The sequence below is a fragment of the Chlorobiota bacterium genome (assembly GCA_016700335.1).
Taxonomy (GTDB): domain Bacteria; phylum Bacteroidota; class Ignavibacteria; order OLB7; family OLB7.
The window spans coordinates 1,611,447-1,669,117 of the sequence record CP065014.1 but is presented as its reverse complement, the minus strand read 5'-3'; the positions used below and the strand labels follow the sequence as shown (position 1 = coordinate 1,669,117).

Sequence of the window (57,671 nt, the reverse complement as noted above, 5' to 3'; positions counted from 1 at the left end):
GACTTGAAGTTCCACGAGAAGTATTAGGATTACCAAATTCCTTTCGATCATTAGATCTAAAAGGTTTATTTACAGATTGATTGATGTTTTCATCATCAAAATTAGTTTCAAAACTTCTGCGATTACCAAAAAGTTTTTCTTTTTCATTTGATTTTTTATCAACAAATACATCATTATTAGTTAAATCTAATTGTTCTACTGAATATAAATTTACTTCATTTTGATTTTCATCTTCAGGTGATAAAACAGCTTTAACGTTATCAAAAGTAGAATCTTGAGTAACTTCATCATAAATTTCCTCTGGAGTAACAACTTCATTTGAAAATTCATAACTTACTTTTTCAATAAACCGAACATCATTCTTAAGATCAATTGGAGCTAAAACTAAAACAAATTCAGCTCGTATTTTCTTCTCAGAAAATTTCTCTTGCAATTCTAATAAAGTTCCACTTACAACTATTTCTTGAGGCATAGTCATATTCAAACAAATAGCTGCGATTCTGTTTGGCATAATCTCAGAAAGAGCATTAAGTAAAGATCTCATTCTATAAGGAGTTTCAAGTAAAACAACAGTATGTGGTATATTAGATAAAGCAATTGCTGATTCTCTTCTTTCTTGAGTTTTTCTAGGTAAAAAACCTACAAATTCAAAATGTCCGTTATCATAACCGCTTGCTAATAATCCACTAGTTACTGAACTTACTCCTGGTATAATAACAAATTTTATACTTTGAGATTTAATTCTTTTTAACAATGTATTTCCAGGATCTGCTAGTAATGGTAATCCAGCATCTGATACTACTGCAACATTCTGACCATTATTAACTAATGAAATGATTTCTTCACTAGATTCAGATTCATTATGCTCATTCATTGTAATGAGGTTTTTAGAAATGTTGTAATTCCTAAGTAAAGTTGCCCCAATCTTTTCCTCTTCACAAACTATTACATCTGCAAATTCTAAGGTTCTAAGCGCTCTTAAAGTAATATCTTCTTTATTACCAATAGGAGTTCCAACAAAAAATACGATTCCTTTTTCTGGTCCGTTAATTTCTAGTTTCGCTTCTTTGATCAAATCAACTTTGATTTTATCAGTTTCTTTTTTGTACTCAATTTTTAAACTATTATTATTATTAACTCAGATTACTACAATAACCTGATTTTAGAAAACTATTTATTTATTAATCAATTAATTATTCTGATATGGTTATTTTAAAAAATTATATGAAAAGTAAAATTATATAACAACATCTTTATCAATCCACCATTCATTTATAAAGGAGACAATTATTGCAGCTAATGGTACACCAAAAAGAAGACCTAAAAATCCAAACAAATGAGCACAAATGAATAATGAAGCTAATAAAATAACTGGATGTAGACCTAATTTGTGACCAATTATTTTTGGTTCTATAACGTAAGCATTTACTGCATGTAAAACAATTATCACTGATGCTGTTATAATAGTATTTGTCCAAAAATCACCTGGAGTAAACAAATAAACCAATGCGGCAACTCCAATGTTAATTAACATTCCTACGCTTGGAATTAAATTTAATACTCCAGTAAGTATACCTATAACAATTGCAAAAGGTGTATTAAAAATTGATAAAATTATCGTTGTAACAATTCCGACCAATGAAGAAGTAAGTAAAATGCCTCTGATATATGAACTTAATATATCGTCAATTTTAACTAAATATTTAATCAACCCTCTTTGGCTAACTAATATTTTTGTTCTAGTAAATGTTTCAAATTTCCTGAAATCTTTTAAAATGTAAAATGATAATAAAGGTATCAAAATTAAATTAAAAACCCCTTCAAGGATACCCGCCAAATTTTTAATAACAAAACCAATTCTTGAAAAAATCCATGTACCTACTTCTTTTAGGCTTGGTTCAATATAATGAGAAACAATTTCATCAACCTGTTTCTGTGGAATTCCAAATCCGTTAAGTGTTTTTTTCAGTTTGCTAATTTCTAACTGATAGTTAGTATTTTCAACCATTGCTTGAGTTTGATTAAGCAATTGGTTAAATTGATCTATTATTGTTGGGATAACAAAAATGAAGAATAGGGTTAAAATCCCAACAACAATTAGTATTATTAATAATGATGATAACCATCTTGGAAATCCTCTCTTTTCTAATACTTCAACAATTGGTGCACAAAGATAAGCAAAAATAAATGCAAATATGAAAGGAAATAAAACTCCAGATAAATTAATAGGTAACCATATTATTATAGTGATAACTCCTAATTGTATTAATTTCCTTGCTAAAATTTCATTTCTAAAGGGATATAGAATGAAAATTTGAGCACCAAGAAATACAATTGGATGTATTGTTGGATTAGGAATAAATATCATAACAAATGTCGCTAACAAAAAAATAATACCTGTAGAGATGGCTAAATTTGAATGATTTTGTAAAATGTTTTTCATATAAGATTTAGGTTAGAAATAATATAAATCTAAAAAATGTTATTAAATTTTATTGATAATAGATATTTATAAGTTTAATAATAATTATTTAAAATAAGCATTATAACTGCCTGATGATTTATATATACTTCTAAAGAGAAATAAATAACTATTATAAACTTTTAATAAGTTCATGTAGTTCAATACTTTAATTTATTTTTTTTAGACAATAAAATACTTTAAATTAAAGTATGAATAATAAAGAGATTTTATTAAAATTATTATTCATTGTACTTTATTAATAATATTATTATCAATTCCATTAAATAATTATTAAGATAAATTATAATTATGATAAGATTCTTCCTTTTGTTACCCCTTACAATTATAGAAATAATATTATTTTCAGGGCTTACAATTATAGCAATTTGGAGTGATAAAACAGGTGATAATTATTATAAAGTTTCTAAAATTTGGGCAAGGTTCACATTGTTCTGTGTTAATGTTAAAGTAAAAGTAATTGGATTAGAAAATATTCAAGAAGGTCAAAACTATATATTCTTATCTAATCATCAAAGTTTTTTAGATATTCCAATACTAACAGTTTCAATACCATTTATGGCAAGATTTATTTATAGGGATTCATTACATAAAGTACCTTTTTTTGGTTCAAGTTTAAAAAGAAGTCCACATATTTCTATTAACAAAGAAGATATTAAAAAGGCTATGTTAAGTTTGGAAAAAGCGGCTTTTGAAATTCAAAATGGAAAATCAGTACTAATATTTCCTGAAGGAACTAGAACCTCAAATGGCAAAATAAGTAATTTTAAAAGAGGAGGATTCCAATTAGCAGTTAAAGCGACAGTACCTTTAATACCTGTTGCAATATCAGGTTCATTTAATTCTATGCCAAAAGGAACTTGGTTAATAAAACCACAAAAGGTATGTGTAATTTTTGGAAAACCAAGAATTGTTAAGAAAGATATGACCAGAGCTGAGGAATTTGAATTAATGAATACAATTAAATCTGATATTGAAGATTTAATTAAACTTAATTTAAGCTAAGAATTATTTATTGATAATTTCACTATGGAATTATTATTGACTTGTCTAATCTAAATTGTTTTTGTTATTTCGCTTATATGAAAAAACTTATAATTATTATTTTAACTGTTTTAAGTTCAAACCTTAAATCATATTCTCAATCAGGACGAATTTTTGATTTCCTTCACAATGATGCTTCAGCAAGGTCTGCTGCTATGGGAGGAGCTACATTAACTGTTGTTGACGATCCAACAATGCTCCATTATAATCCAGCATTAATTAATACAATTATTTCTCAACAAGTAAGTTTTTGTTTTTTTAAACATTTACTTGATATAAACAGTGGAACTTTATTTTATGGAAATAATTTTGAAGGAATTGGAAAATTAGGAGCTGGGGTAAATTATATAAACTATGGAAGTTTTAAAAGAACAGACAAAAATGGAGTAATTCAAGGAGATTTTGGTGCAAATGATTTAGCCTTTACAATTGGATACGGTACATATTTAAATGATGAAATTTCTGTTGGTCTTAGTAGTAAACTTATCTTTTCAAATATTGATAATTATTCTACTTCTGCAATTGCTTTAGATGGTGGATTATTTTATCAAGATACATTAAGAAGATTACAAGTTGGTGTTTCAATATTAAATTTAGGAACTCAACTTTCAAAAATAAATGATAAGAGTGAGGATTTGCCAATTGATTTAAGAGTTGGTGTAAGTCATCAATTAAAGGGATTACCATTATTTGTAGCTTTAAATTTCACAAGATTACTTGATAACAATGATGAGTTTTTCAATAGATTTTCTTATTTTAATATTGGTGGAGAATTCAAAATTTCAAATCCAATTAGGTTAAGATTTGGTTATAATAATAAAGTAAGAAGTGATGTTTCTTTTGGAGAGTCAAAAGAGCTTGCTGGTTTTTCAGGAGGATTTGGTTTAATAATTCAAGAATATAGAATTGATTATGGATTTAACTCTTTTTCAAGATTAGGTTCTTTACATAGAATTAGCATCAATGTGAAATTATAATGTAATTTCATTTTTTATGATGAACTTTTATTGATTCAATATTTCTTTTAATACCAGAATGTTTAGTTCTTTTTATTGGTGAACCTTCAAATTTAAGGTTAAATTCATCTTCTTCCATATTCAATAATTCTTCCAAATTAAAATTAAGAAGATTAACTCTTGGCTTGAAATCTGGCTCTTCAGATAGTTTTTGAAATTTATTCCATGGGCATACATCCTGACAAATATCACATCCAAAAATCCAATTCTTAAAATTTTTAGAAAGATCTGGATTTATTTCTAAATTGGGTTTCAACTCAATTGTTAAATATGATATACACTTGTTAGAATCAAGTTTGTATGGTTCAAACAATGCATCAGTTGGGCATGCATCAATACATTTAGTGCAATCACCACAAAAATCTTCTATTGGTGAGCCCGTATCTATTTGTAAATTTGTTAATACTACCGATAAAAAAATCCAACTACCAATTTCACGAGTAATAATATTTGTATGTTTTCCCATCCATCCTAAGCCAGCTTTTACAGCCCATTGTTTCTCCATTATAGGTCCTGTATCAACATACCATTTGTTTTCTACATTTTCAGACAACTCTTTTAAAAATTTATCTAACAACTTCAATTTATTCCCAAGTACTTTATGATAATCTCTTCCCCAAGCATATTTGCTAATTTTTCCTACATCAGGTTTATCATTTTGTTGAAAATTATTGTAATAATTTTTAGCTAAAACAATAACTGTTTTAGTGCTAGGTAATATCTGCTTTACATCAATTCTTTTTTCAATATTTCTTTCAAGCCAAGTCATATTTCCATGAAGCCCATGTTTCAACCAGTTCTCCAAATAGTTAACTTCACTTATTAACAATTCAGGTTTGGCAAATTCAATAAAATCAAACCCTAATACATTTTTTGAATATTCGATTATTTTATTATTTAAGTAATTCAATCAATGAAATTTATATTGAAATTTGAATATTGAAAATTAGTTGAATTAAATTTCAATTAATTCTCCTTTTTGATTTATAATTTTTAACTCACCAAATTGAATTAATGAATCCTTTATCTTTGTAGCATCCCCACAAACAATAATATCATAACCAGTATTGAATAAATACTTATTAGATAACTCTTTAAGTTGCTCAGAAGAAATTTGTCTGATTAAACTTGCTAAATTTTTATAATAATCATCGTCTAAATTATATATTGAAATAGCTCTAACAAAACTGGCTACTTGTTCTGAAGTCTCTAACTGTAATGCTTGAGAACCTATTAAATAATTTTTTACAATATTTAACTCTTCACTTGGAATTAATACTTCATTTATCAAATTTAACTCATTAAAACATTCTTGAATCGCATTTGATGTAATGTCCAATCTAACTTGACTTCCAATATAAAAACTTCCAATTGAATTATTTGATTCAAGACTTGATCTAACTCCATAAGTATAACCATTTTTTTCTCTTAAATTAATGTTCAATCTGGAATTAAAATAACCTCCAAACAAAGTATTTAAAATTGTCAATGGTAAGTAATCTGGGTTATTTCTTTCTATAGATCTTTTTCCTATACGTAATGAAGATTGTACTGATTTTGGACGGTGGATTAATGTAACTTTATTTGATTTATGTTTAATAGGAAAATCAAAATTTTTAACAACTTCAACTTTTTTGGAAACCCAATTTGAAAAATATTTTTCTAAAAGAGATTTTATTGAGTCTTCAGTAATATCTCCAGCAGCAATAAAAAAAGCGTTATCTGATGTGAAATTATTTTTATGAAAATTTATACAATCATCTATAGTTAAGTTATTTAATGAATCTTTTGTACCAGTAATTTCTCTTCCATAAGGTGTTGCACCGAATATTTCTTTTTTAAATTGAATAGCTGATAAATATGAAGCGTCAGCTTGATTTTGAACTATTGCTGATATTGCATGTTTTCTTTCTCTATCTATTTCTTCAATCGGGAAGATTGGATTAATTGCAATATCAGACATTAATTCAATTCCTTTTTCAAGAAATTTAGAAAGAATTCCCAAAGAAATAGTTATCTCATCTCTTCCACAATATGATTCTAATCTTGAACCAAGATAATCTATTTCTTCAGCAAGTTGAACTGTATCTCTATTTTTTGTTCCGCTTAACAATAACTCAGATGTGAAATTTGCTAATCCTGCTTTATCTCCTTCACAGTTTGAACCACTTCTAAATACAAGTTGAACAGAAGCCAAAGGAACAAAATTATTCTGAATTATATAAAGTGGGATTTCACCACAAACTTTTGTTTTAATATAATCAGGAAAGGTGAAAGGTCTTGGTTTACCAGGTGCTGGAGGTTTAGATCTATCGAAAGTAATCATTTAAAATATTTATTAAATTGAAATTTATTTATTAACAAAGTAACTAACAGAATTATGTTTTTGGTCAACCAGATACTTATTACAAACACGTTTAATATCTTCAATAGTGATATTTGAAAATAACTTAGACTCATTAAAAGCCATATTTGGATTATCATAAAATGAACTAAAATATGCTAATCTTTCGGCTCGATTCATTAAGGATTGTATATAATAATTTATTCTTGATTCATTTTTATTCTTTGCTTTTTCAAGTTCTTCAACAGTTATTCCTTCACTACCTATTATTTGGATACAATTAATTATCTCTTTTTCCAATTTGGAAGCAGAAATTTTATTGTTATCAGCAATTGAATATATAAATAACATAGAACACAAACTACCTTCAAATATATATGATTCAGTATCAGAAGCAATTTCAAGTTGGTACTCTAATGTCTTATATAACCTAGAGCTTTCACCATCACCAAGAATTGTACTTAATAATTCTAATGCCCTATAATCAGGACTGTTTTGTTCAGGTAAATGAAACAACATAAAGACTGCATTTAGTGGAGCAATAGGGTCATTTACAACTAAAGAATTTCCAAATTCTAATAAAGATTTATCTTGTTTAAAACGATTAACAACTTCTAAGGATGGGTTAATATCTTGAAAATATTTATTTACCAATAATTTAGTTTCTGCTATTTCAAAATCACCTGTAATTACTAATGTAGAGTTATTTGGTGTATAATATTGATTATAAAACATTTCAACTTTTTCTAAAGTAGCATCTTTAATATCTTCTTCTGTTCCAATTGTGTCCCAACTATATGGATGATTTTTATCAAAAGAAATGTTTCTTAATTGGGTAGTAGAATTCCCATATGGTGTATCATCACATGTCTGTTTTTTTTCTTCTAATACAACATCAATTTGAGTATATAACGATTCTTGATTTATAAGAAAACCAGCCATTCTATCGCTTTCCATCCATAATCCAAGTTCAATAAAATTACTTGGTAAACTTATATAATAATCTGTATAATCATTTGTTGTATAGGCATTATTTTCACCACCAACTTCAGTACAATAATAATCATACATTCCTTTTGGAATATTTTTAGAACCTTCAAACATTAAGTGCTCAAACAAATGAGAAAATCCAGTTATACCTCTAACTTCATCTTTTGCTCCTACCATGTATAACAAATTAATTGTAACTATTGGTGATAAATTGTCTGGGTGTAAAATGACAGTTAATCCATTGGTTAACTTAAATTTTTCGTACTTTAAAATTGGAGAATTCTTTTCTAAATTGATCAATATTAATTTTTAGTTTTCGACAATAATAATTTATTTTGTTCAAAGTTAGAAAATTTTTTTGAGTAATGGGCATTTTCCTTATCTTTGCAATCCTTTGAATTAATTAAATGTATTAAATATGAAAAGAACATTTCAACCTAGTAGAAGAAAACGCGCTAACACACATGGTTTCCGTGCTAGAATGGCTACAAAAAATGGCCGTAGAGTTATTAATGCTCGAAGAGCTAAAGGTCGTCACAAACTTACTGTAAGTGATGAACCACGTTATTAACAGATTAAAAAGTAGTTTTATATCTGAATTTTATTTTGATTATTTTTTAATTGAATGTAAAATTATATTAATTTCAGATATAATTTAATTGTTTATTGCAAAGCAAAATATTATGAAACATATTCTCCCACGTAGAGAAATTTTACGTGGGAGAAAAATATTCTACAAACTTTTCAATGATGGTAGATCAATTAAATCAGAAAATTTAATTTTAAAATTTATTATTGATTTAAACGATATAACTGTTGAAAGTAAAATCCTTATGGGTTTTTCAGTTAGAAAAAAATATGGTTGTGCTCCAGCAAGAAACAAGATTAAGAGGCAAATGAAAGAATGTTATAGATTTTCTAAGCTAAATTTATCTAAGCTAAATGGATATTCAATTTCATCAACTTTTATTTGGATTGGAAAAAACAAATCTGAAGACATTATACCATTTAGTAAAATTAATGTTGAAATTAATGAATGCTTGAGGAAGTTAGAAATTAAGCTATTTAAATTATCTAAATGAAATTTGTCTTTACTTCGATAATTAAATTCTATCAGAATTTCATATCACCATTAACTCCATCAAGTTGCCGATTTGTTCCCAGTTGTTCTGAATATACTAAGCAAGCAATAATTAAATTCGGAATTCTTAAAGGTGGATGGTTAGGGATAAAAAGAATTTCTAAATGTCATCCATTTCATGAAGGTGGAATAGATGAAGTACCATAATTTCTTTGAAAAATTATGAAGATAAATATATAATATGTAATTTAATTAGCCCTTTATAAAAATTAATAGTGAAACAATATTATTAGCTAATTAGTTATTTAATTAACAAGTAAGTATTTAATACAAAAAAAATTAGATGAGTAATCCTCAAGAACAGAATCCAGCTTTTGATAAAAGAAGTATTTTAGCTTTTGTATTAATAGGTGTAATATTTTTAGTTTGGTCAGTTTATTTTGCTCCAAAATCTGATCCTAAAAAAGAAAACATATCAGTTGCACAAGATAATAACGTAAAGCAAGAATCCAAACCACCAACCTCAAATCTGCCTGAAGTTAAATCAGATTTACCTAGCGAGTTATTAAATTATTCGTCAGGTATCAATAAAAATATTGTAATTGAAACACCTTTATATAAAGCTACAATTAGTTCAAAAGGTGCTTTACTTAGTAAATTTGAATTAAAAAAATATCATAATTGGTATGGTAAGCCTGCTCAATTGATATGTGATTCTGCTAACTTTAAAGGTGTTTTAGGAGTCGATATTGGTTTGAATTCAAAATACGTTTCAACTGAAAGTTTAGATTTTAATTTAGATAAAAATGATAACATTATAATTGGTGAAAAAGATTCATTGATTATTACTGCTAAATTAAATCCAAATATTTCATCAGATTCAAATAGCAATTCAACCAACCCACAAATTGAGAAAAGATTTGTTTTTTATGGAGATAAATATGGTATAGGTTTCAATATAAAAACTGGAAGCCCTTATAGATTAAATTGGCCTAATAGCATTAATTTTCAAGAATATAACTCAGTTGATGAGGGAACGAGGTCTCATTCTCATGTTTTTCATGATGGAGAAATGAAAAAATTTGATGTCTCAAAACCAGACGAACCTTTAAAAGATACAATATCTGGGAAAGTAGAATGGATTGGAGGTAGTGTTAAATATTTTGGATATGCAATAATTCCATCAGTTCCAATTAACAACGGTTTTGTAAATGTTATTGGAAACATAAGGAACATAGATAGTGGTGGTCATATAAAGAGATTTAGTTTGAGTTTAAATAGTACAGGAAATGAAGGGAATTATACAATATTCTTAGGACCATTAGAAAGAGAAATTGTAAAAACTTATGGTTTAGGTAAATTAAATAACTTCAGTTTAGAATGGCTTACAAGACCAATTTCTGAGTATTTTATGATGCCATTATTCAACTTTATTCATAGTTTTATTAATAATTGGGGTTTAGTTATAATAATATTTTCATTGATTATAAAAACTATTTTATGGCCTTTAAGTTTACCTCAAATGAGATCGGCTCAAAAGATGAAATTGTTAGCACCATTGATGGCAGAAAATAAGGAGAAAATTATTGATGATCCTCAAAAGCTACAAATGGAAAATGCCAAACTCTACCGTGAATATGGTATAAACCCTATGGGAGGTTGTGCACCAATGATACTGCAGTTACCAATTTTCTCAGCACTTTGGCAAACACTTAGTTCTGCAATTGAATTAAGGCAATCAAGTTTCATTATATTTAAAGATTTGTCATTAGCAGATAATTTAATTCCACTAGGTTTTAATTTTCCATTGTTAGGTTCACATTTAAGTTTGTTAGCAGTTGTTATGGGAGCTTCAATGGTATTGCAAATGAGATTAACACCTACTCCATCTTCTGATCCAAATCAGAAAATGATGCAGTATTTTATGCCAGTATTCTTGACAATAATGTTTAATTCAATGCCAGCTGGTTTGAATTTATATTATTTGACATTTAATATTGCTTCTGCTTTGCAACAAGTAGCTATGAATAAATTTAGTAAATCGACAATGACTTTAGAGGATTTGAGACGTGAAGCTAAAACTAAAAAACAAGGTTGGTTTTCCAAAAAAATGGCAGAGGCACAAAAAATTGCAGAAATGCAACAAAGCCAGAAAGGTAATCTAAATGGTAGAACAGCAGTTGAACAAAAAAAGAAATAAGTATAATTCATTTTTATAAAAATGAAAAGTCCATAATTTAATTTTAATTATGGACTTTTTTTTAATAAAAAATTAATTCATATTTAAGATTTACCATTTCATAATGTTGACTTCATCAAGATAAACTGTCTCTTTATTACGAAACAATGAAAGTAAAACAGCTAATCCAACAGCAGCTTCAGCTGCAGCTACAGTCATAACAAACAATACTAATACCTGACCAGAGTTATCATTTAAGTATTTTGAAAAACCGATTAATGTTAAGTTTACAGAATTCAACATTAACTCAATACACATAAAAATTACAATTGCATTTCTACGGGTTAAAACACCAATAACACCAATCACAAACAGAATTCCACTTAATGTTAAATAATGCCAAAGCTGTATTTCCATAATTTTAATTTAAAACTTTTGATTGAAACAAAAAATCACAAATAAGAATTAATTTTCAAGATGTTTTTTAGTCATTGCAACAGCACCAACAGTAGCAGCTAATAATACTAAAGAAATCATCTCAAAAGGGAATATATAGTTACCAAATAGTGCTTTCCCAATCCCTTGAATAGAACCAACATCTATATTAACAATTTTTTCTTTACTTGAAAATACAAATTTACTAATTACAATTATTAACAAACCACCTAATGAAATAGATAAAGCAATAGATAAGCTTTTTCTATTTGAAAATTTTTGTATAAACGATTCTTCATTCCCTGAATTTAATAACATAATTACAAACACTACTAAAACCATAATTGCACCAGCATAAACCATTATCTGCAATGCTGCTAAAAATTGAGCATTAAGTGTTAAGTATAAACCAGATAAAGAAATGAAATGAGTTACTAGCATCATTGCTGAGCTAACTGGATTTTTAAATGTTACAACACAAATGGCAGATATAATTGCCATTAATGATAGTATAAAAAAGACAATTGATTCAAACATTCTATTATTATTTATTAACAAAAATAAGATTTTGTTGTTAATTATATAAATTTAAATAATCAAATTTAAAGTGATTAATAATCAAATAATTAAATTCTTATATTAACAAACCTTAACATTAAATTAAAATTGAAGTAACAATAGTTCCCGATTTTTGTATAACAAATTTGAACTTCTTTTTAATTAAAATTATATCTACAAAAAAAAACTATTTAAACTTATGCTTAGAATTTTATTTACTATTTTAATTTCCTTTTTAACTTCAAGTTATTTGTTAGCACAAGATAATTCAAATGATGAAAAATCAAATTCAAAGTTAACTATTGAAGAATTGAAAGAAAATTTAGATGGATTAACAGATAGAGTAGTAACTACTGAAAATGATTTAATCAACCTAAAAAAAATTAAGATTTCAGGTTATTTACAATCTGATTGGTTAAGATTTGATCAAAAGGATAATGTTGGAGGAAAAGCTTTTTATTCAGATTCAAGAAAAAATTTATTTACAATACGAAGAGGAAGAATTAAATTCCAATACAAATCTGGTCCATTTACTGGAGTTCTTCAACCTGATATTTCGGAAGGAGGAGTTACAATTAAAGATGTTTATGGTGAACTTGGAATTTTACCTAATGATGAGTTGAAATTTACATTTGGATCGTTCAATAGACCTAATTATGAAGTTGAGCTTTCTTCAAGTGCTAGGGAAGCAACTGAAAGATCACAAGTTACAAGAGCTTTTTATCCTCAAGAAAGAGATTTGGGAATAATGTTTACTTATCAAAAAGAATTGATAACTGATTTTATGCCAAAGATTCAATTAGGAATTTTCAACGGAGGTGGAGCATTAACAGCTTCTGAAACAGACCCATATAAAGACATTATTGGTAGATTAACTTTTGGATTACCGTTAGGAAGTGAGTCACCAATTCAAATAGATTTAGGTGCTTCAATGTATTACGGTGGAACCTTAACAGGTGATTCAATAATTTCTTTTCAAGATAGTTTACTTAAGAAAATTAAAAATGTGGATGTAAGTGATAACAGAGGTTTTGGAACAAGAAAAAATTTCAATATAGAAGCTCAAGTATATCTAGATTTATTACCATTTGGTGGAACAATTCTAAAAGGAGAATTAATGAGTGGATCACGTCCTTTTCCTAAAACTGGTTCTTCAAACTTAGATTCTTTGGTATTAAGAAATCAAAATGGATTTTATGCTTATTTAGTTCAAAATATTACAAATGATTTCCAAATTGCTGCAAGATTCGATACTTTTGATAAAAATACAGATTTATCGGGAAGTCAAGTAAAATCAGTAAATGATGCAAAAACAAGTATTTTAGGATTTGGAGGTAGTTGGTTCTATGAAAATATTAGATTTACTTTATGGCATGAATTACCATCTTTTGATACTAACGAATTGGGAATTGTTGATGATGTAAAAGATACTAAAACAACATTTCGTTGCCAATTTAAATTTTAATTATTATAAATAAAATTTAAATTGTTTATTTTATTAAATTAAAAGTTCAATTAAATAAAACATTTCAAACAAAATTAATAACAATGCAAAAAAAATTATCTTCTATTTTAGTACTTTTAATATCATCTTTATTTGCATTTGGGTTTTTTGCAGGAGAATCCATAACAATTAAAGGTTCAGATACTATGGTTATATTAAATCAAAAATGGGGTGAATTATTTATGAATAAAAATCCTGGAGTTAAAATACAAGTTACTGGAGGTGGCTCTGGTACTGGTATTTCAGCCCTTATAAATGGAACAACAAATATTTGTGCTTCTTCAAGACCATTATCATTAAGTGAAAAAACACAATTAAAAACTAGATATGGTTCACCAGGTGTTGAAATTAAAGTTGCTAAAGACGGAATTACTATTTATGCTCATCCATCGCAAAGTATAAAAGGATTAACAATGGCTCAGTTAAAAGATATTTACACTGGAAAGGTTACTAATTGGAATCAAATAGGTGGTAAAAATGCCAGGATAGTATTGTATGGTCGTGAAAATAGTTCAGGAACTTATGGTTTCTTTAAAGATCATGTATTAAATGGAGCTGATTTTGCTTCATCTACTCAAACTTTGCCAGGAACTGCTGCAATTGTAAACGCAATATTAAAAGATCCAAATGGTATTGGATATGGTGGTTTTGCTTATACTAAAGGATGTGATATTATTCCTGTTGCAAATAATAGTAATAACTATATTTCTCCAAGTGAATCAACAATAAAAAATGGTACTTATCCAATTTCAAGATTTTTGTATTTTTATACTTCTAACAGACCAACAGGAAAAACTAAAGAATTTATTGATTGGGTATTAAGTACAGAAGGACAATCAACAGTACAAAAGGTAGGATATTTTTCAATAAAATAACTGAAAATAATAACTCAAACAAGTGGAAATTTGAATCTTCCACTTGTTTTATTTTTTTAATCAATTGAATAATTTATATAAGAAGAACAGTAAACTAGTTGAGAAGATAGTTGAAGGTGGCATATATTTTACAGCCACTCTTTCAGTTGTTTTTATTTTCTTAATGTTTTTGTTTATATTTAAAGAAGCTTCACCAATAGTTTTTAGTTTTAATAAAGCTAAATTAGATTCTCTAAATATAAAGCCTTCAGATAGTCATAATGAGGAGTTGTTAGTTGATGAATATAATCCAATTGGAGATAATTTAAATTCAGATTCCAATAAATTATCAGTTAAAAATAATTCAACGCAGCAAGGTGATATTATAGAATACAATCCTGAAGTTGAATTAATAAATAAGCAAAAGGATATTAATAATTCTATAAATAAATCAGATGTTAAAAAAACTGATGAGGATATAATTTCATATAACCCAGAGGTTTCAGATTCGTTAATCATAAAATCTATCCAACCTGAAGTTAACATAAACCCAGATTCTGCAGCAAGAGCTATAATTGGATACGATTATCCTATATTGACACACAGTTCTCAAGTAAAGTTATCACATTTATTTTATAGGAATTGGCAGCCAAATTCAGAGTTCCCAAGATATGGAATTTATCCAATTATATTAGGAACGCTTAAAACAACTTTTATCGCAATTTTATTAGCTGCACCAATAGGAATTTTTGCAGCAATATATACTGCATTTTTTGCTGGAGTTAGGATTAAAGAATGGTTAAAACCAATTATGGAAATACTCGCAGCTTTTCCATCTGTAGTTATTGGATTTTTTTGTTTAATGACAATAGCAACCTTTGTTCAATCAGTGTTTGGTACTGAAATAAGATTAAATTCAATTGTTGGAGGAATTGGTTTAGCATTGGTTTCAATACCTATAATCTATACGATAACCGATGATGCATTAACTTCTGTCCCAAAGTCATTGAGAGAAGCTGCATTAGCTTTAGGTGCAACAGAATGGCAGACAGTTTATAAAATTATGGTACCAGCTGCAACACCTGGAATTATTGCTGCAGTTTTATTAGGTTTTGGAAGAGCAATGGGAGAAACAATGATAGCATTAATGGCTACTGGAAATGCGGGTGATGTAAGTTTAAACTTTTTTGAATCTGTAAGAACAATTTCTGCTACAATTGGCGCTGAAATGGGAGAGGTTGTTTTTGGTTCACCTCATTATCAAGTGTTGTTTTTTTTAGGAGTTTTATTGTTTATCGTTTCTTTTGTAATCAATTTTATTACTGAATTTTATGTTAAACAAAAGTTACTAAAAAAATTCAAAGGAATTTAGTAATTAAGTAATGAAATTTTGAATGAGTAAACATTTTCTAAAGTCAATCAAAAAAAAGTTGAACTAAATTAATGATAAATAAATACAATACTGAAGCATTATTTTCAAAAAAATCAAACAAGAAAGATAAAATTCTTGGTGGAATTGGGTATGGTTTACCTTTGGTTAGTTTGTTAATAGTATTGTTCATGATTGGTTTGATAATTTCCAATTTTGCTTTGTTAGGATTGCCAAATGTTACTTGGTCATTTCTAACACATGATCCTAAGAATATGAACACCGAAGGAGGAATTTTCCCTGCCATTTACGGCACATTTTTACTTGTTTTAGTAATGGTTGTTATAGGAGTTCCTATTGGTACTATGACTGCTATTTATTTAAATGAATACGCATTACAAAGTTCTATTTTTTCTAAAATTATTAGATTTGCTGTAAATACTTTAGCAGGAGTTCCATCTATAGTTTACGGACTTTTTGGTCTAGGTTTTTTTATTCAAACAGTTGGTGCTAATATTGATACATTTAAATGGAATTCTTTAAGAGAAAATACTGTTCAAGTTTTAACTTTAAAAAATGCACCATTAGAAGGTAAATCTAGTTCTCTGCAAGAAATTACGTCTTACTTAAAAAATATTGATTCAATTAAATTTAGATCTGTAAATAATTTTATTCAAGAATATCCAAATGGAGAATCAGTTAAAATTAATTCTAAAGATCTGAATAATTTCTTACTAAATAAAGTAGATTTGAAATGGGGAAAGCCATCATTGTTGTGGGCTGCATTAACTTTAGCATTACTAACTTTACCAGTAGTAATTGTATCTGTTGAAGAAGCATTAAGAACTGTTCCAAAAGAAATTAGAGAAGCATCATTAGCATTGGGAGCTACAAAATTTGAAACAATTTATAAAATTGTTATACCTAGTTCAATTGGTGGAATTTTAACTGGTGCAATTCTTGCAGTTTCTAGAGGAGCAGGTGAAGTTGCTCCAATTTTATTAACAGGTGTTGTATATTCTCAACAATCTCTTCCAAAGTCCTTGAGTGATCAATTTATGCATCTAGGCTATCATTTGTATGTTCTAGCAACACAATCTCCAGATGTTGATAAAACAATGCCTATTCAGTATGCAACTACTTTGGTTCTAATTGCATTAACATTAGCATTAAATATTATTGCAATAATTATTAGAAGTAGAATTCGTAGAAAAACTATTTCTTATTAATTTGTACTTAAATTTGTAAAGTCATTTATAACTAGTTTTACTCAAAAATTTGAATTCAATAATTAAAACTGAAAATTTATCTTTATATTATGGAGCAAAGCAAGCTCTTAATAAAATTAGCATTGATATACCTAGAAATGAAGTAACTGCATTTATTGGTCCTTCTGGATGTGGTAAATCTACTTTTCTTAGAACTTTAAATAGAATGAATGATCTTATTCCTTCAGTTCGGATAGAAGGGAGTATCTTTATTGATGATATTAATATTTATGAAAAAAAAATAAATGTAGTTAACTTGAGAAAAATGGTTGGAATGGTATTTCAAAAATCCAATCCATTTCCAAAATCTATCTATGAAAATATTACATTTGGTCCTAAGTTAAATGGTATAAAAGATAAAATTAAATTAGATGAAATAGTTGAAGAAAGCTTGAAATCATCTGCTTTATGGGAAGAAGTTAAGGATAGATTAAATGATTCTGCATTTAGTTTATCTGGTGGTCAACAGCAAAGACTTTGCATTGCAAGAACAATAGCTGTAAACCCTGAGATTTTGCTTATGGATGAACCTTGTAGTGCATTAGACCCATTATCTACATCTAAAATTGAAGAACTGATTGCTGATTTAAAATCTAAATACACAATTGTTATTGTTACGCATAACATGCAACAAGCCTCAAGAGTAAGTGATAATACAGCATTTTATTATTTAGGAGAATTGATAGAATTTGATAAAACTAGGGATATATTTACACATCCAAAAAATGAAAAAACAGAAAATTATATTACAGGAAAATTTGGATAGGATTTTCAATTTTTATAAAATTTTTATAATTAAATAATAAACCTTATGTCTTTAATACAAAAAGAATTAGAATCTTTGAAATTGCATATAAACAAAATGTTTATACTTGTAATTAGTCAAATTGAAAATAGTCAAAAAGCATTCATTTCTGGAGATAAACAATTAAGTGAAAGCATTAAAGAAAATGAAATTATAGTTAATGAAATTGAAGTAAATATCGATTCAGAATGCGAAAATGTAATAGCATTATTTAATCCAGTTGCAGCTGATTTAAGGTTTGTATTATCTTGTTTAAAAATAAATTCTTTTTTAGAAAGAATTGGTGACGCAGCAAATGGATTAGCAAAATTTGTAAATAGAAATGATATTGAAGATTATAAGGAGTATTTAGAAATTACTCAAGCAAACCAAATGTTTGAACAATCTAAGTTAATGCTAATGTTAACTTTTAATGCATTTCAAAATGATGATTCAGTTACTGCTCGTGGAGTTTTTAAGTTGAATAAAATTTTAGATAATTACAACTCAACTGCTCGTTCTTCAATATCGTTAAATATAAAAAGTAACCCAGAAAGAGCAGAAAAGGCAATAATATTTTTATCTGCAATACGTAAATTAAGTAGAGTTGGAGATCAGACAACTAATATTTCAGAGGAGATTATATTTTATTTAGAAGCAAATAACATAAGACATAAAGGTCTTACATCCTAAGTTTATTAATTATTCTAAAGATTTTATTTTGTTAAAAAAATTTGGTTGAATTAATAATATTATTGTAAAAATTACAAATGGAATTAAAATTCCTGCAATAACATAACTTGATTCAAAAATTAGAAAAGGATACATTGCTAAAGTTACTAATACTCCAGCAATACCACCTCCTAAATGGGCGGAATGACCTATTCTTCCAGCCCCTGATTGCAATCCGTAAATAGAAATTAATGTGTAAACAATTCCAAAAAGCCAAGCAGGAATTCCTGGAATAAAAAAAACAGACATTTTAGTATCTGGGAAAAATACTATAAATGAAAAAATTACACCACTTATTGCTCCCGAAGCACCTAGAGCTCTATAATTTGGGTTTATCCTATGAACATATAAAGAAAATAACTCAGAAGCAATTAAACTTACTAAATAGATGATCAAAAATGGAAAAAATCCTAGTTCTATTTCTAGTATTCTACCAAAAGAATAAAAGCTAAATAAATTAAATCCTAAATGTGATAAATCATTATGAATAAATGCAGAAGTTACTAATCTATAATACTCTTTATTTTGAAGTATTTTATCAGTTTTAAACATAAATTTTTCTAGGAAAAATTCATTTTTAAAACCATATAATGAGGCAATCATATTTATTCCAATTATGAAGTAAACTAAATACATTAATCTAAAAATTAGTTAAGTTTAAAGAGGCAATTGGAGGATGTAACTCTTTTATAAAAGTATCTCCAGGATACAATACTTGTTCTAAGAATAATCCAGATGGAGGAGCTGTAAATTTTAACTGGAATTCAGTATTAAAATTAAGAGCATTTGCAAATTCATTCTCTGTCAAATTTCCTCTACCAACTTCTACTAATGCTCCAGTTAATCGCCTTACCATTTTCCATAAAAAGTGACTAGCTCTAATTCTCAAAAGTATTAAATCACCATATTCAATTATATCTAAAGAATCAACTAAAACTTTAGTAGCATCTTTATTTGTTCTATCTAATTCAGCGAATGATGAGAAATCATGCATACCAACGCATAAAGATCCTGCTCTTCGCATAGTTCCTAAATTAAGTGTATCTTTAATCCACCATAAATGACTTTTACCGAAAGCAGATCTTGTTCTAGAAATCTGATAAACATAACTTCTTTTTAAGGCTGAATATCTTGCATGAAATTTATCTACAGTTTTGATTGAAGAGATAACATTTACGTCAAAAGGGAGATTATCATTTAAACCATAAATCATTTCTCTCTCAGAAATCTCCTTTTTAAAATCGATGTGAGCCACTTGAGCTAAAGCATGGACTCCAGCATCGGTTCTTCCTGAACCCATCACTTCACCAACGTCACCAAAAGCAAGTTTACAAGCTTGTATTATTTCACCCTGTACTGTTTTAGCAGATCTTTGAATTTGCCATCCAGAATATCTTGTACCGTCATATTCAATAGTTAATTTATATCTAGGCATTGTAATAATTTTAATAATTTTTGAAATTTGTGGAATTGAGAAAATTGAATCTATAAATCGACATTAAAAAAAAGGAGGTAAATATACCTCCTAATATTTAAGTTTCATTCATATTATGATAGACAGCTATTACATCATCATCATCTTCCATTTTATCAATTAGTTTGTAAATATCAATTTGAAGTTCATCATTAACATCAACGGTGCTATTGGGGATTCTATCTTTTTCTGCAGAAATTACATTAATTTTCCTATCCTCTAAAGCTTTTTGCATTTTTAAAAAATCATCATAATTAGTATAGATTAATGTTTCATCTTCTTCATTAATTAATTCTTCCAAGCCAAAATCAATTAATTCAAGTTCTAAATCATCTAAATCCAAACTTGTAGGGTCAATTTTAAAAATACCTTTTCTATCAAAAATGAATTCTAAAGACCCAGATTTCCCTAAAGCACCACCACCACGATTAAAGCAAGATCTAACATGAGCAACAGTTCTTGTTGGGTTATCGGTTGCAGTTTCAACTAATATTGCAACTCCATGAGAAGCATAACCTTCATAAATAACTTCTTCATAATTGCTAGCATCTTTATTAGTAGCTCTAATAATAGCTGATTCAACTCTATCTTTTGGCATATTTGCTGCTTTCGCATTTTGTATCGCCATTCTTAATCTAGAGTTTGTATCCGGATCACCACCTCCACTTTTAGCAGCCATAGCAATTTCACGACCAATTCGGGTAAATGAAACTGACATTTTCCCCCAACGTTTTAATTTTCTACCTTTTCGGAATTCAAAAGCACGACCCATATTTCAATTGAAAAATTATTAAATAATATTCAAAAAACCAAGTTTATAAATTAACAAAATTATCTAGCAATATGAGGTGCTATAACCAAAGAGACAATACTCATCAATTTTATTAGAATATTCATAGACGGTCCTGATGTATCTTTAAATGGATCTCCCACAGTATCTCCTGTAACTGAAGCTTTATGAGCTTCTGATCCCTTATATTCCATTTTACCGTTAATCATTACACCTTTTTCAAAAGATTTTTTAGCGTTATCCCAAGCGCCACCAGCATTTGATTGGAATATACCCATTAACACTCCAGAAACTGTTACACCAGCTAACAATCCTCCAAGTACTTCCGGACCAAAAGCAAAGCCAATTATTATAGGAGTAGTTAAAGCTATAGCTCCTGGTAAAATCATTTCTCTAATTGATGCTTTTGTTGAAATAGCAACGCATTTTTCGTATTCAGGCTTTCCTGTTCCTTCCATTATCCCTGGTATTTCTCTAAACTGACGGCGAACTTCTTCAACCATAGCCATAGCAGCACGACCTACAGCAGAAATTGCTAATGCAGAAAAAATGTATGGAATCATTCCGCCGATGAACAAGCCCGCTAAAACATCTGCTTTATAAATATCAATGGCATTGATTTTAGCTACACCAACAAAAGCAGCAAATAATGCAAGGGAAGTCAATGCTGCAGAGGCAATTGCAAAGCCTTTTCCTGTTGCAGCAGTTGTATTTCCAACAGCATCAAGTGTATCAGTTCTGGATCTAACTTCTTTAGGTAAAGCAGCCATTTCAGCTATTCCACCTGCGTTATCAGCAATAGGACCAAAAGCATCTATTGCAAGTTGCATTGCAGTAGTAGCCATCATTCCAGCTGCTGCAATAGCAACTCCATAAAGCCCAGCCAATTTATAAGAACCATATATGCCAATTGCAAGAATTAATATTGGTATTACAGTTGATTCCATACCAACAGATAATCCACCAATAATATTTGTGGCATGACCAGTTGAAGATTGCTGAACTATAGATTTTACAGGTCTTCTTCCCATTGAAGTATAATATTCAGTTATCATACTCATTAAAGTACCTACAACTAGTCCCAAAATAATTGCATAAAAAACATGCATTTTTGTAAATGCATAACCTCTAATTGACATATCATCAGGTAACATATAATTAACTAAAAAATATGATGCAATTGCAGTTAGGATTATTGAAGTCCAATTACCTAGATTTAATGCATTTTGAACATTAGAATTTTCATTTTTAATTTTTACGAAAAAAGTACCAATTATAGAAAAAATTATTCCAAGTCCTGCAATAACCATTGGTAATAAGATTGGTGATAGCCCTCCAAATGAATCTGCCTTAGCATCTATTTCTTGTCCAAGCACCATGGTAGCTAAAATTGTTGCAACATAACTACCAAATAGATCAGCACCCATCCCAGCCACATCACCTACATTATCACCTACATTATCAGCAATAGTAGCAGGGTTTCTTGGATCATCTTCGGGAATACCAGCTTCAACTTTTCCAACCAAATCTGCACCAACATCTGCGGCTTTAGTATAAATACCACCACCTACTCTTGCGAATAATGCAATTGACTCTGCACCTAATGAAAAACCAGCAAGAACTTCAATTACCTTTTTCATTTCTATTCCATTTATCTGAGATCCAGCTGGCACAAACAAATAATAAAATACTATAAATAAAGTACTTAACCCCAGAACAGCTAATCCAGCAACACCAAGCCCCATAACAGTTCCACCATTAAAAGAAACTTGCAATGCTTTTGCCAATGAAGTTTTTGCTGCTTGAGTAGTTCTAACATTTGCTTTGGTTGCAATATTCATTCCTATATAACCTGCTGTTGCAGAAAAGAATGCCCCTATCAAAAAAGCAATAGCAATTATTGGGCTTGATTCTGGAACTAAAGTACCACTCCAACCAAGTAACACTGAGGCAATTAATGCAAATATTCCAAGAACTTTCCATTCTGCTTTTAAGAATGCAATGGCACCTTCAGCTATGTATCTTGCAATCTCTTGCATTCTTTGGTCTCCAGCCTCCTGCTTGGTTACCCACCTTGCTTTAAAGAACATAAACACCAGTCCGATTAAGCCAAGTAAAGGAACCAAATAAACTAAGTTTGTCATTGAAAAATTATAAAGAGATTTATTGAAATTATTTAATAATCGAATGATGAAAATATATTTAAGCCACAAATTTAATGAAAAATTTGTAAGAAAATTTAATTGATTTATTGATTTTTAGTTTTGGTTTTAATATTATTTGATTTTTTAATAAATATTAAAAATTAAAATTCAATTAAAACATAGCTTGATAATTCAATGACACTATTTTCTATTAAATAGAAATATGAAATTCAACAAATTAATTTATAACATAATACTATTTTTGTAATATGAAAAACTTAAATGAGTTAGTAGAAGAAGATTTGTTAGAAATTAATTTTAAAATTAAATCAACTTTTAGTGGTCCAACAATAAATGGTATTAAACATAAAAAATTAGATACAATTGTTGATGGTAGAGGAGATGTTATTGAGCTTTGGAGCTTACCTTGGGTAGAAAAAGAAGGTTTTTCATTGCCAAAGCATGTTTACCAATCTGCTACTGATTATGGAGTAACTAAATGTTGGCATTTACATGAAATTCATACAGATCAATTTACAGTTACTAGAGGTAAATTGCAAGTTGTTTGTGTAGACCTAAGAATTGAATCACTAACATTTGGTGAAGTAAATAGTTTTATAATTGGAATTCAAAATCCTTCTTTAATATTAATTCCACCAGGAGTTATGCATGGTTGGAAAGCTTTATCATCCCCTGAAACTATTGTTGTAAATCTTCAAACTGAAGTTTATGATCCAAAAGATGAATTCAAGTTTCGTTGGGATTGTGTTTTGGCAGAAGTTTGGGAACCAAACAATGGATAAAATGAATTTTGTAATTTGTGTAAATCATTTTTAGTTTAATTAATTCTTAATTTACAATTTTTACTTCTTATTTTAATATCTATCCTCAAAATCAAATCTATCTAATTTACTATTTTATATGCAAATATTATTTCTTACACTAATTTCATTTTATTTTTTTATTAACAATACCTTTTCTCAAGAACAAATTGAAGAAAAACATAATTGTGGATTTTTAGAATATAATAAAATATCTAATAAATTTTATTTAGAAAATACAAAGAAAAGAAATTTAGAATTGTATAATAAATTAATAGATAAATCAAATGATAAAATTCATAAAAATAACTTATTCAAAATTGGAGATGAATTATCATTTTTTACATACAATAGAGTAAAAGAAGACTATGAAGAGGTAAAAGCTACATTAAAATCAGAAGGGGATCAAATCAGGATTTGGGTCGAAAATAATGAGTTAAAAAGAATAAATTCAAATACCTTAACAAGCACAATTAGTCAGTTAACTGATGCATTAGAGAAGAAAACATCCTCAAAATCTCGTAATCCCAATTTGGGTATTTTAGATAATGATGAAGAGGTATTTGGTAAAGCTTCAACTAAATATAAATTTAATAATAAAACAGATTTTTTATTATTAGATATTAAACAACCATCAGGAGGTGGTGTTATATTAGGATACTTTTCTAAAATTGATCAAACAGATGAAATTGGTTCTAATAAATTAAACATACTTTACATAGATTCTAAAGAAGGAATAGCAGGTGGTATTAATCAAATTCTTTCAACATTAGCTCATGAATTCCAACATTTAATTCACAATGGAAAAAATCCAGATAGTGAAATTTCTATAAATGAAGGTTGTAGTGAAACAGCAAGTATTTTATGTGGTTATATAACCAGGGGAAATAGTATTTATTTCAAAAAAACTAATACTGATTTATTTAGATGGACAAATGAAAATAACAATGATTTGTTAGCAGATTATGAAAGAATGATGACTTATATAGAGTATATATATGAACAAGCTGGAGAAAAAACTTTAACTGAACTTGTAAAAAATCAGAATTATGGTTCTGATAGAATAAATGAAGCATTGAAGATAAGTAAAAGCAATTTTTCTTGGCAAGAATTACATAAGAATTATTCAATTGCTTTGTATTTACAATCTAATGATGACCCAAGGTATTCATTCAAACAAAAACTAACTTTATCAAGTGCCCCAAAACCTACTCAAATAACTTATAATGGTTTGAATTATCCTTCAACGAATTCAATAGCATTTGAGTCTTTTGGAATATCATATATAACTTACAACAATCCAACAGGATTACAAGTTAAATTCAAAAGCAACTATCCAAATTCTATTTCTGCAATTTTATTTAGAGGAATTAATGTTTATGAGATTGTAGATCTAAAAAATAATGTAGATTATTGTCTAGGAGAAAGAGGTTATTTCGATAAAATAGTATTTGCAATTTCAAGTAAATCAATTGATGAACAAATCGTAGAGTGGAGTTCCTCAAATTGTTTGGCAGGAGTTAATGAAAATCTTTCTAATTTAAAAACAAGTTATAAATTATCTCAAAACAATTTAAAAGTTCAAGTTCAAGTTGATAAAAATACTAAACTTGAATACAGGGTGTTTGATTTAAATGGTAAGAATATATCTGATAAAATTAATTACAAAGAATTATACTTAGGCGAAAATATTTTTAATGTAGATTTGTCTAACCAATCATCTGGAATTTACATTTTAAATATGATAACTGAAAATGGGATTTCAAATGTTTTATTCAATTATAAAAATTAAATTTATTTGTTAATCAAGATAAAATTTTATTTGAATCAAAATTTTATTTGAATTAAAGTTAAATTATGAAAGTTAAGTTATTGATATATCTAATATTACTTTTACCAAATAACCTATTCAGTCAGTTACAAAGAATTTGTTACTCACCAGATGAAGAAGTATTTTTTAGTTGTGAAAGAATTGGTAAGTTTACTTTTGATCCAATCAAATATGAGACTGCAAATTGTTCTATTTTTGATTCAGTTCAAATTGTATTAACAAATACTTCCAAAAATGATTTAATAATTAATTCGATAAATTTAAAAAATCAAAACAGTGGATATTCAGTTGCTCAAAGCATTAAGTATCCATTAATTGTTAAGTCTGGTAAAAAGTATTCAATCTTCATTTTACTCAAATCAGTTAATAGGAAAGGACTAATCGATGACACTTTAGATATAGTTAGTAATGCTAGAGTTAGCACCTCCTTCGGTATTGGTATTGACGAAAGTACTAATATGTTTAACCCTATGAATTGTCAAACTATTCCTAATGATAAATTATCACTAGCTAAAAAATACATATCAGATTTTATTTCAAGATATATATTTAATAAACCAATTGAAAAAGTTAATGATGAATTATTAATGTTAGTTTATTCGACTAAATATCTTGGTGATATATTAAATAATATCTCACCAAATACAAAGCCATTATATGGTCCAATAAAGATAAACCAACAAAAATTTCTAACAGATGCTATAAGCTCGATGAATACAATTTCCCCAGCAAATAAAGAACGTATGGCTGGATGGGCAATAAGAGAATTAACTCAAGGAATTAAAAAATCAAATTTAAAAAATCGTTTATCAATTTTGTATGTTAGTGGGGATCCAGATATAAGTGAAATAAATGCTGGTTCTAAAATAGTATTAAATAATGCATTTTTATACAATGTAAGAGTCTTTATAATTGCAGATAATTTAACTATTGTGGGTAGAGATTATTACAATGATATTTCATTAAATAGTAAAGGGAAATTGTTTGAGATTAATAATTGTAATGAACTTCAATGTGTTATAGATTCTATTGCTGAACTTTCAAATTTTGGAGGAACAACAGAGTTACCATTATCTATTAAAATAAATAAATCTGAATTATCTTCTAAAGAATTTCAATTTGATACTGTAAAAGTTGGGACGGATTTTTGTAAGAGTTTTGTGATTAATAACAATGATAGTTCAGGGAATTTAACAGTTACAAATACTATCGTAAAAGATAAATTTAATAAAGTATCAAATGTTTTTAGATCTAATCAACCTAAACCACCATTCATTGTTAATGAAGGAAAAGGTTATCCAGTTACAATTTGTTTCTTGCCAGATAATTTAGGGTTTAACGAAGGATATGTATATTACAACTATAATAGTTGCGATAATCAGGAATTAAAGGTTAAGGTTTCTGGGTATGGTATTAGTTCATTAAATGTAATGTTAAATGATACAGTTTATGGTTCAAATGGAGATTATTTTTATATAAATGTTTATGCTGACTCAACTCTAAGTAATTATAATGTAAATGATTTAAATTTTAATATAAAGTATGATAAGAGACTTTTAAATCTTGAGTATGTTATTTCTGGTAATGACTCCAAATCGACAATTTATAATATTGTAGAAAATTTGTTTGATAACAATAATGCAATTTCAAAAGTAATAGGTAAAAGTAGTACTATTATAAATAAAGGTGAATTTGCACGATTAAAATTTAAAGTTTTATATGGAACACCTGAGTCATCAACTATAGAATTAACTAGTGGTAGTTTTAGCAATGGTTTTTTAAAAATGAATTCTATAGGAAAAGGTTTGTTTGTTATAAAAGATAATGGATGCTTTCCTGATTCAAAAAAAATTATAAATAAAAATGATTTACAGAATGTTTTTCTAGTTAAAATTTCTGAAAACCCTATTTATGGTAATGGAAATGAATTTATAGAACTTTATTTAAAAAGAAATACAATTGTAAGTGTAACTATTGAAAATAGTTTAGTGTCATATAGCGAATGTTTGTTTGAAGGTGAGTTAATTAGTGGGATTAATCAAATTCCTTTAAAACCAAATTTGTTTTCATCTGGTATGTATTATTTAATAGTAAAATCAGTTGAAAATTCAAATCCAATTATCAAAAAAATTATATTTCTTAAATGATAAACAACTGTATGAAATTAAAATTTAATTATATTAAAGATATTAAATTTTATAAGATATTTATAATTTCAATTCTGTTTGTATCAAGTTTTAATAACTCATTTACTCAAGTTGTTAAATTCCCAGATACTCCTTGCGATTCTATAAGTTTTAAGAGATACGAATTAATGAACTTATCAAATTCTCCATTAATCTTAGACCAAATTACTTTTGTAGATAATAAATTTTTTTTCTTGAAAGATGTAATTTTCCCTATAACTTTAGCCCCCGGTGAAGATATTTTCATAAATGTATGTTTTGGACCAAAAAGTAGGGGGAATGTTTCGGATGTTATGGAGTATAAAGATAATATTTCAAAGAAAAGTATAAGAGTTGAAGGAAAGGGAATATCATCTGAAATTACATCTAATCCATCAGTACTAAGTTTTCCAAGAACCAATGTTGGTAATACATCAGCACCGTTAACAACCTTGATTAAAAACATTGGTGAAAGACCAATAACCCTTAATAATTCAAACGTTAAAATATCCGCACCTTATAATTTAATTACTTTATTACCTAAGATATTAAATCCAGGTGATACTACAACATTTTTTATAACATTTTCCCCAAAACTTGCAGGTGTATATTCACAAACAATGGATATTACATCAGGGTGTGGATTACTAAATCCCGTTGGTTTAAATGGTTCAACCGATGTTACTGGAACAGGAGCAATTATTCAAGTAAGTAAGTTGAATTTTAATCCTAGTCAACCTGAAACACTTTTTTGTGGAAAAGATACTTGTACTAAATTTATTGTTCAGAATGTTGGAACTTCAACATTAAAAGTAGATTCTCTTTATTTTATTTCAAATGAAACTCTTGGTTTCTTTATTAATCCAAGAGTACCTACTCCATTTTTTATTCCACCAAATTCAAAAAAAGAAATACCTATTTGTTTTAAAGGTAAAGGTAGTGGATTAATAAATGATTCAATTAGAATTTCAAGTAATTCAAGAAATCCAATTGCTTTTGGCTTGGTATTAGATGAATCAGGAAGTATGAATACACAACTCAATTGTAATACTCAAAGAACAACTAGAATTGAGCAAATGAAATCTCAAGCAAATAATTTTATTAAAAATGCATTAATTAATTTACCTTCTGCTTTTGTTGTTGATGAATTATCAGTTAAGACTTGTTCAATCAGACCAAGAGGTGGATCAAACGTTCAAGATTCTTTAAGAACTCTACAAGCACTAGTTCCAGTAACAAATATTATAAAAACTAATGTTACAAATAGCATTTCTCAGATAACAGCAAATGGTGGAACTTCAACTAGATTAGTTATAAGAAAAATGATAGCTGAACTTTCAAAAAGTAAGTTATTAAAGAAAGTATTAATCGTTATCACAGATGCTTCATCAACGGGTGGATCTGAACCAGAAGACATACAAAAGAATCCAGAAGATGTTATTATAAAGGAAGCTAATGCTGCAGGAGTTATAATATTTCCAATTGGAATTGGTACTGATGATTTTGCAAAAACATCAATGGCTAGAATAGCAAAAGGAACAAAAGGATTGTCTTTTGATGTTAGCGATTGTGGAAATTTACAAACTGCATTTGAAACAATTACAAGCACATTAAGCGAGGGAAGCACAAGTTTAGAACCATTTTCAGTAAAACTTTCTGCACCACAACTTAGTTCAAGCATTATTGAATTCGATTCAGTAGCAATTGGAGATACTTTGTGTAAAAAAATTTTTGTTACTAACGATGGTTTAGGAGATGCTGTAATTGAAAGCTTTAGATTAGCAGATTTAAATGGAGTTTTAACTAATGAATATTTTATAAAGAGTGTAAAAGCTCCAATTGTTATTCAAGAGAAACAACAATATAATTTTGAAATTTGTTTTGCCCCTAATAAAATAAGAATAAGAGACGCAAGGTTGACAATAAAATATAATAGTTGTAATGGTGAAAATTTAGCACCTAAATTATCTGGAATTGGTGTAGCTGAAGTTGGATTGAGTATTTCAGGATTAAGGTTAGTTAAACCTGGAGATATTATTAATGTTCCTGTTTTCTTAGGTTCATCAATTACAAGGTTCGATGTAAAATCTTTAATATTCGGTACTCGATGGAATAAATCTATGCTTCAATTTAATAGAATTATTTCTGGTGTAGCAGGGAGTACTTCAAATTTTACTATCACAAAGCCTAGCTACATTTTGGACAAGTATAGCAATATAGAAATTTCGGCAACTACTAATAAATTTAATCAATCTGGCGAATTAGTTAAATTTGAGTTTTTAGTTTTAAGAGGTGATACTTTGTCAACTCAAATTGAAATAAACTACGGAAAATTTGATGATGGCAACCCAAGGGCTAGGTTATATGATACAGCTGCCTTAGTAGTATATGATTCAACTTGCTTTAGAAATGCAATACCTATATTTGATGTTAAAAATCAAAATGCAAATTATAAAATATCAATTGGTGAAGTAACTCCAAATCCAATAAATGATGGAAAGTCAAAAATTGAAATTGTTGCAGATAAAAAAGGAATGATAAGATATGATATATTTAATATAAATGGAGAGCAAGTATCAGAAACTAAAGCAATATTGATTGAAGAAGGTTCTAACTCTATTGAATTGATAAATAAGCAATTAAGTTCAGGTGTATATTATATAAGGTTCTTAATTACAAATGAAAAGTTTTTAACAAAAAAAATGATTGTAGTAAAAAATTAACAATTCATATTAAAGCAAAATGAAAATAAAATATATAATAATCTTTTTGTTCTTTCTTTTATTGTTAAACACAAGTTTGTTTTCTCAAGGAGGGAATAGAAATGACAATATATTATACCCACAAATACCATTACCATTCTATATTGGAGGTGAAATTGGATATTCTTTTTTACAAGAAGATGTATCATTTGTTGCAGGAGAATCTAATGTACCATGTGTAGATTTTACAACTGGAAAAGCTAATGGAATTACATTAGGAGTTAAAGGATTGATGTATTTATCACCATCAATTTTTGTATCTCCAAGACTTAGATTTGAAGATAGGTCAAGTAAGATAATAAAAGAAATGCCAAATGAAAAAGTAAGGGGAGCTAATAATGAATTAAATGATATATCAACACAATTTGAAGTTAGATCACCTATTTATTCATTGACATTTGATACAAATATTGGGTATGAGATATTAGAATCAGGTGCTTATGTTTTTGGAGGTGGATCTTTGGGATATCTAATGGGTGGAAAATACAATTTATTTCAAGTGATAAAAGATGATCAATTTGTTTATGGTTTAAGCGGTACAAACGAAATTCATTTAGTAAAAGATGGCGAGTTTAAAGAATTCAATCCAATTTCTTTAGATTTAAGGGGAGGTTTAGGATATATGTATGCATTAAATAATAGAATGGTAATAAACCCAGAAGTGTTTTACCATTTTCCTATTCAATCAATTTTGTCAAGTCCATTTTCATTAAAACAATCAGGTATATTTTTTAATTTAGGATTTCAATACAATATCAATATTGATACTTTTGAAGATTAATTTTTTTAGATATTTAATAATTATTAAATGAAATTATTTAAAATAATAATAATAATATTCACTATTTCAAGTAATATATTATTCTCTCAACTTTTTAGTGATAGTATTATCGCAAAAGTAAAAGTTAAAAATTTAAGTAGTTTAAATTCTGAAAAGGATGATTACTCTTCTTTTATTACACCAAATGGAAAATGGTTATATTTCACTAGTTCTAGAGAAAATAATTCTGATATTTATAAATGTCAAATAAATTCAGATTCTATTGATTTACCTCAAAAAGTAAATGATCAAAATGTTAATAGTTCTATTAAAGATGATGGATCATTTACAACTAAAACTTCAAAATTCAGTATGTTATTTGAAGGATTTAATGATTTAAAAAATATAAAATTATCTGATACTGCTTTTGTAGTTAGAAGTAAGAGAACAATTGGATCTGGTGATGCAGATATTTATACATGCAATATAAATGTTGATGGATCTTCAATAGTAAATGTTGTACCTTTTAGTATAATTAATTCAAGTGGCTGGGATTCTCAACCTACAATTTCTGCTGATGGAAATACTATCGTTTTCACTTCAATTAGGAAAATGAAAACTTATGGAGGAATGGATTTATTTATAATAAAAAAGAATTCCGATGGTACTTTTTCAAACCCAGTAAATATTGGCAAACCAATAAATACATCTGGTGATGAATTTTCTCCATTTTTATCGCCTGATGGAAGGACCTTGTATTTCTCGTCAAATGGTCATAAAGGCTTTGGTAAAAGTGATATATATGTCTCTTTTATTGATGATAATGGTGCTTGGACTAAACCAAAAAATCTTGGAAATAAAATAAATACATCTTCAAATGATTGTTTCTTTTATGGAGTTGGTTTAAATAAATTTTACTTTTCTTCTGATAGGGAGGACTCTTCTTCAAAAGGTGGTTTGGATTTATATGAAGGTACAACTAATGTTTTTGCTTCAGGATATACTTTATTAAAACCTATGTGTTTTGATACAGTATTTAATAAACCACTAAATGCTAATTTGAAGTTTTACGAACAAACTACAAATAAATTAATAGCAACTTGTAAATATGATACAACTCAAGATGTAGGTGTTTTGCTTGTTACATACTTTAATTATAGAGTTGAAATGGAATCAAAAGGTTATAGAAAAAGAGAAACTTTAATTTCAAATTTAAAATTTAACGAAACTGAAACTCATAGATTTAATTTTGGTAATCCTCCACCAGAACCACCACCTGCTACTGAAATAATATTTGATCCAAAAGGAACACCAATGTATGCGAGTGGTTATTACAGACCATTAACATTTACTTCATTAGAAGATTTAAGACAAAGACAAAATAAGGGTAATTTAAAAGGTATAACCTACATTGCAGATGTATCAAATAGCGATACTAATAGATATGATTTTTATCGTGAGTATACTAGAAAAATAGAAAAAACATTGGATAGTTTAACTAAAGATCTTTCTGAAAAATACTTTACAAGATATTTAAGGTATTTAGATAGTACAAAAGCAAATGAAAAAATTCAAATTACAGTTGTAGGTTTTGCTGATCCAAGACCAATTAATGGAAGATATATTGAAAATGAAATCAAGTTTCTTGACCTATCAGGTAATGAAGTTACAGTAAAAACAAATGATTCTTTAGATAACTTCAAATTGTCTGGTTTAAGAGCTTATTTTGCTGTTGAAACAATGAAATTAAAGTTCTCTCAATATGGTTCATTTGATAAAAATGTATATAATGAATTAGAGAAAAGGGGAATCATAGAATGGCGTGCAATGAGTGGAAATATAAGTCCAGAAGAAGTAAATAATAATCAAAACAATAATTCACTATTTACATCGCCAGAAACCGATTTAGGCACTAGAAGAAGATTCAAAGTTATTATTCAAAGAAGATTTTTAACTGAATAGTTCTATGAAATTGCAATTGTAAATTGAAAAGGGCATGAAGTATATAATACTTTTTAGCTCTTTTTTTTAACAATTAATTTTACTTTACAATAGCTAATTTATCTATAATTTCAAAACTCTCACCCTTAACATTTTCAATTGTTAGTTTGTAAAGATAAACTCCATTTGCAATTTTATCTCCATCAAAGTCTTCTGAATTCCACTCAACTTTATTAAAACCAATTTTTAATTGATTTGGATTTAAAATTATTTCTTTAATTTTTTTTCCGGATATAGTGTAAATTTTAATATTACCTTTTTCTGGAACTGTTTCACTACCTATAATATAAGTGAAATCAGTTTTAGTTGAAAATGGATTTGGAAAATTTACAACATTTACAACTTTAAGTTCAGATGAAACATAAAAATCCAGGAAGCCTCTATTTGGAATTGTGTCTGAGTTTCCAGTAGCATCTGTAATAAAAAATTTTAGCTCGTGTAATCCAGATTGTAAATCATTTTCGGGTTTAAAGATCAAACTTGCTTTATAATTGCCAAGGTAAATTGGTTTGTAATAAGCTCCTTTTGAATCTGTTTTTATTATATCATTATCAAAAATTAATTTCAAAGATGTTGAATCATTAATAGTAAGATTTGAGTTATCATTTATTTTAAATTCAAATTTTGATTTAGGAGATACAAAATCTCCATTCATTAATCTATTTCCATCTGCATAAATTTCTACTAATGGAACATCTTTATCTAAATTAGATTTTAAAGTAGCAGATAATCGGTTATTTAATCTATAATTTTCTGAAGGATTATCTTTACTATTAGCTTCAACAATATAACTTCTATAACCTGAATATTTATTAGTCAGAATCTTGAAAATGCTAACAACACTGTCTAATGGTTTTATTGAATCATTAAATGTTGAATCAAATATTATATTGTTTTCACCAGCTTCTTTTAAAATTGATGATACTTTATAAGAAATAATATTTGATGATAAATTAATTAGAGTTGAATTCAATATTGCTGTATCTCCTTGAAGTAAAGAATCTTTTACAAACCTAAAAGTTGATGGTCGTAGCGCTAACTCAGGTGAAGGTTTATAAGAAATCTGAAAACTTTTTAATCTAACTAATGAATCATTTGGAAACTGTATTACAGCTTCAATTCTTGGATAATCAATTACGTTTATGCTTGATAAATCATTTTTTAACATCAAATCAGTTCTAAACAATTCATCTTTAATCCCATTTCTTTTTACTCCATTAATAATCAATTTAGCATTTGAACTTCCAAAATAATCTGCAATCAATTCATTCCATTTAGTGGCATTACCAATAATTGGGGTTGTTAATTTACCACTTTGAGAAGGGAGTGATAGAGAGTAATTTTGTCGACTTATAAAAGGTGGTTCAAAGCCTAAGTTCTTCAAAGAATCAGCATTAATTATATTTTCAATTGAATTAAATCCAGATTTTTTACTACCAATCAAACAATAAGAGTCAAAAGTTTTTATTGTAGATGCATTTTTACTTCCAATAGAATTTAAAGTATTTATTAACTCAGTTCTAATAGATTTTGAACCACTTTCAAGTGAATCAAATGAAACTCCGTTAGCACATAATAAAACTATATCTTCAATTTTAACAGAATCTTTTATAAAATTTATAAAACTTTTTGCTTTACCTTGATAAAAAGCAAAACTAGTATCAAATTTTGGATGAGATGAGTTTTTTTCTAAAACTAAAACATTCAAACCATCTCGGTTTATTGGTCTAAATTCTTTGCCTCCAATAATCATAGAAATCCTTTTTTGCAAAATCTCATTTCCATTATTATAAAATGATTGACCAATTGAAAACAATTGAATATCAACATTTAATGATCCTGGTCCTATGCCATTTGAATATCTTACCAAATCATTTACATTGCTCTTAGAAAGTTGTAAAGAATCTGATTGAATAAAATTAATATCGCTTTGTTTATCAGTTTGAATAGTAAATGTTTCAATTAAAGGATATTGATTTGCTGTTGAAGTATCTCCACTTGATGAAATTGCTTTCCACCAAAATTGTTTTTTTGATCTAAGAAATTCAGGAATTGAAAAAGTCCATTCAGTAGTTAATTCATTTTCATTTACAACTCCAGTAACTTTATTATTTAATGAAAAATTAGAATTAAATAAATTAGTTGTATCTACCCAAATTGTGGATCCAGAACCACTTGGTGGATTTATCAAACGAATTTTGATATTATCATAACCAGTTATTACACCGAATGGAATTGGCTCAAGTGGTATAGGTTGATTTCCAATAATTTTAAATGAAAAAGTAACTGAGTTGTCCTGAAGGTATTCTTCTTTCACTTTTCTTTCAGGATCAACAATAACATTAAACTTATATTCTTCTGCAGATTTACTAATTGGATACTTGAAAGAAAAAAGATAAGTTCTGTTTAAATATTTTACAGTATCAACAAGTTTTATCTCATCACCCTTTGAATTAGTTAATGTAGCAATTAAAGTTATAGAAGTGTCACTGTTAATCACAGGCATTCCATAATTTCTTAACTCACCTTGTAAAATTAAGATACTATCAAGAGGAGTAGGGGAATCTCCTTCAGGATTGATAGCTTTAATTCTATCTGGAGGTATAGAAAGCTCTGAAGTGTTTCTTGTTGCAATTTTCATTGAAGGATCTCCCATCAATGAATGACAAAGTAAATGATTCTTAAATAACTGATAATAATTTAAACTTGAATTATCTTTTTCACCATATAAGGATTTAATATTTTTCATAAATTGGATATTTTGATTTTGTAAAAATATGTCCAAGATACCTATCCAATGGAATTGAACAAATGTATTCATAAAAATTTCTTTTTAAATCATTATCAACAACTGTATAAGAATAACTTGTGTTTCCAATAGCAGCAATAGCTCCTTTATTTGCAATTTTAATCATTCTTTCTGTTCTTGAATCTACAACAGGATCTGAAAAATCACCAGTTTGACATGAAAAACTTGAAACAATAAAATATTTATTTACATTATTAAAATCCTCAGCATTTCCAAAATCTAAATCAATATTATTAATTGATCCATGTCCACTAAAACTCCAATGTAAACAACCTTTATTGACTTCATCCCGTACCCAATATCCATCTGTAGTTGTTGGGAACTGCAAAATTGGATCTTTTTCAGTACGAAAAACAAATGCAGTATCACCTTGATAATTATTGTTTAGAACAAGCTCTGCAAGATTCTTATCTCTACTTCTTTCATCAGATACTTGCTTCTCAGAAGTACCTCCAGCAACAAATAAATATCTTTTATTCCACCATGCAGGTGGAAGTGTATCATATTCAATCAGTTTACTTACAATAGCTTCTGCTTCAATTACATTATCAACTGGAAGCCTCCCAACAAAGTAATTTGGAGTGAAGTTGATTGAATCTTCTAGAGCAACTGAATATAGATAATCTGAAACGGGTCTTCCATTTGATGGAACAAAATCTGTTTTTACTGAATTAGGTAAACTCATTGAAACATCCCATGAAGCATCTCCAAACAATAATAAATAAGCAGGTTTGGGTGATTGATAATTTTTAAAAATATAATCAGTATATTTTCTAATAGCAATGTTTGATTTAATTCCAAAATTAAATTCATTATAAATATCTTGAACGTTTATAACTAAAGTTTTTATACCATTGATTGTTGTTCTATAATTAGCTAATTTAATGGCACTTTCAATGAAATTACTATGGGAAATTATAATCATATCCGCTTGTCTAGGTTCTAATAAGATATCCTTTTTAGAATACAAAAATTTAGGTTTTATTATTTTACTAATATTAAATGAACTACTACTGATACTATCTAAATTGAGTACTCCTAAAAAGGAATTACCTAATTTGTTTTCAAAAAATATTTTCTTACCTAACCCTTGATTACTATCTTCTATTGTAGAAAAATATTCTTGAGATGTTGAAATATCTCCTATTTTAACTCCATAAATCCATGAGCATACAAAGTCATCTACTTTTGGATCTATCAATTTAGTTACTCCAATCCTTTGAAATTGATTCTTTAAAACTGACTTAGCAAATCTCCCAGACCCAACCGAAGTACCTAAAATTAAATAATTACTATCCTGTGAAGATTTAATGAAATCTGAGCATCTAAGTGCTTCATTATTTGCATTAGAGCCATACAAATCAAATCTATCGGTCCTTAATATAGAACCATCAAATCCATTAATCTCTATTGCCATAATACCTAATTGATAGGGTAATGATGAAATTGTTGTGTCTTTGCTTTGAAAAACAAAACCAGGTAATTGTCTATCATCACCTACCATTTGTCTTGATGTAATATTGTAATGGGAACCTCTTTTTATATCTTTAACCTCAATTTTTTCTTTTTCTGAAAAAACAATATTAGATTCTTGAGTATCTAAAAAAAGTGGAATTTTAATTGAATTTTTATTTTCAGTTAAATATAATTTATTACTATTATTTACTCCACTAAATTTACCATTTAATTCAAGGTAATCAAAATATAGTTCATTATTTATATCACTTAAAGTATCATCAATTAATATTAATAATGTATTTTTTCCTTGTATGAAATAATTTTGATCTGCATAAAATTCAATCAAAGTATCAGAATAAATATTAATATGAAATCTATCCTTAAAATTTTTACCATTTAATCTAAAAGTTAAATTATGTGATTGTCTAAGCGAATTTCCTAAAAGTCTTGTACTTATTTTAATTTTTTGATTGTTGGCAAAAGAAGGGTAACATTCAAATGGAATGGTAAAAATCACATCACCAGGTTTACTAAATTTACCCCAGTAATACCTTTCACCTTTAACTCTGTTATTGTTATGAATTGTTCTAACATCCCCACCTTCATTTATGTTTAATGTATGACCTAAGAATGAAATGTTATTCTTTTCAAAATGAAGGGTTGTATCTTGATATTCAATTGGTTTAAAGATTAAATTAGATTGAGATACTAATTTAATATTTTTAATATTCTTTAATCCGCCATTCCAAGTTAAGATATATGCATTTGTATCTGTAATATCACTGTAATATAAGCTGTCATTATCATTATTTCTTGAACCATAAAATTCAATCTCGTCGTTTAAATCAAATGAATTATTTGAATCTTTATCTACAATGTAAAAAGGAATTAGCTTTTCTTTATTCTTGATTCTAATCTCAGAAAATAATTTTCCAATTATATTATTTGCACCTAAATCTATGGCATCTTTCCCAGATATATTGTAAATTCCATCATTAGGAGTTAACATAATAATAGATTCTCCTATTCCAAAATTTTCTATTTTAGATTGCAAGTTATTGTTAGACAAAGACTCTAGTTGCCATGATTTTGAAATCTTATAATTCATTACAAAAGAAGAAAAAAACTCTTCAACAGATTTACTTTCTTCAATCAAAGAATATTTATTTTTTGATTGAACTAAATCCCAACTTAATTTAATTATTCCTGAATTCATATTAAGAATTCCAGATTCAAAATATTTATAGGGGTTTAACTTTACTGATACCAATCTGATTCCTCTTTGTAAATAAGGTTTTGCAACAATCAATATTTTGTTATCAATATTAAACTTATGTTTTAAGTAAATTGTATCAATATTAGATTTTATTAATTCAGCATTAATATTAATAGCATTTAATGGAATACAAAATGTAAAGTTTAAATTATTTAAGGTGTTAGAATCAATTTTAAATGTTGAATTTAATGGAGCATTATTATCCAAATAAAAAAGTGATTTATCATTTTTTATAACTGAATGAAAATTTTTAAATGAAAAAATAATTGAATTATCACTTTGATTTTCAATCAATGAATAAAAATTTTCTTTAGCATTAGAAAAAGTATTAATTACAGAAAATAGAATTCCGAGTATTAATAACTTTAAAATTGGAGTTTTAATTATAATCATAAAAGTCGAATATCACAATATTTTATAGATAAATAAAGTCAAAAAAAAATCCCTTAATTTATAACATGTAAAGAGGTTCTGTTTTTAGACTAGTAATTAATCTTGGTAAGTAAGAAGTACAAATTAATACAAATGGGAATAAAAATTCTAATTTATCGGATTGAGTTGGAATAACAAAACCAGCAGGAATAAGAGCTAAGGTTGCTGATGCAAACCATAAAGCTAAAAATCTTAGAAATGGTGAATTTGCAGCTTTTATAGATTGTAAGTGCAATTTAACTATTACAATTAAAAAAAATAACCAAGCAATCAATCCACATATACCTGCTCTGTAAAGCATATACAAATATGTATTGTGTGGCATTAATGAAGAAACATTTTCAAATGTAATGTTTGTATAATTTTTAGATTGAGTACCCATAGGGTAGCCAGTTAAAGGCTTTTCCTTTACCATTTGCCAAACATTATATACTTCAATTAGCCTATATGCTGTTGATCCTTCAGTTGAAGGATCGGTTAAATTTGTTATTCTTAATTCTAAATCTTTAGGATTAATAAAAGTTACTGCTACAAATGCAGATCCAATCAAAATTAATGTAATAATTGATAAAATTCTTTTTACTTCTCTTTTGGGTAATGTAAACATTAATAATATCATTGAAATTAAAATACTTAACATAAAAGATCTTCTAATTGAATTAATAAAAGTAAATAATGTCATTGGGAGACTAATAAAGAAAGCATATCTTAAATAGGAGTATTCTCTATCATCTTTCGGTTTTACTACAAAAGCAAAAACAGCACCCGATATCATTATACTTTGTAATAGAGCATCTCGCCAACCAGTTAATAAGCCCCATTTTATCCCAATAGTAAAAAATACAGACATACCTTCAATCGATTTATAAAGTCCGCTAAAAAATAAAATCCAAGCCATAATTTTTAGATCTGAAGGTTTAAAAATGAATGACCAAACATAAAACATTAACAAAAAAACTGGCATACCAGTAATTTCATATGGAATTCTAAATCTATTCTCAATTATAAACATTGAAATTAATGGGTACATAACCATTATAACCCAAAGAATTACATTTTGTTTGTGAAATGGAGGTTTTTCAATTTCATAATTTTTGGTTAAAGATCTTGAAATAAAAGTAAAAATTAAAGCAGAAATTATTGCTATGTGATTAGGATTTAATTGACCAAAAAAATTCTCTAAAGGGTAATAAGTTAAAGGCGAATCATTCCCAATTCTAGCACCATAACAAAGTGCAAACCAAGTAAGGAATAATGATATTATCCTTAAAGGGTCATTTATACTCTCTTTTAATAAGCTATTAGATGATTTATATTCGTTCAAAATCTAAAAATTAATTATACAAAATCAATAACATTATTCATAACTTTCAGAATCATTTGGGAAATCACCAGATACAATATCTTTTATATATTCTTTAGTTGCTTTAACAGTTCTTTCTGAAAAGTTATCATATCTTCTTACAAATCTTGGTGAAAAATCAACAGTTAACCCTAGCATATCAGCATAAACAAGAATTTGTCCATCGCAGTGTTTACCAGCACCTATACCAATAGTTGGGATTGTTAATGATTCAGTAATAATTTTGGCAAGTGATGAAGGAATTTTTTCAAGAACAATTGCAAATGCTCCTGCATGTTGCAAAGCCATTGCATCACTAAGAATTTTTGTAGCTTCTTCCTCAGTTTTACCTCTTGGTTGATATCCACCATATTGAAAAATTGATTGAGGTTGTAATCCTAAATGACCCATAACTGGTATTCCAGAAGATGTCATTCTTCTTACCGCTTCAGCAAATTCAATACCACCTTCTAATTTAACAGCACCAGATGAAGTCTCTTTCATTATTCTTCCAGCATTCCTAAATGCTTCGTCGTGATGAACTTGATAACTCATAAAAGGCATATCAGTTACAATCATAGATCTTTCAACGGCTCTAGTAACAGCTTTGGTATGGTAAATCATTTCATCTAAAGTAACAGGTAGTGTTGAATCATGACCTTGAACAACATTCGCTAATGAGTCACCAACAAGTATAATATCAATTCCAGCTCTATCCAATAATTTTGCTATTGTTGCATCATAGGCTGTGAGAGCAGAAATTTTCTTACCCTCTTTTTTCATGGTGCCTAATACTCTAGTTGTAATTCTTCTAGTTTCGTTCATTAAAATATTGTATGTTCTAATTAAAGTTGAATCAAATTATTATAAATTTTTACAGAAAATAATATTTATAATATATCTCAAATTATTTTCACAAATTAAAATAAATAATATTCATTTTAAATTTCTAGTTCTAAGTAAATTAAAATGATTTTTATCAAAAATAAATAAATAAATTATATGATATATGAACAACAAAATGTTAAAAATAATCACAATTTTGGGTCAATAATATGGTGGACTTTAATTAGAGTAGTTTTCGTAATTATTGTAATGTGGTTATTATTAGATAGATTCAATGAGTATTCTCAATGGTGGGCAATAACTATTGGGGCTATTGCAGCAATTGGAATTTATCCTGCACAAATTCAATATCAAAAATTTAAAGAAGATAGTAAACAAATTATTGAAGAGTCACTTTGTACTTCATGTAGGTGGTTTGATCCAGAACAATTATTATGCAAAAAACTTGACCTTCATGTTTCTGAGAATATAATTCCTTGTGAAGGAGAAGGTTGGGAACCTTTTACTTATGAAGATACTTTGTAGTTGTTTTATTTAGTTAAATATTTTGTGTTTAAAATTCTAATTTATTTAGATTTTTTTTTCTTGATTTCTAATTCAATTGGATTTACTTTTTCACTGTTTTTTTTCCAATAATCATTAAGTTGTTTAATTCTAAAAACTGAATTGTTCATTCTTTTAACTGCACCTATTGCATTATTTTTGGCAGGAATACTTTTTAAATCAAATAATAACTTATAAAAAATTTCACTTTTAATTCCAGTTGGATTCAATGTTAGATTATCTATTATAAAATCCGATAAATCATCAACCCCTCTTTTTTGAAAAGCAGTTAAAAACTGATACCTAACTATTTGGTTGGTATCTTCAATCAAATATAAAATAGATTTCAATTCTTGTCTATTAGCTGATTTTAAATAAGCTCTTAAAGCATAAGCACGAACAATTGGAATAGTATCTTTTATGGTTTCCAATAATTGATCTTTAACTTTTGAAGTATTTAACTTCATTAATGCTTCACCACAAGTTGCTCTTAATCTCCAATTACTTGAACTATCAACCATTCTATCTGCAATAATTTCAGCAGCAGTATCATTTTTAATCTCACCTAGAATATAAACTGCTCTACCAATCCTAGATTTTTCACCTCTTTTAACAGTATCAATTAAAGCTTTTAAAGCAATAACACCCATTTTAGGTAAAACTAAACTTATCATCAATGCTTCACGTGGTTGTTCAGTATTTAAACTATTTAATAAATAAGGTAAAGATTCGTTCTGCAAAGAAACTAATTTTTTTCTAGCAGGTTCAACAAGATATTGATATTTCTGAGGTGCTGCTGAAGCTTGAATAAACAAAGTTGGTATATCTGATGATAATTCTTTTAAAACTTCTTCATTTGATTTTTCAATCTTTTTTTCTACTGATGGAGGTGCAGTTGATGGTCTTAAATTTTCACCATCATATCCAACACCATAATAACTACCATTCCATAGTGAATCATTTTTTCCTCTAACAGAACCATAAAAATCTTTACCTTCTAAATCTAAAAATATTCCAATCATCCCATAATCTCTTCTAAAATCACTAAATCCCATAGTATTATCATTTCGAGCTAAGTAGCCATCATTCCCACCAGCATCTAAAAAAAATGAAATAGCATTTGCATTACCACCACCTAAGGATAAACTTTCAACAACATAGTTATCATCACCTTTTGCATCGTATAATCCACCAAAACCTATATCATGACCACATCCTTGAGAAACACCATGTGAGAAATAATTATCGTTACCAGAAGTATCAATTAGAACTCCAAATGCAAGGTGAATTCCTGCACCTTGAGCATATTGAAAAGCTGAATAACTATCATTTCCTTTTTGATCGATTATACCTCCTAAGCCATACCAGTACCCAACTCCTTGACCATAAATATCTGCTTGATATAAGTCATTACCAGAATAATCACAAATGAATCCATACCCACCTGAAGCCACAGGTCTGTAACCCAATGCAGCCCCTTGACAGAATGTTTCAAAATGATCATCATACCTTAAAAAATCTGTATAAGGTGAATTAGCTATATATTGATCATTTCCTTCACCTTCTAAAATTGCCCCAAAGCCTCTAGTAAAACCAAATCCTTGAGATTGTAAATGCGCATTATAACTATCATTACCTTTAGCATCAATTAACAATCCTACTCCAAATAAACCAGTTCCTTCAACACATGTACCACCTGAATAATGATCATTTCCTTCTCCATCGTAAAGAACATTGGTTGAAAAGAATCCACAACCAAGTGAGAAATTTTTTGCAGAATAATTATCATTCCCTTTCATATCAATTAAAGTGGAATTACCAAAAACCGATCCTCCAAAAGAGTAATCACCACCAATATAATTATCATCTCCATTAAAATCAACTATCAAATTAGTAGGATGGTTATAAGATTGATTTTTTGTTTTATCTGTCATTTTATATATATCATTTCCAGCTACATCAATTATACAAAAATATTCCCCAGTATATGTATCATCACCTTTACCTCCAATTGCAACTCTACCAAATTTAGTATCCCAAACGTGGGTATGAATTTCAGAAGATAAATTAGTTATTTCAACAGCCATATTTTTAGCTACATCAAATGAGGATAAATACAATAAAGTTCCAGTTTCATTTAACAATCCATAATCTAATCCTTGTGCATCTTCTCCAAAAAATTTTTTAGCTTTTATTAAAGAAATTCTTTCAGATAATCTATCATTAATCAAGTCATCTCCATTATCATTTTCTGAATGTATGAGTAATGAATCACAATAATTTAGTACACGTTTTAACTTTTCTTCATCCAATAAAAATCTATTTTTATCAGTTTGTAAATCAACATAAATTGCTAAAACTAAAAATTTTCTAAGTAAAAATTGTTCTGCAAAATTTAATGTATTTAAATCAATACCAGTAGCCGACTTGATTTTATCATTAGTAAGTATAGGCCGTTCAGGAGAAAAATTATCACTGTTATCTAATAAAGAAGCAGTTAAAAGAAAAAAGGGAAGAGGATCTTTAATTCCATATTTTCCAGAATTAGCAACACTATCAGATAAGGTAAATGCTGATAATGGATTGCTAAAAAGGTTTTTTATATTTTTTAATCTATGTAAATCATTGCCAGTAGCGTCCCACCTCATTGTTAAATCATTACGAGTCATTAAAATAGAAGATAAAGCACTATCAAGTGGTTTATAACAATATTCTGGGAAATAATTCTTTTGAAATTGAGAAAAAACGACATCTGAAATAAATAACTGAAAACAAATAATTAAAGCAAAAAATTTAATTATTTTATTTATTCTTTTTAAGTAATTGGTTTTGAACATTTATTATTTTTTAAAAAATTCTAATGTTTGATTTATAGCAGAATCTAAAGAAATATTTGATCCTGAAAAGGGATGAACTGCACCAAAAGTATGACCAGTATTTGGGATAATTTTTAAAATTGTATTTGCCTTTATAGATGAATTGTATAATTGATGAGCTTCTTTTAAGTTTACAGCTATATCCTGTTCACCATGAATAAATATTATTTTACTATTAATATTTTGTAAATTTTTTAAAATATTTAAACTTTCAGAATTTTGTTCTAGATCATTAAGTAATTCAATACCTAACTCCATAATTTGACCAGTTCTCATATTCTTAGTTTTGAACACTCCAGTCTCCCGCCAAGTTTGTTTTTGTCTTTCTGAATATCTTTCAAATGTACTTACTCCACCCCAGATAGCAATTTTTTTAATATTAGTAACTCTAGAAGTTGCTAAAATAACAATTCCTCCTCCACGTGAATGACCAACTAAATTTATATTATTTGGATCGTAATTTTGTTGAGATCCTATTTTGTTTGTAAGAAATAAATTCACAATAAAAAGCAACTCTTCGATTTCTAAAGAAAATGTATTTTTTTTGAATTTATCTAATTGAGTAAAATCAGTTTCATGACCATTAATACCATTATGAGAGAAATTAAATGAAACTACAAAATAATTTTCTAAACAAAATTTATCACAAATATAATGCATAGAACCCCAATCTTTAAAACCTTTAAAACCATGAACTACGATAACAACTGGTTTTTTTAAACTATTATCAACATACTTAATATCACAATTTAGGACATTATTATCTGAAGTTACAAACGTAAGTTTATTATGAGTGATTTCCAATTATCGAAAATTAATTGTTTAAAAATATGATTTATATAAATTTTACAAACTATTTTACTACTAAAAATTTCCTTTTATAAACATTATTATCTACCAGTAGAGTAATATAATATACACCATTAATCAAAGAATTTACGTTTAATTTAAATGGATTAGACCCATAAATAAAATTGTTTATATTGAAAATTTGTATTACTTCACCTACAGAATTTAAAATTTTACCTTTTATAATTTCGTTTGAATAGTTTGATATTTTTAAATTAATATAATCATTTGTTGGTATTGGAAAAACCTCACTAACATTAACTGAATTACTTTCATTAACAGATACTATATCTTTAAATTTTTGTTCAACCCCAAACATTGGAGTTCCTAATGCACTTATGTCTATAGTAGATCTCCATATACCCAATGAATTTCTAATCGCAGAAAATGCTTTACTCGGAATTTCTAATCCAAAGGAATCTAAAGGATGAATTATTACACTGTCAGCTTCTGTGATAAAGTTTACACCTAACTTAATACCTTCAAGTAATGTTGGTGCAACTCCCCAATTCTTTGCAAATGAGGAATCACCAAAAGTAAAAATAGCATTTGTATTAGTGGAACGAGTAGAAATTGTTAACAAAGATTTAACAGTATTATTCAATTTATTTGAATCAAGGGATGTCCATAAAATAGATGCATTTGCACCACCAGAAACCCAATTCAATTTTAAATTATCTGTAGAAACATCCGATAACTGAGAAATAGCACCAGTAAAACCTTGAGCCTTTGGGCTATTAATAATCATATAACCTTTTGTCATATCTATTTTCAACTCTTTAGTATCGCTTTCAATATTATCATCAGTTGGATTTGTAAAATAATAATCTGAAGCTGTATAATGTTTGCTTGCAGAAAAGGAGTCAACTCTCATTTGACTAACTAAATGAACTCCATTATTTAAAGTACCATCAATATTATAAATATTATTTCTTAGACTATAAATTACTGGGAGAAACAATAAATCTTGAGAATCATGATTAATTTTTAACATCCTTTCTGCTTGTGAAATTAGTCCTCCTCTAAATAACTGAGACGATTGTGGCATTAATGAAAGCATAGATGGATCACCTATAATTCCTTGAAATTCGTCTTTGAATATTCGCCGTCTATTACTATATTCCGAAGATGATGCAGAATAATAATAATATTCTATTGCTGACCAATTTTGTAAAGCAGAATATGATGGCATGAATAACATAATTTCTGGTCTAAATTTATTTGGATAAACTTCTCCATAATTTTCAGCAATAAATGGTTTGTTAGTTATTGAATTCCTTGAATAAACTGGAAGAATTTGATCTCTATATTTCATTAAAGAATAATTTCTTATTACCCAGGTTGAATCAGAGTAAGGTAAAGAGTTTCTAGATCCATTGTAATCCCACTGAACTGTTGAACCAGGACCCGCTGATGATGAATAAACAAAATCTTTTTGAAACTTCAAATCACTACTTATTAATGAAAAATTAGTTGGAGTAAAAAGTTGTTTGACTCCAATTGATTTAGTATAATTTATTATTGATTTGAAGTAATTGCTAGTCAATTCATCATAAAAATTAATTTGATCTACTGCACGTTGTATGGTAACTAATGGCATATCTGTAAACTTAACTCTTTGAACTGAAACATTTTCAAGTGATTCTGTTTGAGCTATTCCATCACGTCCAGTTTCTTTTAATGTTACAGCATCTAAAAATACATCGCCTCTGAATCTACCGCATTGAAATGTAATTGTAGAATTTAATGAATCAGAAATCAAAGATCTAAAAATAAATTTATATTGAGTCCAATCTTTAGTAATATTTACATTTTGTGAAAACCCTAAGTTTGTGGTTATAGTTATTTGTCTGCCAGCAATAGTATCTGTTTTTGCTTTGAAAGTAACTTCATAAATACCATTAATACGAATTGGAAAACCAGTCTGCCGTATGGTTATTCCATTAGCATTATTATTTACTTGTCTAACAACTACCCTTAAAGAAGTGGAACCTTCGTTTGGGCAAACTTCAGGACCTTGCAATGCTATTATTGAGGCTATTGATCCTTCTTGTACTGCTCCAACCCAATTATCAGTATAACTTTCAAATCCACCATTTTTAAAATAATCAATACTTGCATTTTTAATCCCCTCATAATATTTTTCTTTAATATTACTGGTATTAGAATATTTTTTGATTAAATAATTATTGAATAAAGTATCAAGCTGTCTTGAATGAAAATAACTCAAATAATTGTTTCTTTGATTTAATCTATTATCACTCCAAGATGCATAAAGAGTATTAACATTAAACAGTGTAATAAAAGCAATAGCAGGTTCTTCGCTATATTTATTTTTTGTAAATGGATTTACATGTGAGAAAAAAGTATTTAGAGTTTTCTTTTGTAGATCTTGAAATTGTGACTGGAAAAATAAAATATCTCTACCATAATTATAAGTAGAATCCCAACCTGGTACCCCATCATCTTTCCTTGGTCCGTTAAATCCTTTAACTAAATGAATATAAATCCCATTCAATTTAAGTTGATAAATAAACCAATCGAATGATTTAATCATAACTGGATTTATTGTGTCTGATTTATTCCCATTCGCAACAATAGAAGTACCTGCATTATTATGATAATCCCAACCCCAAAATCTTACTAAATTAACTCCTAACTTCCTTAATCTTTTTGCAACTATTATTGCAGAAACAGAATCTGGAAAGCAAGCAGTATTTACTAATGAGACACCATAAAACTTGATTGGAGAACCATTTTTTAGAACAAAGTTTTCTTCTTTTGATTCTATGAATCCTTTTGAACCAGCAACATGAAATTCAAATTTTGGTAGCCAATTTGAATTTACAGTATCATTCCCTGGCATTACAAATACAAATGGATTCAAAAGAGGTTGAGAATAAATCTCTAAATTACACAATACACTAATCAAGATAATTAATGAAACTATTATCAATTGCTTATTTTTCATAATGATAAATTAAATCTAAATTTATAGATTAGATGCAAATTTAAGTAAACTTACATTGAAAAATTAAAATTTCCTTATCTTTAATTAGCTGAAAAATTAATTATTAAAAAATTTATTACTGAATCTATTTTTTAAAAAGTAAAAATTATTGGAACGTAATTTATTATTGTGTATCTAAGAAAATAAGTCATTTTCAAAATCTTGATTAAGTATAATGAAATAACTGATATTGAATTAGTAAATCAAGTGTTGGAAGGAAATGAACCAGCATTTGTAGAACTTATTAAAAGATATCAAAAAAGAGTAATTTCTACAATTAAAAGTATTATTGGAGATGTTTCTCAACAAGATTTAGAGGATATAACGCAAGACATTTTTATCTTGATTTTTAAGGCTTTAAAGGGTTTTAGGGCTGAATCACTCTTTAGTACTTACATAACAACAATTGCAATGAGGCATTGTTATAGAGTTTCTAAAAATCGAAGGAGGAAAAAATTCTTGTTCTTTAGTTATGATTCTATAGATCAAGAAACAGATAAGAATTCTATTAAAGAAAGTTTTGCTGGAGATTCCCTAACTGATAAGAGTTTGATTCTAGAGGAAAATACAAATACAGTTATCAATGCATTGCAGAAGTTACCAGAAGAATTTAGAACAGTAATGGTATTTAGAATTGTTGAAGAAATGTCTGTTGAAGAAGTTGCAAAAGTACTTAACATTTCTGAAGGTACTGTTAAATCAAGGCTTTCAAGAGCGAAAGATAAAATGAAGGAAATATTGAAAAATGACTCATTTGAATTCTATGATTAAAATAATATGAAAAATAAAATTATAATAGACCAAATACTAAGAGAAAACTTTAGTACAGAGTTACCATATTTGTTTTCAGAAAAGCTTGCAATAAAAATTATGTCCTCAAAGGAAAACATAAATATTTTGGATGCATTAGTATCATTAAGACCAAAACTTGTATTAACTTTTGGAGGTGTTTCACTAGCTTCAATTATTATCGCTTTTATATCTGGAAACTTATTTAAAGTTATTGAAACTTACTCATCAATGCATGGATTAATAACCACATTTTAAATTAGGAAAATATGAATAATAAAAATAAAGCATACTTATCTATTTTCGGAGTTTTTATCTCTGGCTTAATCGTTGGAAGTATATGTGCATTGTTGTATATTAAATCAAAAGTAGATAATATACAATCTTTACGAAACTCAAAAGGTTTTGAAAAGTATATATTTGCTAACCTTAACGTTGACGAATCAAAACAAGATTCTTTGAGAAACCTACTAAATAAAAGTTATCAAGAAATAAGTGATTTACGTAATTCAACTTCAAATAAATATCATATTATTTTGGATTCATTGAATAGTAGATTAGCCCCTAACCTTGACTCAACTCAATTTAACTTACTTAAAAAAAACACATCAAAGCTCCATGAAATGGTTAAACAGTCATTAGAAAACAATAAAGAAATTTCTCAATCATATTCAAAAAGGGAAGTATTAACTTCAAAACCTATTCTCGAAAATAAAAGTACTATTACACCCAATATAATACCTAAAACTAATTCAATAGATTCTGTTAACCTAAATAAAAATCGTATTAATTCGAAAGACATTAAAATAAAATCTGATCAAAATAAATTAAAAATAGATTCTACTGTAAAACTAGTAAAAGCTGATACATCCAAATTAAAGTTGTATAAAGATGAAGAAGTGAATAGTTTTGAAAAGGGTGGAGTTAATCATTTTAAAGAAATTATTAATCAATTAAATGCTAATAAAAATCAATTAGATTTAATTAATGAAATTATATTGAATGCTAAGAATAATCTAGTAGAACTAAAAAGAGATAATTATGATACACCTTTTATTTTCAAACAAAAAAGAAAAATAATTATTAGTGAAACAAAAATGAAAATCATACAAATATTAAATGAAGATCAGAAAATAAAATTTAGGACTTTATTGAATTCTAGGAGGAATAATTTAAATTGGAATGGAGAAACAGGGGTTAAGTAAAATTCATAAATGAATTCTTCATTACACCATAACGTAATCCAGAAGTGCTTACTACTAATTCATTTATTTTAAATTTATTCATATACTCTTCCAGAATTAATGACCCAGCAGGCAACAAATCTGCTCTTTCAGGATTTACTTGTGGGATTTTTTTTATCCTGTTAATATCTAATAAGTTTAATATAAAACTTAGATTTCTAACATTCTCGATTGTAAGTATTTTACCATTTACTTCCTTTGGAATATTTTTATTAGTAGTGTGTTCCATTTCCCCTAATGTTGTAACTGTTCCAGCAACACCAACAAAAGTAGGGTTTCCAGGAATATCAAATATTTCAGAAAATTTTTCTCTTATAAAATATCTAGCTTGATCTATAACCTTTTTATCAATTGGCTGTTCAATGTAGAATTTCTCTTTAATTTTAACAGCACCTATTTCAATACTTATTTTATCTATAATTTTATTCCCAAATCCATATACAACTTCAGTACTACCTCCACCAATATCTATTAATACTCTATAATCTTCTTTAACATTTAAATCATACAATCCACCAATATAAGATCCTTCAGCTTCCTCAAGCCCGCTTAAAATGGATATGTCTAATCCAGTACGATTTTTCATTTCAATTAAAAACTGATTCCGATTTGTAGCAGATCTTAAGCCACTAGTTCCGACAGAAATTATCTTATCTACATTAAATTGTTCTGATAAAAAAATATATCTTTTTAAAAAATTTTCAACTCTATCAAATGCATCTTTTGAAATTTCTCCTTTTTTAACTATTCCCGATCCAAGTCTTGAAATGTTATGTTCATCATGAAGTACATTAAAATCACTATCATAAGACTTTTGAGCTATGAGCAATAGAATAGTATTAGTACCAATATCTATAACTGAATGAACCAAAATAATTTTATTAATTTTTTATACTTGATATTTTGAATTGGGTAGCTATCCATTCATTTTCTTTTGCTTCCTTATAAGGGTATAAATTATAAAGTTTAAGTGTTTCTAATAAACTATCATAATCTTCTATTAAAACTCCTGAAGTAAGAATTGAAAATTTTTCATTTAATTTCACTCTTTTTAAAATTTCAGGGATTAATTCAATAATTAAATTTCTATGAATATTCATTAGTACAATGTCAAAATCATTTTCAACAATTTCTTTAATTTCACATAACCTATTATCTACTTTTGAATCAACTTTATTAATTTTAAAATTCTCGTTTGCGTTATTGACTGCCCATTCATTGTTATCAAAAGCTAAAACATGTTTTGCATTTTTTAGAATAGCTAAAATTGCTAATATTCCTGTTCCAGTACCTACATCTAAAACTTTCATATCATTAAATTCCATTGCTAACATCAACCTGGAAATTAATCTAGTACTTTCATGATGCCCAGTACCAAATGACATTTTTGGATCAATATAAATAATATAATCATTTTCATTTTCTTTAAAATCCTGATTCCAAGTTTGTGTTATAATCAAATTATCAGAAATTCGAATAGGTTCTAAAGATTTCTCAAACTCAGAATTCCAATTTCGTTCTTCAACTTTTTCTTCTAAGAATTGAATTTCAACGTTATCAGTCCAAGAAAGTAAAGTACTTTTAATATCAGAATTGTAATTCCCTTCATCAAAAAAAAGAACTACAGAACTATCATTATCTTGAATTCCAGAAATAGGCAACATGCCTGCAACAGCTGATAAAATCTGTAATGTATGTATATCGGAAAAACAAGTAAGTGAAGTATATTGTTTCATGATTAAATGAAATTTAAATGAAATTACAATTTGATTTCTTTTTTTAATTAATAATAAATAATCAGAAATTGAATCTGTTTTACCATTCTCCAATCTTTTAAAAACCTTTGCAGTAGGGAAAATACATAAACTATTTTCTAATTCCAAACATGGTATGTTTGGTGCTTCAGAATTCCCATAAACCCATTTACCACCAAATATATTTCTTAGTGTTTCTCCTAGATAAAATCCCCATAAATTAGCCCATTGTTCCCGGTCATTTTCATTGGGACCTAGTCCAATTTTTTTTTTAAAGTTAGATTCATTCAACTCAAAATGTAATTTATCTAAAATTACTTCTAGTTCATTTATTGTTTTTTCTGAATTATCAAAAATAACTTGAGTTAACTTAAAAGCAGATTCTATTGCTTTTGAATTGTAAGCAATAACTATTTCCTCAATTGATGGTTCTTGTCCTAATTTTTTTTTAAACATGAATTTGTAAAAAAGTGTTGACAAAAATAAACTAAATTTATTTTCTCTTGCATAGTATTATTCAAAATCTTATTTTTGCCGCCATTGAAATACGCGGGAATAGCTCAGTTGGTAGAGCGCAACCTTGCCAAGGTTGATGTCGCGAGTTCGAGTCTCGTTTCTCGCTCTTGTTTTCATAGTTGTTAAGGCAAATTGTCCTGTCATTCTCTAGCAGATGACAGGACAGTTTGTTTTATAGATATCATAATTATATTGTAATAAAAAATGAAAAAAGTTGTTTATATACCTGGAGATGGAATAGGTCCTAGTATAGTAGAATCTGTAATTTCAATTATTAATGCTTCAGGAGCTGAAATTGAGTGGGTTGAAGCTGAAGCTGGATTAGGAGCATTTGAGAAATATGGTAATCCATTACCTGATAAAACTATAAATTTAATACATGAACATAAAGTAACTTTAAAAGGACCTTTAACAACTCCAATAGGAGATGGGTTTAGAAGTGTAAATGTTGAGTTAAGGAGAGAATTTGATTTGTTTGCAAATTACAGACCAATAAAAAGTTTTGAAGGAGTTAAATCTAAATTCTCAAATATAGATTTAATCATTTTTAGAGAAAACACAGAAGGTTTGTATTCTGGAATTGAATGTTACACAGATGATTCTCATAACAGAGCTGAATCGGTTGCTGTTGTTACCCGTCAAGGTTCAGAACGAATTATTAGATCTGCTTTTGAATATGCAATTCAGAATAATAGAAAAGAAATTACAATAGTTCATAAAGCAAACATATTGAAATTCACTTCTGGAATGTTTTTAGAAATTGGAAGAAAAATTGCATTAGAATACCCATCAATAAAATGCAATGATAAAATTATCGATAATATGTGTATGCAACTGGTAATCAAACCAGAACAGTTTGATATAATAGTTACTACTAATTTGTTCGGAGATATTTTATCTGATTTAGCAAGTGGTTTGATTGGAGGTTTAGGGCTTGCCCCAGGAGCAAACTTAGGAAAAAAAGTAGCTATCTTTGAAGCCGTGCATGGCTCTGCACCTGATATAACAGGTAAAAATTTAGCTAATCCATCTGCATTACTTTTAGCTGGGATACTATTACTTAATCATATTGGCTTTAAAGATTGTGCCGATAAAATAAAAAATTCCTTGATAAAAGTTCTTAAAGATGGTGAATATTGTACAAAAGATTTAAATGTTAATGGTGTAGGTACTATTGAAATGACAAATGCTATAATTAGAAATATGTAATTATTATTTATTAAATGATAAGTCTAATTTTAAATAAAATCCCCTAAAATTACCGATATTAGGGGATTTATTTTTATTATATTTAACATAAATAGAATTATATTAAATATAAATTATTAACTTATGTTAAATACAATGATTTTTTAAATAAATTTTTATAATTATTTAAATTCTTAATGCGATATAACAGATACAATCAAGTATATATAAATAATATACTTTTTTCATTATTCCTTGACAATTTTCAATGTTGAATGTTCATTCTTAGAATCAAATTTTGCAAGATAGTTCCCATTACTTAAAAAGCTAAGATCAATTAAATTTTCATTTAAAGATGTTATATTACAACTATATACTAATCCACCTTTTAAATTGTAAATACTTAAATTTATTAACTCTTCATTATTACTAAATGCTTTAATTTTCAAATTCTTATTGAATGGATTTGGATAAACATTTACCAAAAGTTTTGAGGAACCTGTTTCTTGGTTTGTAATCAATTTACTTTTAACAGCTTTAATTGAATCTAAAACATCTGAATCTTTAATTTTTTTATTTTGATTAAATGATACCAATGATTCAGAATAATATAACCCTCTGCCATGTGTAGCTGCAATAATTAAATTATCATTTCGAATAGATAGCATTCTTGTAGAAACATTTGCTAATCCTAAATTGATTGGATACCAAGTAGTATTATTTCCAAACAATGAATCTGTAGTCCAAACCCCAAGTTCAGTTGCAAGGAATACTTGTCTATTATTTAAAGGATTTAACAATGCCCATCTTATTGGCATATCAGGTAAATTATTTTCAATGTTAACCCAATTAGACCCACCATTTTTAGTTTCCCAAATACTTGAAATACCATAGTTTGAATAAGTAATGATAATATGATTTTCATTACTCGGTTCTACTTCGATGCAAGAAACTGATCCTGTTGGAACACCTGAAAAATTATTTATATAATTCCCAGAAGAACTACTTACCGAGTTAGCATTGTCAACATAAATTACTCTTCCATTTGATAAACCAAAGTAAACTCTATTTGAAACATTTGGAGATACTTTAAGTGAAGTAATCTTTGCTGAACTCCCAAAATTGGAAACAGTTATCATTGTATGAGAATTCCCAGATTGAGGATTATTCCATCTGCAATATCTTCCTACGTCGCTGCAGTACATAACATTTGAAACATTATCATAAGTTGTTGGATTTATAAAGCTAGCTCCAGTATTTCCAGATAATGTAACACTAGAAAATGTAGAACCAGAATTAGTTGATCTATAATAATTATTATATACATATGCAGTGAATTGATATTGAGTTTGATTTTGATCTATATGGCAATATGCTCCATCACCACCTGTTACTTGATTCCCAGTATTTAATGTTAAACTATTGTATTTAAAAGATCCGTTATCTTGAGCACCTGATAAAAACAAATTTGATGTTGGATGTGTTGCACATGCAAACAATTGTGTTACACAATAATTACTATTTTTTGAACTAATAGTAGATCCACCATTTGTTGAAGAAAAAATTCCTCCATCATTTCCAAAATATATTATACTTGAATTACCTGGTTTAAATACAATAGAATGATTATCTGCATGAACATATTGCTTACCATATCCTCCATACCAATGTGATAATTGAGACCAATTAGCACCACTATTAGTAGATTTAAATAAATTTATTCCACCAATCAATAAAGTACTTGAATTATTAGGATCTACTGATAATGCTAAATCATACCAAGCTTGCCCACGAGTAAAGTCAGAACCAATTCCAGGGTCTGAATCAGTAGGCTTCTTACATGTAGTCCATGTAACACATTTATTAGTTGTTTTATAAATATTGTAAATACCATTATTACTAGCACTTTGAGTCAAAGCATATAGAACATTTGCATTGTTTTGAGCGCAAGCTATTTCTATTCTATAAAAGCCACTAGTAGGGAAACCGTTTGAGCTATTATTTCTTTTAACCCAACTTCCAGATACTCCTGTTGTTGAAGAATATATACCATCAGTAGAAAAAATTCCAATTGAAGCATAAATAGTATTATCAGAACCGACTTCTAAATCCGAACAAGCTCCGGATAAAACTGAACTCCAAGATGAACCATTATCAGTTGATCTAAATACTCCAGTTGAAGTTCCTGCGAAAATACCTAATGAAGGATGGCATATAATTTTCTGAATATATCTAAAATTAGAGTTGTTTGCAGTGCTAGAAAGTTGTGTAAAAGTAACTCCTCCATTAGATGATTTAAATATTCCATCACCTCGAATTGCATCGCTATTATACCAACCTTCTCCTGTTCCGAAGTAAAACTCATTACTATTATTTGGATTATAAGTAATAGTTGTTACAGCTAAATTTGCTAGAAGTTCATCAACAGGTAACCAAGTAGGATTTGCTAAAGTTACGTTGTTTGTTTTCCAAAGGCCACCACCAACAGAACCTATCCATACAGTATTCAAAGTTGATTCATTCGGGTCAACCATTATACATCTTGTTCTACCACCTACATCTTTAGGACCTAAGTTGTTCCAAGTAATTGAAGTTGAATTAATTTTATTTAATGAATTCGTGTATTTTATTGCTTTAAATAATCTATCGTGTGGTACAATTCCTAAACTAGGATCTTTAGTTAATTCGATTTCTTGCAATATTGCCAAATCTGAACCATCTAGTTTTTCTTTCTCATTTTCATTTTTTTTAAAATATTTTTTCTTAACTGTAAGTACGTCTAGGTTTAAAGTTAATAAACTTAGAAATAAAACTGAGAATAATGCAGTCCTGATTGATAAATTTGTTCTCATAATTTCAAATGATTTAGTTGAAAAAAAGAATAACTAGAAATAAAATATTCAAAAGTCAAAAAACTATAAATAAGTTAAAACATTCAAACTAAGTTTATTTTGAAATTGTCAAGTTTCATATTGACTGAAGTCGAAATATATCTTCTGCCTATAATGTTACAAAGTATTTTAACCAGACAGTTCTATATTTTTGTAATTGCTATTATTCGCTATCCTGTAATATTGAAAAGAACAAAGAGGCAGCAAAAGCCCCTTTGTTCTTAATTCTTTTTACTTTTTTAACATAAACTTTCCAACGCTCCAATTACCACTTAATTCAGACCTAATACGAACTAAATACACTCCTGATGTAAACTCATTCAGATTCAATTTGAACTCCTGCTTACCCACTTTCATCTTCTCAAACCTATAACTCTTAATCCTTTCTCCAATTGAATTTGAAATTTCTATCTCCACATCTCCCGACTTTCCTAATTCAAACTCTATTCTATCATTCTTT

45 protein-coding genes and 1 tRNA gene (2 of these 46 cut by a window edge) are annotated in these 57,671 nt (G+C 27.7%); 24 read left to right on the top strand and 22 right to left on the bottom strand.

From position 1 onward, the window contains the following. Both IPP08_06830 and IPP08_06825 read right to left on the bottom strand, forming a co-directional pair. Positions 1-1,075, bottom strand: partial view of a hypothetical protein gene (locus tag IPP08_06830; GenBank protein QQS65502.1) — the 5' portion only. 887 nt of this gene lie to the left of the window's left edge; 1,075 of the gene's 1,962 nt are visible here — the first part of the coding sequence; the start codon lies at positions 1,073-1,075; its stop codon lies off the left edge, out of view. 162 nt (positions 1,076-1,237) lie between these two features. Then, the gene (locus tag IPP08_06825) at positions 1,238-2,443 is read right to left on the bottom strand and encodes an AI-2E family transporter (protein ID QQS65501.1); all 1,206 of its coding nucleotides are present in this window, start codon (positions 2,441-2,443) and stop codon (positions 1,238-1,240) included. A gap of 330 nt (positions 2,444-2,773) precedes the next feature. Between IPP08_06825 and IPP08_06820 the strand changes: the two genes are divergently transcribed. Together IPP08_06820 and porQ are read left to right on the top strand one after the other, a co-directional pair. Further along, a complete protein-coding gene (locus IPP08_06820; GenBank protein ID QQS65500.1) occupies positions 2,774-3,487 on the top strand; it encodes a 1-acyl-sn-glycerol-3-phosphate acyltransferase in 714 nt (237 codons plus the stop codon). A 77-nt stretch (positions 3,488-3,564) separates the two neighbouring features. Then, positions 3,565-4,503: a type IX secretion system protein PorQ gene (porQ, locus tag IPP08_06815; protein ID QQS65499.1), complete on the top strand. Its 939-nt coding sequence runs from the start codon at positions 3,565-3,567 to the stop codon at positions 4,501-4,503. 7 nt (positions 4,504-4,510) lie between these two features. Here the strand turns inward: porQ and queG are convergent, their stop codons facing one another. Genes queG through IPP08_06800 form a run of 3 tightly spaced genes read right to left on the bottom strand, consistent with a single transcriptional unit; the run spans position 4,511 to position 8,176 of the window. Further along, positions 4,511-5,452: a tRNA epoxyqueuosine(34) reductase QueG gene (queG, locus tag IPP08_06810; protein ID QQS65498.1), complete on the bottom strand. Its 942-nt coding sequence runs from the start codon at positions 5,450-5,452 to the stop codon at positions 4,511-4,513. A 45-nt stretch (positions 5,453-5,497) separates the two neighbouring features. Beyond that, positions 5,498-6,868, bottom strand: coding sequence for an insulinase family protein (locus IPP08_06805; GenBank protein QQS65497.1), 1,371 nt, complete (start codon positions 6,866-6,868; stop codon positions 5,498-5,500). Between the two features lie 24 nt (positions 6,869-6,892). Continuing rightward, positions 6,893-8,176, bottom strand: a complete 1,284-nt coding sequence (locus IPP08_06800; protein QQS65496.1) for an insulinase family protein — start codon at positions 8,174-8,176, stop codon at positions 6,893-6,895. A gap of 118 nt (positions 8,177-8,294) precedes the next feature. On the opposite strand from IPP08_06800, the gene rpmH reads away from it, so the two are divergent. The 4 genes from rpmH (at position 8,295) to yidC (ending at position 11,157) form a co-directional block, all read left to right on the top strand. Continuing rightward, entirely contained in the window at positions 8,295-8,447 is a 153-nt protein-coding gene (rpmH, locus tag IPP08_06795; protein QQS65495.1) for a 50S ribosomal protein L34, read from the top strand. A 112-nt stretch (positions 8,448-8,559) separates the two neighbouring features. Next, on the top strand, positions 8,560-8,958 hold the full coding sequence (locus IPP08_06790; GenBank protein QQS65494.1) for a ribonuclease P protein component: 399 nt from the start codon (positions 8,560-8,562) through the stop codon (positions 8,956-8,958). Next, positions 8,955-9,164, top strand: coding sequence for a membrane protein insertion efficiency factor YidD (gene yidD, locus IPP08_06785; protein QQS65493.1), 210 nt, complete (start codon positions 8,955-8,957; stop codon positions 9,162-9,164). The genes IPP08_06790 and yidD overlap by 4 nt, the downstream gene beginning before the upstream one ends. Before the next feature lie 136 nt (positions 9,165-9,300). Continuing rightward, positions 9,301-11,157 carry a membrane protein insertase YidC gene (gene yidC / locus IPP08_06780; protein QQS65492.1) on the top strand — a complete coding sequence of 619 codons (1,857 nt, stop codon included), beginning with the start codon at positions 9,301-9,303 and terminating at the stop codon, positions 11,155-11,157. 90 nt (positions 11,158-11,247) lie between these two features. Here the strand turns inward: yidC and nuoK are convergent, their stop codons facing one another. Then, positions 11,248-11,553, bottom strand: a complete 306-nt coding sequence (gene nuoK / locus IPP08_06775; GenBank protein QQS65491.1) for an NADH-quinone oxidoreductase subunit NuoK — start codon at positions 11,551-11,553, stop codon at positions 11,248-11,250. Positions 11,554-11,601: 48 nt separating this feature from the next. Then, entirely contained in the window at positions 11,602-12,108 is a 507-nt protein-coding gene (locus IPP08_06770; protein QQS65490.1) for an NADH-quinone oxidoreductase subunit J, read from the bottom strand. Positions 12,109-12,328: 220 nt separating this feature from the next. Between IPP08_06770 and IPP08_06765 the strand changes: the two genes are divergently transcribed. From IPP08_06765 to phoU, 6 genes are all read left to right on the top strand, one after another. Beyond that, positions 12,329-13,594, top strand: coding sequence for a hypothetical protein (locus IPP08_06765; GenBank protein ID QQS65489.1), 1,266 nt, complete (start codon positions 12,329-12,331; stop codon positions 13,592-13,594). Positions 13,595-13,677: 83 nt separating this feature from the next. Next, the gene (locus tag IPP08_06760; GenBank protein QQS65488.1) at positions 13,678-14,508 is read left to right on the top strand and encodes a phosphate ABC transporter substrate-binding protein; all 831 of its coding nucleotides are present in this window, start codon (positions 13,678-13,680) and stop codon (positions 14,506-14,508) included. Positions 14,509-14,671: 163 nt separating this feature from the next. Next, positions 14,672-15,859 (top strand): phosphate ABC transporter permease subunit PstC, encoded by a 1,188-nt coding sequence (pstC, locus tag IPP08_06755; GenBank protein ID QQS67846.1) that lies wholly within the window; start codon positions 14,672-14,674, stop codon positions 15,857-15,859. Positions 15,860-15,930: 71 nt separating this feature from the next. Continuing rightward, on the top strand, positions 15,931-17,085 hold the full coding sequence (locus tag IPP08_06750; protein QQS65487.1) for a phosphate ABC transporter permease PstA: 1,155 nt from the start codon (positions 15,931-15,933) through the stop codon (positions 17,083-17,085). A gap of 49 nt (positions 17,086-17,134) precedes the next feature. Beyond that, on the top strand, positions 17,135-17,890 hold the full coding sequence (gene pstB / locus IPP08_06745; protein QQS65486.1) for a phosphate ABC transporter ATP-binding protein: 756 nt from the start codon (positions 17,135-17,137) through the stop codon (positions 17,888-17,890). Between the two features lie 45 nt (positions 17,891-17,935). Further along, positions 17,936-18,601 carry a phosphate signaling complex protein PhoU gene (gene phoU / locus IPP08_06740; GenBank protein ID QQS65485.1) on the top strand — a complete coding sequence of 222 codons (666 nt, stop codon included), beginning with the start codon at positions 17,936-17,938 and terminating at the stop codon, positions 18,599-18,601. Between the two features lie 9 nt (positions 18,602-18,610). Here the strand turns inward: phoU and IPP08_06735 are convergent, their stop codons facing one another. The 4 genes from IPP08_06735 to IPP08_06720 form a co-directional block, all read right to left on the bottom strand. Continuing rightward, entirely contained in the window at positions 18,611-19,276 is a 666-nt protein-coding gene (locus IPP08_06735; GenBank protein ID QQS65484.1) for a rhomboid family intramembrane serine protease, read from the bottom strand. Positions 19,277-19,280: 4 nt separating this feature from the next. Beyond that, positions 19,281-20,075: a tRNA pseudouridine(38-40) synthase TruA gene (truA, locus tag IPP08_06730; GenBank protein QQS65483.1), complete on the bottom strand. Its 795-nt coding sequence runs from the start codon at positions 20,073-20,075 to the stop codon at positions 19,281-19,283. A gap of 97 nt (positions 20,076-20,172) precedes the next feature. Further along, positions 20,173-20,886: a YebC/PmpR family DNA-binding transcriptional regulator gene (locus tag IPP08_06725; protein ID QQS65482.1), complete on the bottom strand. Its 714-nt coding sequence runs from the start codon at positions 20,884-20,886 to the stop codon at positions 20,173-20,175. 59 nt (positions 20,887-20,945) lie between these two features. Then, a complete protein-coding gene (locus IPP08_06720) occupies positions 20,946-23,048 on the bottom strand; it encodes a sodium-translocating pyrophosphatase (protein ID QQS65481.1) in 2,103 nt (700 codons plus the stop codon). Positions 23,049-23,317: 269 nt separating this feature from the next. On the opposite strand from IPP08_06720, the gene IPP08_06715 reads away from it, so the two are divergent. From IPP08_06715 to IPP08_06690, 6 genes are all read left to right on the top strand, one after another. Further along, a complete protein-coding gene (locus IPP08_06715; GenBank protein ID QQS65480.1) occupies positions 23,318-23,851 on the top strand; it encodes a dTDP-4-dehydrorhamnose 3,5-epimerase family protein in 534 nt (177 codons plus the stop codon). A gap of 118 nt (positions 23,852-23,969) precedes the next feature. Beyond that, a complete protein-coding gene (locus IPP08_06710) occupies positions 23,970-25,661 on the top strand; it encodes a hypothetical protein (GenBank protein QQS65479.1) in 1,692 nt (563 codons plus the stop codon). A 65-nt stretch (positions 25,662-25,726) separates the two neighbouring features. After that, entirely contained in the window at positions 25,727-27,847 is a 2,121-nt protein-coding gene (locus tag IPP08_06705; GenBank protein ID QQS65478.1) for a hypothetical protein, read from the top strand. A gap of 11 nt (positions 27,848-27,858) precedes the next feature. Beyond that, on the top strand, positions 27,859-30,588 hold the full coding sequence (locus tag IPP08_06700; protein ID QQS65477.1) for a choice-of-anchor D domain-containing protein: 2,730 nt from the start codon (positions 27,859-27,861) through the stop codon (positions 30,586-30,588). A gap of 46 nt (positions 30,589-30,634) precedes the next feature. Beyond that, positions 30,635-31,408, top strand: a complete 774-nt coding sequence (locus IPP08_06695) for a hypothetical protein (protein ID QQS65476.1) — start codon at positions 30,635-30,637, stop codon at positions 31,406-31,408. A 27-nt stretch (positions 31,409-31,435) separates the two neighbouring features. Continuing rightward, positions 31,436-33,349: a PD40 domain-containing protein gene (locus tag IPP08_06690; GenBank protein QQS65475.1), complete on the top strand. Its 1,914-nt coding sequence runs from the start codon at positions 31,436-31,438 to the stop codon at positions 33,347-33,349. A 79-nt stretch (positions 33,350-33,428) separates the two neighbouring features. Here IPP08_06690 and IPP08_06685 read toward each other — a convergent pair whose 3' ends face one another. From IPP08_06685 to panB, 4 genes are read right to left on the bottom strand one after another with little or no spacing between them, the layout of a single operon-like run. After that, positions 33,429-36,137, bottom strand: a complete 2,709-nt coding sequence (locus tag IPP08_06685) for a T9SS type A sorting domain-containing protein (protein QQS65474.1) — start codon at positions 36,135-36,137, stop codon at positions 33,429-33,431. Beyond that, complete coding sequence (locus IPP08_06680; GenBank protein ID QQS65473.1) at positions 36,124-39,324, bottom strand: hypothetical protein; 3,201 nt, start codon at positions 39,322-39,324, stop codon at positions 36,124-36,126. Before IPP08_06680 ends, IPP08_06685 begins: the two co-directional genes overlap by 14 nt. A gap of 58 nt (positions 39,325-39,382) precedes the next feature. Then, the gene (locus tag IPP08_06675; protein ID QQS65472.1) at positions 39,383-40,687 is read right to left on the bottom strand and encodes an O-antigen ligase family protein; all 1,305 of its coding nucleotides are present in this window, start codon (positions 40,685-40,687) and stop codon (positions 39,383-39,385) included. Positions 40,688-40,720: 33 nt separating this feature from the next. Continuing rightward, positions 40,721-41,530, bottom strand: coding sequence for a 3-methyl-2-oxobutanoate hydroxymethyltransferase (panB, locus tag IPP08_06670; GenBank protein ID QQS65471.1), 810 nt, complete (start codon positions 41,528-41,530; stop codon positions 40,721-40,723). Between the two features lie 177 nt (positions 41,531-41,707). Between panB and IPP08_06665 the strand changes: the two genes are divergently transcribed. Further along, on the top strand, positions 41,708-42,076 hold the full coding sequence (locus IPP08_06665; protein ID QQS65470.1) for a hypothetical protein: 369 nt from the start codon (positions 41,708-41,710) through the stop codon (positions 42,074-42,076). 41 nt (positions 42,077-42,117) lie between these two features. On the opposite strand, the gene IPP08_06660 is transcribed toward IPP08_06665, so the two are convergent. Genes IPP08_06660 through IPP08_06650 form a run of 3 tightly spaced genes read right to left on the bottom strand, consistent with a single transcriptional unit; the run spans position 42,118 to position 48,790 of the window. Beyond that, positions 42,118-44,931, bottom strand: coding sequence for a hypothetical protein (locus IPP08_06660; GenBank protein ID QQS65469.1), 2,814 nt, complete (start codon positions 44,929-44,931; stop codon positions 42,118-42,120). Between the two features lie 3 nt (positions 44,932-44,934). Further along, a complete protein-coding gene (locus tag IPP08_06655) occupies positions 44,935-45,774 on the bottom strand; it encodes a dienelactone hydrolase family protein (protein ID QQS65468.1) in 840 nt (279 codons plus the stop codon). 49 nt (positions 45,775-45,823) lie between these two features. Then, positions 45,824-48,790, bottom strand: a complete 2,967-nt coding sequence (locus tag IPP08_06650) for a T9SS type A sorting domain-containing protein (protein QQS65467.1) — start codon at positions 48,788-48,790, stop codon at positions 45,824-45,826. Between the two features lie 201 nt (positions 48,791-48,991). On the opposite strand from IPP08_06650, the gene IPP08_06645 reads away from it, so the two are divergent. The 3 genes from IPP08_06645 to IPP08_06635 all read left to right on the top strand — a co-directional run bounded on the left by IPP08_06645 (position 48,992) and on the right by IPP08_06635 (position 50,823). Next, the gene (locus IPP08_06645; GenBank protein ID QQS65466.1) at positions 48,992-49,600 is read left to right on the top strand and encodes a sigma-70 family RNA polymerase sigma factor; all 609 of its coding nucleotides are present in this window, start codon (positions 48,992-48,994) and stop codon (positions 49,598-49,600) included. A gap of 99 nt (positions 49,601-49,699) precedes the next feature. Next, positions 49,700-49,876 carry a hypothetical protein gene (locus tag IPP08_06640; GenBank protein QQS65465.1) on the top strand — a complete coding sequence of 59 codons (177 nt, stop codon included), beginning with the start codon at positions 49,700-49,702 and terminating at the stop codon, positions 49,874-49,876. An 11-nt stretch (positions 49,877-49,887) separates the two neighbouring features. Beyond that, positions 49,888-50,823, top strand: a complete 936-nt coding sequence (locus tag IPP08_06635; GenBank protein QQS65464.1) for a hypothetical protein — start codon at positions 49,888-49,890, stop codon at positions 50,821-50,823. On the opposite strand, the gene IPP08_06630 is transcribed toward IPP08_06635, so the two are convergent. Beyond that, positions 50,816-51,733, bottom strand: a complete 918-nt coding sequence (locus tag IPP08_06630; GenBank protein ID QQS65463.1) for a hypothetical protein — start codon at positions 51,731-51,733, stop codon at positions 50,816-50,818. The genes IPP08_06635 and IPP08_06630 overlap by 8 nt on opposite strands. A 10-nt stretch (positions 51,734-51,743) precedes the next feature. Next, a complete protein-coding gene (gene prmA / locus IPP08_06625; GenBank protein QQS65462.1) occupies positions 51,744-53,072 on the bottom strand; it encodes a 50S ribosomal protein L11 methyltransferase in 1,329 nt (442 codons plus the stop codon). A gap of 93 nt (positions 53,073-53,165) precedes the next feature. Between prmA and IPP08_06620 the strand changes: the two genes are divergently transcribed. Both IPP08_06620 and IPP08_06615 read left to right on the top strand, forming a co-directional pair. Then, positions 53,166-53,238, top strand: a tRNA-Gly gene (locus tag IPP08_06620). Positions 53,239-53,336: 98 nt separating this feature from the next. Further along, positions 53,337-54,341 (top strand): NAD-dependent isocitrate dehydrogenase, encoded by a 1,005-nt coding sequence (locus tag IPP08_06615; protein ID QQS65461.1) that lies wholly within the window; start codon positions 53,337-53,339, stop codon positions 54,339-54,341. Positions 54,342-54,568: 227 nt separating this feature from the next. On the opposite strand, the gene IPP08_06610 is transcribed toward IPP08_06615, so the two are convergent. Then, positions 54,569-57,172: a T9SS type A sorting domain-containing protein gene (locus IPP08_06610; protein ID QQS65460.1), complete on the bottom strand. Its 2,604-nt coding sequence runs from the start codon at positions 57,170-57,172 to the stop codon at positions 54,569-54,571. 270 nt (positions 57,173-57,442) lie between these two features. Further along, positions 57,443-57,671: the end of a hypothetical protein gene (locus IPP08_06605; protein QQS65459.1), read on the bottom strand. 1,259 nt of this gene lie beyond the right edge of the window; the window shows 229 of its 1,488 coding nt (coding positions 1,260-1,488); its start codon lies beyond the right edge, outside the window; its stop codon occupies positions 57,443-57,445.

What these genes read in the sequence shown, in the direction of transcription:
- IPP08_06825 (QQS65501.1), bottom strand. Translation starts at nt 2,443, where the DNA reads ATGAAAAACATTTTACAAAATCATTCAAATTTAGCCATCTCTACAGGT.
- IPP08_06820 (QQS65500.1), top strand. Translation starts at nt 2,774, where the DNA reads ATGATAAGATTCTTCCTTTTGTTACCCCTTACAATTATAGAAATAATA.
- porQ (QQS65499.1), top strand. Translation starts at nt 3,565, where the DNA reads ATGAAAAAACTTATAATTATTATTTTAACTGTTTTAAGTTCAAACCTT.
- IPP08_06805 (QQS65497.1), bottom strand. Translation starts at nt 6,868, where the DNA reads ATGATTACTTTCGATAGATCTAAACCTCCAGCACCTGGTAAACCAAGA.
- rpmH (QQS65495.1), top strand. Translation starts at nt 8,295, where the DNA reads ATGAAAAGAACATTTCAACCTAGTAGAAGAAAACGCGCTAACACACAT.
- IPP08_06790 (QQS65494.1), top strand. Translation starts at nt 8,560, where the DNA reads ATGAAACATATTCTCCCACGTAGAGAAATTTTACGTGGGAGAAAAATA.
- yidD (QQS65493.1), top strand. Translation starts at nt 8,955, where the DNA reads ATGAAATTTGTCTTTACTTCGATAATTAAATTCTATCAGAATTTCATA.
- yidC (QQS65492.1), top strand. Translation starts at nt 9,301, where the DNA reads ATGAGTAATCCTCAAGAACAGAATCCAGCTTTTGATAAAAGAAGTATT.
- nuoK (QQS65491.1), bottom strand. Translation starts at nt 11,553, where the DNA reads ATGGAAATACAGCTTTGGCATTATTTAACATTAAGTGGAATTCTGTTT.
- IPP08_06770 (QQS65490.1), bottom strand. Translation starts at nt 12,108, where the DNA reads ATGTTTGAATCAATTGTCTTTTTTATACTATCATTAATGGCAATTATA.
- IPP08_06765 (QQS65489.1), top strand. Translation starts at nt 12,329, where the DNA reads ATGCTTAGAATTTTATTTACTATTTTAATTTCCTTTTTAACTTCAAGT.
- IPP08_06760 (QQS65488.1), top strand. Translation starts at nt 13,678, where the DNA reads ATGCAAAAAAAATTATCTTCTATTTTAGTACTTTTAATATCATCTTTA.
- pstC (QQS67846.1), top strand. Translation starts at nt 14,672, where the DNA reads ATGTTTTTGTTTATATTTAAAGAAGCTTCACCAATAGTTTTTAGTTTT.
- IPP08_06750 (QQS65487.1), top strand. Translation starts at nt 15,931, where the DNA reads ATGATAAATAAATACAATACTGAAGCATTATTTTCAAAAAAATCAAAC.
- phoU (QQS65485.1), top strand. Translation starts at nt 17,936, where the DNA reads ATGTCTTTAATACAAAAAGAATTAGAATCTTTGAAATTGCATATAAAC.
- IPP08_06735 (QQS65484.1), bottom strand. Translation starts at nt 19,276, where the DNA reads ATGTATTTAGTTTACTTCATAATTGGAATAAATATGATTGCCTCATTA.
- truA (QQS65483.1), bottom strand. Translation starts at nt 20,075, where the DNA reads ATGCCTAGATATAAATTAACTATTGAATATGACGGTACAAGATATTCT.
- IPP08_06725 (QQS65482.1), bottom strand. Translation starts at nt 20,886, where the DNA reads ATGGGTCGTGCTTTTGAATTCCGAAAAGGTAGAAAATTAAAACGTTGG.
- IPP08_06720 (QQS65481.1), bottom strand. Translation starts at nt 23,048, where the DNA reads ATGACAAACTTAGTTTATTTGGTTCCTTTACTTGGCTTAATCGGACTG.
- IPP08_06715 (QQS65480.1), top strand. Translation starts at nt 23,318, where the DNA reads ATGAAAAACTTAAATGAGTTAGTAGAAGAAGATTTGTTAGAAATTAAT.
- IPP08_06710 (QQS65479.1), top strand. Translation starts at nt 23,970, where the DNA reads ATGCAAATATTATTTCTTACACTAATTTCATTTTATTTTTTTATTAAC.
- IPP08_06705 (QQS65478.1), top strand. Translation starts at nt 25,727, where the DNA reads ATGAAAGTTAAGTTATTGATATATCTAATATTACTTTTACCAAATAAC.
- IPP08_06700 (QQS65477.1), top strand. Translation starts at nt 27,859, where the DNA reads ATGAAATTAAAATTTAATTATATTAAAGATATTAAATTTTATAAGATA.
- IPP08_06690 (QQS65475.1), top strand. Translation starts at nt 31,436, where the DNA reads ATGAAATTATTTAAAATAATAATAATAATATTCACTATTTCAAGTAAT.
- IPP08_06685 (QQS65474.1), bottom strand. Translation starts at nt 36,137, where the DNA reads ATGAAAAATATTAAATCCTTATATGGTGAAAAAGATAATTCAAGTTTA.
- IPP08_06680 (QQS65473.1), bottom strand. Translation starts at nt 39,324, where the DNA reads ATGATTATAATTAAAACTCCAATTTTAAAGTTATTAATACTCGGAATT.
- panB (QQS65471.1), bottom strand. Translation starts at nt 41,530, where the DNA reads ATGAACGAAACTAGAAGAATTACAACTAGAGTATTAGGCACCATGAAA.
- IPP08_06665 (QQS65470.1), top strand. Translation starts at nt 41,708, where the DNA reads ATGATATATGAACAACAAAATGTTAAAAATAATCACAATTTTGGGTCA.
- IPP08_06660 (QQS65469.1), bottom strand. Translation starts at nt 44,931, where the DNA reads ATGTTCAAAACCAATTACTTAAAAAGAATAAATAAAATAATTAAATTT.
- IPP08_06650 (QQS65467.1), bottom strand. Translation starts at nt 48,790, where the DNA reads ATGAAAAATAAGCAATTGATAATAGTTTCATTAATTATCTTGATTAGT.
- IPP08_06640 (QQS65465.1), top strand. Translation starts at nt 49,700, where the DNA reads ATGTCCTCAAAGGAAAACATAAATATTTTGGATGCATTAGTATCATTA.
- IPP08_06635 (QQS65464.1), top strand. Translation starts at nt 49,888, where the DNA reads ATGAATAATAAAAATAAAGCATACTTATCTATTTTCGGAGTTTTTATC.
- prmA (QQS65462.1), bottom strand. Translation starts at nt 53,072, where the DNA reads ATGTTTAAAAAAAAATTAGGACAAGAACCATCAATTGAGGAAATAGTT.
- IPP08_06615 (QQS65461.1), top strand. Translation starts at nt 53,337, where the DNA reads ATGAAAAAAGTTGTTTATATACCTGGAGATGGAATAGGTCCTAGTATA.
- IPP08_06610 (QQS65460.1), bottom strand. Translation starts at nt 57,172, where the DNA reads ATGAGAACAAATTTATCAATCAGGACTGCATTATTCTCAGTTTTATTT.